Origin of the sequence: Enterococcus saigonensis (assembly GCF_011397115.1) — a bacterium.
Classification (GTDB): domain Bacteria; phylum Bacillota; class Bacilli; order Lactobacillales; family Enterococcaceae; genus Enterococcus_C; species Enterococcus_C saigonensis.
This window is the reverse complement of record NZ_AP022822.1, coordinates 1011030-1068700: the sequence shown is the minus strand read 5'-3', so window position 1 is coordinate 1068700 and position 57671 is coordinate 1011030. Positions and strand designations below refer to the sequence as shown.

At 34.7% G+C, this 57671-nt stretch carries 53 protein-coding genes, 1 tRNA gene and 1 pseudogene (2 of these 55 cut by a window edge); 10 read left to right on the top strand and 45 right to left on the bottom strand.

From position 1 onward, the window contains the following. Both EsVE80_RS04985 and EsVE80_RS04980 read left to right on the top strand, forming a co-directional pair. On the top strand, positions 1–273 hold the final stretch of the coding sequence (locus EsVE80_RS04985) for a DUF1189 domain-containing protein (protein ID WP_173102721.1). The gene continues 531 nt to the left of window position 1, outside the view; the window shows 273 of its 804 coding nt (coding positions 532–804); its start codon lies beyond the left edge, outside the window; the stop codon is at positions 271–273. Between the two features lie 87 nt (positions 274–360). Then, the gene (locus tag EsVE80_RS04980) at positions 361–1305 is read left to right on the top strand and encodes a phosphoglycerate dehydrogenase (RefSeq protein WP_173102720.1); all 945 of its coding nucleotides are present in this window, start codon (positions 361–363) and stop codon (positions 1303–1305) included. A 100-nt stretch (positions 1306–1405) separates the two neighbouring features. Here EsVE80_RS04980 and EsVE80_RS04975 read toward each other — a convergent pair whose 3' ends face one another. The 21 genes from EsVE80_RS04975 to EsVE80_RS04875 form a co-directional block, all read right to left on the bottom strand. Continuing rightward, entirely contained in the window at positions 1406–2338 is a 933-nt protein-coding gene (locus EsVE80_RS04975) for a glycosyltransferase family 2 protein (RefSeq protein WP_173102719.1), read from the bottom strand. A 22-nt stretch (positions 2339–2360) separates the two neighbouring features. After that, positions 2361–2654 (bottom strand): HesB/YadR/YfhF family protein, encoded by a 294-nt coding sequence (locus tag EsVE80_RS04970; protein WP_173102718.1) that lies wholly within the window; start codon positions 2652–2654, stop codon positions 2361–2363. A 12-nt stretch (positions 2655–2666) separates the two neighbouring features. After that, entirely contained in the window at positions 2667–3332 is a 666-nt protein-coding gene (locus EsVE80_RS04965) for a potassium channel family protein (RefSeq protein ID WP_173102717.1), read from the bottom strand. Positions 3333–3434: 102 nt separating this feature from the next. Continuing rightward, positions 3435–4064: a response regulator transcription factor gene (locus EsVE80_RS04960; RefSeq protein WP_173102716.1), complete on the bottom strand. Its 630-nt coding sequence runs from the start codon at positions 4062–4064 to the stop codon at positions 3435–3437. 46 nt (positions 4065–4110) lie between these two features. Next, positions 4111–5169, bottom strand: coding sequence for a sensor histidine kinase (locus tag EsVE80_RS04955; RefSeq protein ID WP_173102715.1), 1059 nt, complete (start codon positions 5167–5169; stop codon positions 4111–4113). Continuing rightward, positions 5166–5897, bottom strand: a complete 732-nt coding sequence (gene liaF, locus EsVE80_RS04950) for a cell wall-active antibiotics response protein LiaF (RefSeq protein WP_173102714.1) — start codon at positions 5895–5897, stop codon at positions 5166–5168. Before liaF ends, EsVE80_RS04955 begins: the two co-directional genes overlap by 4 nt. A gap of 173 nt (positions 5898–6070) precedes the next feature. Next, complete coding sequence (greA, locus tag EsVE80_RS04945; protein WP_173102713.1) at positions 6071–6550, bottom strand: transcription elongation factor GreA; 480 nt, start codon at positions 6548–6550, stop codon at positions 6071–6073. 106 nt (positions 6551–6656) lie between these two features. After that, positions 6657–8096, bottom strand: coding sequence for an endolytic transglycosylase MltG (gene mltG / locus EsVE80_RS04940; RefSeq protein WP_173102712.1), 1440 nt, complete (start codon positions 8094–8096; stop codon positions 6657–6659). A gap of 156 nt (positions 8097–8252) precedes the next feature. Beyond that, complete coding sequence (locus tag EsVE80_RS04935; protein ID WP_173102711.1) at positions 8253–10370, bottom strand: GH25 family lysozyme; 2118 nt, start codon at positions 10368–10370, stop codon at positions 8253–8255. A gap of 181 nt (positions 10371–10551) precedes the next feature. Beyond that, positions 10552–11550, bottom strand: coding sequence for an XcbB/CpsF family capsular polysaccharide biosynthesis protein (locus EsVE80_RS04930; protein ID WP_173102710.1), 999 nt, complete (start codon positions 11548–11550; stop codon positions 10552–10554). After that, on the bottom strand, positions 11537–13954 hold the full coding sequence (locus EsVE80_RS04925) for a CDP-glycerol glycerophosphotransferase family protein (RefSeq protein WP_232061286.1): 2418 nt from the start codon (positions 13952–13954) through the stop codon (positions 11537–11539). The genes EsVE80_RS04930 and EsVE80_RS04925 overlap by 14 nt, the downstream gene beginning before the upstream one ends. A 39-nt stretch (positions 13955–13993) precedes the next feature. Next, complete coding sequence (locus tag EsVE80_RS04920; protein WP_232061284.1) at positions 13994–16354, bottom strand: CDP-glycerol glycerophosphotransferase family protein; 2361 nt, start codon at positions 16352–16354, stop codon at positions 13994–13996. Between the two features lie 13 nt (positions 16355–16367). Beyond that, entirely contained in the window at positions 16368–17102 is a 735-nt protein-coding gene (locus EsVE80_RS04915) for a WecB/TagA/CpsF family glycosyltransferase (RefSeq protein WP_173102709.1), read from the bottom strand. Further along, positions 17099–18238, bottom strand: a complete 1140-nt coding sequence (locus tag EsVE80_RS04910) for a CDP-glycerol glycerophosphotransferase family protein (protein WP_173102708.1) — start codon at positions 18236–18238, stop codon at positions 17099–17101. Before EsVE80_RS04910 ends, EsVE80_RS04915 begins: the two co-directional genes overlap by 4 nt. A gap of 368 nt (positions 18239–18606) precedes the next feature. Next, a complete protein-coding gene (locus EsVE80_RS04905; protein ID WP_232061282.1) occupies positions 18607–18837 on the bottom strand; it encodes a hypothetical protein in 231 nt (76 codons plus the stop codon). Between the two features lie 240 nt (positions 18838–19077). Continuing rightward, entirely contained in the window at positions 19078–20376 is a 1299-nt protein-coding gene (gene asnS / locus EsVE80_RS04900; RefSeq protein WP_173102707.1) for an asparagine--tRNA ligase, read from the bottom strand. A 62-nt stretch (positions 20377–20438) separates the two neighbouring features. Next, positions 20439–21632, bottom strand: a complete 1194-nt coding sequence (locus tag EsVE80_RS04895; protein WP_173102706.1) for a pyridoxal phosphate-dependent aminotransferase — start codon at positions 21630–21632, stop codon at positions 20439–20441. A gap of 87 nt (positions 21633–21719) precedes the next feature. Continuing rightward, positions 21720–22223 (bottom strand): cell wall elongation regulator TseB-like domain-containing protein, encoded by a 504-nt coding sequence (locus EsVE80_RS04890; protein ID WP_173102705.1) that lies wholly within the window; start codon positions 22221–22223, stop codon positions 21720–21722. Positions 22224–22302: 79 nt separating this feature from the next. Next, positions 22303–25053, bottom strand: a complete 2751-nt coding sequence (locus tag EsVE80_RS04885) for a helicase C-terminal domain-containing protein (RefSeq protein ID WP_173102704.1) — start codon at positions 25051–25053, stop codon at positions 22303–22305. Positions 25054–25256: 203 nt separating this feature from the next. Further along, on the bottom strand, positions 25257–25457 hold the full coding sequence (locus EsVE80_RS04880) for a cold-shock protein (RefSeq protein ID WP_016172403.1): 201 nt from the start codon (positions 25455–25457) through the stop codon (positions 25257–25259). A gap of 317 nt (positions 25458–25774) precedes the next feature. Next, entirely contained in the window at positions 25775–26896 is a 1122-nt protein-coding gene (locus EsVE80_RS04875) for a baeRF6 domain-containing protein (RefSeq protein WP_173102703.1), read from the bottom strand. A 176-nt stretch (positions 26897–27072) separates the two neighbouring features. On the opposite strand from EsVE80_RS04875, the pseudogene EsVE80_RS04870 reads away from it, so the two are divergent. Then, positions 27073–28407: pseudogene (locus tag EsVE80_RS04870) on the top strand (Y-family DNA polymerase). A gap of 56 nt (positions 28408–28463) precedes the next feature. Here the strand turns inward: EsVE80_RS04870 and EsVE80_RS04865 are convergent. Then, positions 28464–29396, bottom strand: coding sequence for a DUF7916 family protein (locus EsVE80_RS04865; protein ID WP_173102702.1), 933 nt, complete (start codon positions 29394–29396; stop codon positions 28464–28466). A 70-nt stretch (positions 29397–29466) separates the two neighbouring features. Here EsVE80_RS04865 and EsVE80_RS04860 point away from each other — a divergent pair. Further along, positions 29467–29540: transfer RNA gene (locus EsVE80_RS04860), tRNA-Arg, on the top strand. A gap of 32 nt (positions 29541–29572) precedes the next feature. Here EsVE80_RS04860 and EsVE80_RS04855 read toward each other — a convergent pair. From EsVE80_RS04855 to sfsA, 11 genes are all read right to left on the bottom strand, one after another. After that, the gene (locus EsVE80_RS04855) at positions 29573–30730 is read right to left on the bottom strand and encodes a GNAT family N-acetyltransferase (protein WP_173102701.1); all 1158 of its coding nucleotides are present in this window, start codon (positions 30728–30730) and stop codon (positions 29573–29575) included. 158 nt (positions 30731–30888) lie between these two features. Next, a complete protein-coding gene (locus tag EsVE80_RS04850; protein ID WP_173102700.1) occupies positions 30889–31302 on the bottom strand; it encodes a DUF3284 domain-containing protein in 414 nt (137 codons plus the stop codon). Then, entirely contained in the window at positions 31299–31496 is a 198-nt protein-coding gene (locus EsVE80_RS04845) for a DUF3188 domain-containing protein (RefSeq protein ID WP_173102699.1), read from the bottom strand. The genes EsVE80_RS04850 and EsVE80_RS04845 overlap by 4 nt, the downstream gene beginning before the upstream one ends. A 70-nt stretch (positions 31497–31566) precedes the next feature. Next, entirely contained in the window at positions 31567–31788 is a 222-nt protein-coding gene (locus EsVE80_RS04840) for a hypothetical protein (protein WP_173102698.1), read from the bottom strand. Between the two features lie 159 nt (positions 31789–31947). Then, on the bottom strand, positions 31948–33369 hold the full coding sequence (locus EsVE80_RS04835; RefSeq protein ID WP_173102697.1) for a PTS sugar transporter subunit IIC: 1422 nt from the start codon (positions 33367–33369) through the stop codon (positions 31948–31950). A 115-nt stretch (positions 33370–33484) separates the two neighbouring features. Continuing rightward, entirely contained in the window at positions 33485–33817 is a 333-nt protein-coding gene (locus EsVE80_RS04830; RefSeq protein ID WP_173102696.1) for a PTS lactose/cellobiose transporter subunit IIA, read from the bottom strand. A gap of 18 nt (positions 33818–33835) precedes the next feature. Next, positions 33836–34159 (bottom strand): PTS sugar transporter subunit IIB, encoded by a 324-nt coding sequence (locus EsVE80_RS04825; RefSeq protein ID WP_016172413.1) that lies wholly within the window; start codon positions 34157–34159, stop codon positions 33836–33838. A gap of 142 nt (positions 34160–34301) precedes the next feature. Further along, positions 34302–37007: a sigma 54-interacting transcriptional regulator gene (locus EsVE80_RS04820; RefSeq protein ID WP_173102695.1), complete on the bottom strand. Its 2706-nt coding sequence runs from the start codon at positions 37005–37007 to the stop codon at positions 34302–34304. A gap of 54 nt (positions 37008–37061) precedes the next feature. After that, positions 37062–38330 carry a DEAD/DEAH box helicase gene (locus EsVE80_RS04815; protein ID WP_173102694.1) on the bottom strand — a complete coding sequence of 423 codons (1269 nt, stop codon included), beginning with the start codon at positions 38328–38330 and terminating at the stop codon, positions 37062–37064. Continuing rightward, positions 38327–39349 carry a Gfo/Idh/MocA family protein gene (locus tag EsVE80_RS04810; RefSeq protein WP_173102693.1) on the bottom strand — a complete coding sequence of 341 codons (1023 nt, stop codon included), beginning with the start codon at positions 39347–39349 and terminating at the stop codon, positions 38327–38329. Before EsVE80_RS04810 ends, EsVE80_RS04815 begins: the two co-directional genes overlap by 4 nt. 45 nt (positions 39350–39394) lie before the next feature. Then, positions 39395–40123, bottom strand: a complete 729-nt coding sequence (sfsA, locus tag EsVE80_RS04805; RefSeq protein ID WP_173102692.1) for a DNA/RNA nuclease SfsA — start codon at positions 40121–40123, stop codon at positions 39395–39397. A 126-nt stretch (positions 40124–40249) separates the two neighbouring features. On the opposite strand from sfsA, the gene EsVE80_RS04800 reads away from it, so the two are divergent. The 3 genes from EsVE80_RS04800 to EsVE80_RS04790 all read left to right on the top strand — a co-directional run bounded on the left by EsVE80_RS04800 (position 40250) and on the right by EsVE80_RS04790 (position 42454). Beyond that, complete coding sequence (locus tag EsVE80_RS04800) at positions 40250–40633, top strand: DUF4828 domain-containing protein (protein WP_173102691.1); 384 nt, start codon at positions 40250–40252, stop codon at positions 40631–40633. Positions 40634–40702: 69 nt separating this feature from the next. Then, the gene (locus EsVE80_RS04795; protein ID WP_173102690.1) at positions 40703–40849 is read left to right on the top strand and encodes a hypothetical protein; all 147 of its coding nucleotides are present in this window, start codon (positions 40703–40705) and stop codon (positions 40847–40849) included. Between the two features lie 297 nt (positions 40850–41146). After that, the gene (locus EsVE80_RS04790; RefSeq protein ID WP_173102689.1) at positions 41147–42454 is read left to right on the top strand and encodes a serine hydrolase; all 1308 of its coding nucleotides are present in this window, start codon (positions 41147–41149) and stop codon (positions 42452–42454) included. 100 nt (positions 42455–42554) lie between these two features. Here EsVE80_RS04790 and EsVE80_RS04785 read toward each other — a convergent pair whose 3' ends face one another. Next, complete coding sequence (locus EsVE80_RS04785; RefSeq protein WP_173102688.1) at positions 42555–43040, bottom strand: GyrI-like domain-containing protein; 486 nt, start codon at positions 43038–43040, stop codon at positions 42555–42557. A gap of 128 nt (positions 43041–43168) precedes the next feature. On the opposite strand from EsVE80_RS04785, the gene EsVE80_RS04780 reads away from it, so the two are divergent. Continuing rightward, positions 43169–44371: a YdcF family protein gene (locus tag EsVE80_RS04780; RefSeq protein ID WP_173102687.1), complete on the top strand. Its 1203-nt coding sequence runs from the start codon at positions 43169–43171 to the stop codon at positions 44369–44371. Between the two features lie 61 nt (positions 44372–44432). Here the strand turns inward: EsVE80_RS04780 and EsVE80_RS04775 are convergent, their stop codons facing one another. Both EsVE80_RS04775 and EsVE80_RS04770 read right to left on the bottom strand, forming a co-directional pair. Next, positions 44433–44936, bottom strand: coding sequence for an HD domain-containing protein (locus EsVE80_RS04775; RefSeq protein ID WP_173102686.1), 504 nt, complete (start codon positions 44934–44936; stop codon positions 44433–44435). 116 nt (positions 44937–45052) lie between these two features. Further along, positions 45053–45811 (bottom strand): TrmH family RNA methyltransferase, encoded by a 759-nt coding sequence (locus EsVE80_RS04770; protein WP_173102685.1) that lies wholly within the window; start codon positions 45809–45811, stop codon positions 45053–45055. 98 nt (positions 45812–45909) lie between these two features. Between EsVE80_RS04770 and EsVE80_RS04765 the strand changes: the two genes are divergently transcribed. Continuing rightward, positions 45910–46191: an acylphosphatase gene (locus tag EsVE80_RS04765; RefSeq protein WP_173102684.1), complete on the top strand. Its 282-nt coding sequence runs from the start codon at positions 45910–45912 to the stop codon at positions 46189–46191. 152 nt (positions 46192–46343) lie between these two features. Then, positions 46344–47288, top strand: coding sequence for a membrane protein insertase YidC (gene yidC, locus EsVE80_RS04760; RefSeq protein ID WP_173102683.1), 945 nt, complete (start codon positions 46344–46346; stop codon positions 47286–47288). A gap of 135 nt (positions 47289–47423) precedes the next feature. Here yidC and glyS read toward each other — a convergent pair whose 3' ends face one another. From glyS to EsVE80_RS04715, 9 genes are all read right to left on the bottom strand, one after another. Then, a complete protein-coding gene (gene glyS / locus EsVE80_RS04755) occupies positions 47424–49499 on the bottom strand; it encodes a glycine--tRNA ligase subunit beta (protein WP_173102682.1) in 2076 nt (691 codons plus the stop codon). Position 49500: 1 nt separating this feature from the next. Continuing rightward, a complete protein-coding gene (glyQ, locus tag EsVE80_RS04750) occupies positions 49501–50415 on the bottom strand; it encodes a glycine--tRNA ligase subunit alpha (RefSeq protein ID WP_173102681.1) in 915 nt (304 codons plus the stop codon). 38 nt (positions 50416–50453) lie between these two features. Continuing rightward, positions 50454–50696 (bottom strand): hypothetical protein, encoded by a 243-nt coding sequence (locus EsVE80_RS04745; RefSeq protein ID WP_232061281.1) that lies wholly within the window; start codon positions 50694–50696, stop codon positions 50454–50456. A 337-nt stretch (positions 50697–51033) separates the two neighbouring features. Continuing rightward, a complete protein-coding gene (locus tag EsVE80_RS04740) occupies positions 51034–52695 on the bottom strand; it encodes a formate--tetrahydrofolate ligase (RefSeq protein WP_173102680.1) in 1662 nt (553 codons plus the stop codon). Positions 52696–52950: 255 nt separating this feature from the next. Continuing rightward, on the bottom strand, positions 52951–53721 hold the full coding sequence (gene recO, locus EsVE80_RS04735) for a DNA repair protein RecO (protein WP_173102679.1): 771 nt from the start codon (positions 53719–53721) through the stop codon (positions 52951–52953). 11 nt (positions 53722–53732) lie between these two features. Further along, the gene (gene era, locus EsVE80_RS04730) at positions 53733–54632 is read right to left on the bottom strand and encodes a GTPase Era (protein ID WP_173102678.1); all 900 of its coding nucleotides are present in this window, start codon (positions 54630–54632) and stop codon (positions 53733–53735) included. Positions 54633–54649: 17 nt separating this feature from the next. Beyond that, on the bottom strand, positions 54650–55042 hold the full coding sequence (locus EsVE80_RS04725) for a diacylglycerol kinase family protein (RefSeq protein ID WP_173104123.1): 393 nt from the start codon (positions 55040–55042) through the stop codon (positions 54650–54652). Continuing rightward, a complete protein-coding gene (gene ybeY / locus EsVE80_RS04720; RefSeq protein ID WP_173102677.1) occupies positions 55026–55502 on the bottom strand; it encodes an rRNA maturation RNase YbeY in 477 nt (158 codons plus the stop codon). Before ybeY ends, EsVE80_RS04725 begins: the two co-directional genes overlap by 17 nt. After that, positions 55502–57671 carry the 3' portion of an HD family phosphohydrolase gene (locus tag EsVE80_RS04715; protein ID WP_173102676.1) on the bottom strand. The gene runs 29 nt beyond the window's last position, so only the last 2170 of its 2199 coding nucleotides appear in the window; its start codon lies off the right edge, out of view; it ends in the stop codon at positions 55502–55504. Before EsVE80_RS04715 ends, ybeY begins: the two co-directional genes overlap by 1 nt.

The window sequence follows — 57671 nt, the reverse complement described above, 5'->3', positions numbered from 1 at the left end:
TTCGTTTCGCTTTACCCTAGTGTGATTAACTTACTCGTGACTCTATTATTTGCAACACTCGGTGCAACTTTGCAAACAAAGATGCGACGGCTAAAATTAAGCAGCTTTGAAAATTTTAAAATCGTGGTTTTTGCTGCTACATTACCCGTAATCTTAACGGCACTAATTCATTTTGCAACGATGAACTTTGATGCAACGATGTTTGTCTTGATCGCAACTTTATTCATCTATAATCAAGTTATAAAGACTCTTCCCCGCGAAGAAAAAAAATGAATTACGTAGGCTCTTTTCAAGTTTGAAAAGAGCCTTTTTTTACTCCCTCTGCTACAATAAAAGTATCTTTTTAAGGGAGGAATTCCAATGTCGAAATTCATTTTATCCAGTCGTCCTTTTAAATCGGAATTTATTGATAAAATAAAAAAAATAGCACCACAATATGATTTTATTACCGAAGTTGCTACACCTATAGACTGGCAACAAGTCGAAATTACCATCGGTTGGCAAAAAAAATGGGATAAACTATTGTCACCTGATTCCAACTTAAAATGGGTACAAAGTATTTCCGCTGGAGTTGATTATCTCCCACTCTCAGATTTCAAAAAACAAGATATTCTATTAACTAATGCAAAAGGTATTCATAAAAAAGCAATTACTGCACATGTTTTAACAACAATTTTAATGCGCCTTAGAGGTTTTAACGAAGCAGCAGTTGGTCAGCGCAATAAAAAGTGGCAGCAGAATGTTTCTTATGGAAACTTAGAAGAACAAAAGATTCTAATTGTTGGCACTGGCCAGATTAGTCAAGAACTGGCCCGTACTTTAAATTTACTTGGTAATCAGCCCACCGGAGTTAACACGTCTGGTCATGACGCTAAAAATTTCACGCGTACACTCGCTATTTCAGAACTGAAAAATGTCGCCAAACAATTTGATTTTATTGTAAATATTCTTCCACTCACTGCTGAAACGTATCATCTATATGATACCGATTTTTTTAATCTGCTCAATCCTAATACTACGTTCATTAATGTCGGTAGAGGTGCCAGTGTAGATACGGATGCTTTAATTAAAGCCTTACAAGAAAAAATAATTGCTTATGCAGCATTAGATGTCTTTGAAGAAGAGCCACTTGCTTCTGATAGCCCACTGTGGGCGCTCGACAATATTTTAATTACCCCGCATATCGCCGGCATGGTACCTCATTTTCAGCAAAAATTCATGACGATTTTTTTGAAAAATCTTGAGTCGTTTATTACAACACAAACGGTAATAAAAAACCAAGTTGATTTGACAAAAGGTTACTAAAAATTAACTTGGCTGTATTCAATAATGAATCGTTATTAAACAGCAAAAAAATTTGGTGAAAAGCTAACAAACTGTCAGCCTTTCACCAAAAATTGATTTACTATTTATCTTCATCTGACTCCTTGATTAAATAATGGGGTCTTTTTTTGGTTTCCAAAAATATTTTGCCAATATATTTGCCGATAATTCCTAAACAAAGCAGTTGTAAGCCCCCCACAAACAGAAAAATGGAAACCATTGAAGGCCAACCACTGGTAGGATCGCCAAACAACAAGGCACGTGCAACAATAAAAATTAAAGCAATACCTGATCCAAAACAAGATAATGCCCCTACAAAAGAAGCAATATTTAACGGCAAATCAGAAAAATTCACGATACCATCAATAGAATACTTTAATAGTTGCCAAAAAGACCAAGACGTTTTACCAGCAACACGTTCTACATTTTCATAAGCAATATACTCAGTTTTAAAACCAACCCAACTAAAAATTCCTTTAGAAAAACGATTGTATTCGGTTATTTGTAAAACTGCATCTACCATTTGTCTTGTCATAAGCCGAAAATCACGGACACCAGGGACAAGTTCAGTTTCCCCAATTTTATTCATCAACCGATAAAATAGACCTGCAAAAAAACTTCGAATTTTTGGTTCACCTGCACGATTTTTCCTTCTAGTAGCTACACTATCTAAATTATGGGCTACCAATAAGTCATACATCTGCACCAATAACTGTGGCGGATCTTGCAAATCAGCATCCATTAGGGTCACATAGTCTCCTTTGGCATTTTGTAACCCCGCATAAATCGCGGCTTCTTTGCCAAAATTACGAGAAAAAGAAAAATAATGAATCTTACCATTACTTTTTGCTGACATGACTTTCATTAGCGTTAACGTCTTATCAGTAGAGCCATCATCAATTAAAATATACTCCACCTCTAATGGCAACACTTCTTCAATTTTTGTCATTTCAGAAAAAAAGTAAGGTAAACTTTTTTCTTCATTAAAACACGGTACAATAACAGACAAAAGCATTTGCTTAAACTCCTATAATTGTTTAGTCTTCTGTAAATAGATACTTGGGTTCATTTAATTTTTCATCCAAGTCTACTGTTAAATCATAACCTTTGAAAAACCATTCATCAGCTTCGTCTGCAAAAAATAAAATGCCTTCAACCGTTGTTTTTGCTATCGGATTTTCTGGTGTATCAACAGACATTCCAACTGAAAAACCTTCATGAACTTGTGTTTTACCATAAACTTTACCGTAGAAACGGACACCCATGTTCGCATCAACGGATAACTCTGTTTTAAACCATTTTGCAGCTTGTGGTGTTATTGTTATTTTCATTCGTATCCCTCACTAATCATTCATTTTTTCATCTAAAATATCTACATCATCTGTTTTTCCAATCACCAAGAGATTATCGTTTTTTAAAACGATTTCATCTGCGGTCGGTGAAACAACAACTTTACCATTGACGCGACGAATACCAACTACGGTTAAACCAAAATTTTGGCGGAAATTCAAATTGGCTAACGTCTTATCATAAAATTTCGGATTGGTCACGCGTATTTCTGCTAATGAATAATCGTCTGATAATTCAACATAATCTAAAATATTTTTAGAAACGAGATTATGAGCTATTCTTACTCCCATATCTCTTTCTGGATGCACAACGCGATCAGCACCAATTTTTTCTAATACGCGGGCGTGATATTCATTTTGCGCCTTAGCCAAAACATTGGGAACGCCCATTTCTTTTACCATTAATGTAACTAAAATGCTTGCTTGAATGTCTTCTCCAATTGCAACAATTACATGATCAAAATTGCGAATCCCTAAAGAACGTAATGTCATTTCATCTTGCGCATTTCCCACAACTGCGTGAGTAGCGATATTCATATATTCATTTACGCGATCTTCACTACTATCAATCGCTAATACCTCTTGACCCGATTCAATTAAAGTTCGGCAAATACTGCCGCCAAAACGCCCTAAACCAATAATGGCATAATTTTGTTTCATTTGTTTCTCCTTTATCCGCAAGATTTATTTAAAACAACCTTCTTAACTTATGTAGCTAGTATAACAAAGACCCCTTCGTTGTGCTATCGAAGAGGTTTTGTTTTATTTGGCTAGTCCATGTTTAAAAGCATAAATCGCCGCTTGTGTACGGTCTTCAACTTCTAATTTCGATAAAATATTTGAGACATGGGTTTTAACAGTTTTTAAAGTAATAAACAGTTCATCGGCTATCTCTTGATTACTTTTGCCTTGTGCAATCAATAATAAAATTTCTCTTTCCCGATTCGTTAAATCTTCATGTAAAATTGCAGTTTTATTTGTTAAACGATTCATCATCTTACTCGTAACTTCTGGTTCTAATATTCGTTCACCACGATATGTCGCGCGGATTGCATCCGCTATTTCATGAGCAGTAGAAGTTTTTAATAAATAGCCTGAAGCACCGGCTTCAATTGCAGGATAAACTTTTTCATCATCAATAAAACTGGTTACAATTAAGATTTTAGCTTCCGGCCAAGTTTTTAAAATCGCTTTGGTTGATTCAATACCATCCATAACATCCATTACTAGGTCCATTAAAATTACATCTGGTTTCAAAGCCAACGCCTTTTCATAACCAATTTGACCATTTTCCGCTTCATCCACAACTTCTATATCCTCTTGAATGGATAAATACGAAGACACGCCTAAACGGACCATCTCGTGATCATCTACAAGTAAAACTTTAATCACACCAACATCCTCCTTTAAAGAAATCCCTGACTATTAGGAAAAATTCCTAGACAATTGGAATTTTTATTTCTACACTAGTTCCCTGTCCTTTAAAACTAATAATTTTACATGTTCCACCAACACTAGCAACACGCTCTTTAATATTCATTAAACCATAACTCCCAGCATTTTGCTCACTTGTATCAAAACCCACACCATCATCTACTACTCGCAATAAAACATTTTGCCCAACTTTGTGCAAATAAACTTCCAATTCATCTGCTTTAGCATGGCGCAATGTGTTAGATAATAGTTCTTGAACAATCCGAAAAAGCTGATCTTCTATCGTTGTTGCTAAAGTTATCTCTTCTGCTTCCCATTTTAACTTGATTTTTATTTTGGACTGCAATTCATTTAAAAGTTGCTCAATGCCCTGTTTCAAACTTTTTCCTTCTAAGTTAACCGGACGCAAGTGTAACAATAGTGCGCGCATTTCAGACTGTGAAGCGTTAATAATATCAGATACCATTTGTAACTGCTTTTGTTGTAGCGTTGATAATTCCATTTTTTTAGCTTGTTCATTTAAAGCTGATAGCATCATCATGGCTGCAAATAGTTGCTGGGAAACAGAGTCATGCAGTTCGCGGGCTAAACGATGCCTCTCAATTTCTAAAATTTCTTCTTTTGTTTGTCCATCCATTAATTGTGGCCGACTATTTAATACTTGTAATTCGGTTGATAATTCATTTAACTTCTGACCAATTTGGGAAATATCCTGATCAATTGCAGTTAAATAATGATTTTCTTTAGAATGAGAAATTGGCTCACCCAATAATTCGGAATCGTAATTTCCTGCCACTAACAACCTTAATTTTTCCTCAACACCACCGTAAGAACTCTTGCGAAACAAAGAAATCAAAATATACGTAACAATACCAATCCCAACTGAAATTGCTAAAATATAAAATATTAAAGGCAAAAAGAAAATACGTGTCTGCAACGAAACCAGCCACCAATTTTTTACATTGTTGGCATGAAGATAAGAAAACAAAACTAAAATCAGGGTAATAAAAATTGCAATTCCGGTATATAATGCAATCATCCCTTTGGAAATTTTTGCCATCATACCCGAATCACCTCAACATCACCCATCAAAGTACTTGATAAGATTTTGATGCGACGCTCGCTCGTATCGTAGTCTTCGCTATACACCGTAATTTTTTCGCTGCGTAGTGGTGTTTGTTCACCGATAAAGGCCATATTTCCGATAAAGCCACTGTGTTCTAAGGCAATCCCGATCCCCACAGGTACTAAAATTCGCGTTCTGCCAAAGCCTTTTCGCACCATAATAATGTTATCTTTCTTTGGTAGAATCGTATTTCCCAAATCAATAATTGTATCCCCAGAAATCATATTAATATTAATATCATCCCACTCGAAAACCTGATTACCTATTCTTTCATTACCAAATAGATTTTGTCGTTCTTTTTTTGTCGGATGTAACCCAGGTGCCTCAGTCTCTACTATAATTATCTGTTTTTTCTTCCAAAAAGCATTTTTAGTCGGGTCTATTCCCGTTAACTCTACACCTTTTAAGCCAATAAACAAAACGCCAAAAACCAACATTAACCAAACGGCAGGATTATTTAACAAACTGATAAATACAGCTAAACACCCCACAACGAGACGAAAATTTGTTCTTTGTCCTCGTCTTTGGGCTCGACTGGCAAAGTACAAACAAAGGGTACCAAAAATAAGCAACATAAAAAGTGGTGGACTATTGAAAATCTGCCAAAGAGCATAAAGAAGCAGCAATGCCTCTACAACAAGAAAAAAACGCCAGGGGTTTTTCAACTTCTCCACCTCCTATCAATTATTTTATTCATAAAGAAATTCTCCTATTAATTTTATTAACCATCATTGCAACATTTCCATTTTATCATAACGAAAATCAGAATAAATAAAATCAGTCTAGAGAATGAAAAAAACTTCTGAAACAAAAGTTTCAGAAGTTTTTCCTTCATTAATTAAGCTTGGGCGACTTTTGTAATTTTTACTAACATATCGCCACCAGGAGTTTGAATTGTCACTTCTTCACCGACTTTTTTGCCAATCAAAGCTTGTGCAATTGGTGAATCGTTAGAAATTTTACCAGAAAAAGGATCTGATTCCGCGCTACCCACAATGGTATATTCTTCTTCATCACCATCTGGTTGTTCCACAAAAGTAACTTTTTTACCAAGTGAAACTTCATCATTATCGACGCCATCGTTATCGATAATCTGAGCAAAACGAATCATATTTTCTAAAGTCGTAATTCTGCCTTCCACAAATGCTTGTTCATCTTTAGCAGACTCATACTCAGAGTTTTCTGATAAGTCACCAAATCCACGTGCGATTTTAATACGCTCGATAATTTCGCCACGTTTTACTGTTTTCAACTCTTCTAATTCTTGTTCCAATTTTTCTTTACCTTCAACTGTCATTGGATAAACTTTTTCTACCATGGTAATTTCTCCTTCATTTTCAACTCTAAAATCGCAAATAGTAACCTTTTCGCGATTAATACCGAAAAGGTTACCATGCTTTTTTTAAAATGTAAACGTCATTTATTTAATTATTTACATATTTTTCAACTAAAACCAAATGCTCTTCATATGTTTCAGCATAATAAACTTTACCTGTTTTGATGTCTGCGACAAAGTAATAGTAATTATTTGGTGTTGGCTCTAATACAGCTTTAATTGATTGTTCACTTGGACTATCAAACGGCCCTGGTCCATAACCGGTATTCGTATATAAATTATACGGTGAGTCTACTTGTAAATCCTTATTATAAACTTTTTCTTTATGCTCACCCAATGCATATAAAATTGAAATATCTGATTGCAATGGCATGCCAGCAGCAATTCGATTAAAGAATACTTGGGCAATCTTTTTGCGATCTGTCTCGGTTACCCCTTCTTTTTCAACTAAAGAAGCAAGTGTTAGAACCTCTTGTACATCCATATTCTTTTGCTTAATAGTATCATAGTAAGCTGACAATACAGTATTGGTTTTATCAATCATTTGTGTAACAATATCTTCTAACGAGGACGTCTTATAATAATCATAAGTTGCGGGGAACAAGTAACCTTCTAAACGATACCGGACACCTTTTGCCTTTGCAGCACTTGCTAAAAGATCCGGATATTTTTCTTGCATCTTTTTAAAGAAATCTTCATTTTTCATTAGGTCAGTAAAATCAGATTTTTTAATTTTCGTATCTTTAGCAATAATATCACCAATTTTGTCAATGTCGACGCCTTCTGGAATAGTTAACTTCGCATCTGCTCCAGCAGTACCAGCACCACCACCTTGCAGACTTTTACTAATTTCTTCTAATGTCATGGCAGGAGAAAAATGATAACTACCAGCTTGAAACCCTGTCAAATTATTAAATTTTGTATAGTAATTAAATACCATACCACTTTTAATCACCTTGTCTTCTTGCAAAATCTCACCAATCTGTTTATTTGATGAACCACTAGGAATCTCTACTGCAATAGTCTTTTTACTGCCAGAATCTAACGGTTGCAAGCTGCTTGATACATAACGATAAACTGAAAAACCTAAAATACCACCAATAACCAATAAGGCAACCACCACAACTGTTACAATTTTACTAACGATGCGGTCTTCTTTTTGACGCATCTTTCTGCGCTGCATTTCATCTGAAGATACACTGAGTGGCGTTTTGGCATTATTACTTACGTTTTCTTTTCTAGTACTTTTTTTAATAGGTGGCTTTTTTGCTTCTTTGTCGTCTTTTTTCGTTGGCACACTTTTTTTAGTATTTTGCGCCTTACTTTTTGCGCCACTACTTCTTCTAGTACCAACAGGCTCTTGCGAAACATTTAAACGGTCGCGTTGCCTACTTGCCGAACTACTTCTATTTTGTTGACCTTGACGAGTTGAACTTCTATCAGACTTTGAAGTTTCCTCATCTGAGTTATTTAACGAATTTAAAATCTTGTCTTTAAAAGATTCTTCTTCCGGATGTTGTTTAGACAAAACAACTCCTCCTTACTTTCATGATACTAGCTTGTACCATTATACACGAAAAGAGATGGATGTGAAATTATAATTTTAACAGATTTCCTATATTTGATTTTTTGTTTCTTATCGGTGTAATTATAGACACCTTAATCATCTTTAATACGTTTTTATTTATACTTTATTAATATCCGCTTCATAATACCACCTTTTTGTTTTCGAGTCTTGATAAATACGTATACTACCATATTTTTTGGGAATATCCCGTACAGAACCAATCTTAAATACTTTTCCTCTATCGCTACTTTCAATTTTTCTACCAGAGTAATCCAAGTTTGCGCTTTGTTTTAAGTATACTTTGGATCCTAGCGATATATATGGATAAACGCTTGTCTGATAGATTATATCATTCTCATACAGCCAATTATTGGTGTTTCTAATCCGATAGGCACGAACACTATTGTATTTTTGATTAATGTTCTTCATATCTGTCACAACGAATGCACTATTTTTATAATTAGAAGGAATCTGGCCTCCGCTTTGATAATAATAGGCATTTGCTTTAATCACGATACTACTAGACCTAGGAATTTCGCTATATAGTGGTGTTATATCTGATTCATATAAATATTTTTTTGTTTTGGAATCTTGATAAATACGAATACTATTATATTTTTTTGGTATTAACTTCATATTGGTTATCACCCCAATATTTTTTTTGGCATTAGATGATATTTTGGTCCCATCATAAAATAAATTAGCTGAACTTTTTATTTTAAAACTCATTCCGTTCGGTTGTTGTTTAAAACTACTATTTTGTTCTTGAATATCGGCTTCATAGTACCACTTACCATTTTCTTTTAGCTGATATGCCCTTATACTAGCGTATTTTTTAGGAATATCTTTGACAGCTTTAATTGTATATATTTTCTTCTTATCATCAATTACAATTACATTTCCATCAATATCCAAATTACCAGTTGGTTTAATTGAAACAGTTTTTCCTAAAGATATATATGGGAAAGAACTAGTTTGAACTTGAATATTTTCCCCATATACTTGTTCTGTTAAGCCCTTTAAATTATAAATAATTTTATTTTGACCAGTAATAACTTTTGAACCAGTTATAATATAAGCTTTTTTTCTATCAGTTTCACTAATGGAATTACCACTAACGAAGTAACTCGCATCTTTTTTCAATATAACGCTAGTTCCTTTTTTTAATGCTACAGGTTTTGTAAAATATTTTGAATAGTCAGCAGAAATATCAAATTCACCTTTTATACCAGGAAATGATAATCGTGGAGACCATTGCCAAGAACCAAGATGAGTATATTTGTGGCTAGTAGTAATGGAATAAAAATAAGCAGCCGCCCAAATTTTACTCTTACCTAATAAAGCAGTATTAATTTTCCCGTTGTCAATCCACGATGCACCGAAATAATGGCAGACATTCGAATACCCGTTTTCTTTCAACCTCTTTTCAAAGGAAAGTGAGTTCTGGGAATGATACTTATTTCCCTCAATTTTGGGTTCTTCAAGGTCGTTTACCATTACAGTATCTACACCTAGTCCTAACTCTTTTGCATATTTAACAAAATAATCTGCTTCCTTTATTGCACTGGCACTTGTTGTAAACCAACTATAATGATATGCGGAAACATTTAATCCTGCCTTTTTTGCATTCAAAATTTGACTTTTAGCGTAGGGGTTTCGATAGCTAGTTGCTTCTGTTAATTTAACAATTACCCCTTGCACTCCATACTTCATCATTTCCCTATATTCATTTACGCTTATCGCTCCATTGTGAGATGAAACATCGATAAAATCTTTTCGTGGCGTATTGGGATTTGAAGCGCTTACTGCCGGCAAATAGATAGAACTTCTCATAACACCTTGACGAAGATTAGCAGACGATGATAAATCTGATCTCGACTTACCATAATTCGTATTATCTATGTAACTTTCATCTGTTTTAACCTGATTCTTTTTTACTTTATCGGTTGTTGATATAGTATCGTTTTTCATATCAAACGTTTCAGTCGAAGAGGAACCATTATCATTTTCATCATAAAATTCTTGTTCCATCGTGCTAGAAGTTGTAGTGGTCTTTTCGTTGGATTGAGTTACTGCATTTTCTTTAGAATCCTGCTCTATATACTGTGTAGAGTTATTGGTTGTTGAAATAGAAATATTAGAATTTATCGTATCGTTCTTTTCAGCAAAACCTATACTTGGAAAGAAAAGACACACAACTATTGCTAAAAGACACAAAATTTTTTTACTTTTCATATTTTCACTCCTTATAATACCCGTAATAAAAATAAATTAATTTTGTTTATTCACACACATCACCAAAAAACAAGGAAAATGGATATATGCGCCTTTGGATACTTATTATCCTCGTTCCATTTTCCATTTGTCAAATACTGTTAACTCTTTATTAATCGATTATAAAATGATATTCTATCCTTCAATCGTTATTTGACATGCAAATATCTTTTAAAAGCCATTGATTCATTATCACGCTTAATCCTACACGAAGGTTCAAGTTAAAATTACCATCGTCATTATTGTATTCGTATGGCAATATGATGCTATCTACTAAATTTTTCACTGTTCCATCCAAATCCATGCAAGGTGTAGCACTATTAACTATTACTTTGTTTTCTTGTTTTCTAAAGTCCTCAAATTTCTCTTCAACGTCAATTTTAGGCATAAAGTCAATTAGCGCAGCTAAGTCTTCGTTTCCTCGTGTTTCAAATTCTGACTGAGGATCGCAAACTACACTTACATAATTACCGAGATAAGAATGATATAGCGCAGCTACAGCTCCCTTATGACTTCCAGTCAAAATTACTTTGTTTGATTGTATTCCGTATTTTTCTTTAACTTCAGAAATTATATTTTGAACATTTGTTTCAATTTCTGTATTAGTCTTTGTATTCATATACGCACTTCCATACAGACTACAGCTGTCCATAATTCGAAGTACAATAGTGCTTCCTATAATGTAACTATCTATATTAGAAAAAAAGTCAGGAAATACCCTTCTTGTGATTTTCGAACTTAGAGCATCTGCACGAGTGTTAGGATATGAGGAAAAGACAACAATTAAGCTATTATCTTCGGATTCACCTAAATTTTCTGGTTCGTTTATCGTAAAAAGAAAGTTACCGAGCTGCAATAAGTCATTTCGTTGCCAAATAGTATTCATTTTATCATTTTTCACAAAATAGCTAATTCTATTTTTATACCAATATAAAATGTAGCCATTATCATTTAATTTGCGAAGTAAATTAGCAGAATCTTGATTTAGCGTTGCACTTTTTAATAAATTATGGTATTCACCTAATTCGATACCTATCTTTTCCTGAGTTAAATCGATTTTATCATCTATCCTATAGATTTTCGTACGCTTAAAAATTTTATTAAAAAGTTGATTGCTCTGATTACTCTTAACAATTTCCATTTTTCTCCTCCATAAAGACATCTCTCGATAAAATTTTCATCAACTCATTTGTAGAATCTTCTGTATCGTTACTCATTAAAACATCACTAATAATTTCATTATAAAAGTCCATCTCAGGTTCAATTATTTCTCTAACCAGTTCTTCTTCTGTATAAGATCTACCCATTAAACCTGTCAAGTCTTCTAAATCAAAATACCAACCGATGTTCTGTGCATACTGCTTTTTATCTTCTTGTAATACGATAATTTTTTTTCTAGTATGAGCAAAATCAAACATAGCGGAAGAATAATCTGTAATTAGTGTTTCAGAAAGCAAATAAAGTTCTTGAATATCTGTAATGTCATTGTAAAAACAATGAATACGCGGATCAATATTAGCATAATGTCGTCGTAAATAAGCTTCATTAGGATGCAGTTTAACAATCAAATGATAATTTATCGGTAACAAACTGATCATTTTTTTCAAATCAAGAGCAGATAGATCATCACGTTTTTCTTGGCGCCAAGTAGGACAGTACAAAATATACTTTCTTCCGTTTACTTCAGTACCAAAATATTTTAAATGCAAACGTTCCAACTCGCTGAGATTATTATTATTTTCTAATAAATACGTATTCTTTGGAGCACCAATTTCCAAAATCTTCAAATTTTGGTTTTTTTCTAATTGAAATGCACTTGTAATATATTGAGTGTTTTTTGATGAGCTACTTATTAAGTAGTCCCATTTTAGCATCCGAGGGTAAAAAGCTTTTAATTGTTTCTGCTTTTCTTTTTCATCAACCAGATCAGCTACCATTTTCTTTAATGGAAACCCATGCCATGTCTGCAAAATTATTTGTCCTTCACGTTTTCCCACTTTATCAAGAGTATTACCATTTACCACCACTAAACGAGATTGACAAAAAACTGAAACATATCTACTACTCCCCGTTCTAAGGGGGATAAAATGATATTTATATATTTCCATATCTACTAATTGGTTAGTAGAACTAACAAATATTTTTTTATTAGGATAACGCTCTTTTATTGCGAGTGCTATATACTTAGGATCACCCGAAAAATTTTTGCCATGAAAAGATTCAATAAAAATGTAATCATTTCGTATATTTTCTTGTATGATAGAAGTTTCAGAATTAGGATTGGATTTTTTTAAAAGGCTAGTAACTTTTAAGGTGTAATTTTGTAATTTTTTACTTTTTGTAACTCTTCTAAAATAGCGATTTTTATTTCCTCTTTTAATAATCTTCCCCCATAAAGTCTGATTTCCCAAATGCGAAGTATAAATTTCATTTACAATTTTAGAAGCATCTACATTACCATCAAACTTCACTGTATAATCACTTTTTATTACCTTGTCAATATATTCCCGTCCGTAATTTATCGTAATACAATTTTTTTTGATATATTGCATATCACACTGATAGTCTTGGTTTAACAATGGTTGTTCGATAAACTGAATTATTGTTTCAGCATCTTTTTTTACGTCTTTTGTCAACCACGCAACACTTTTAAGATTTCCATAGATTTCTTTTAAAACACCATCATCTCCGGGATATAAAACTGCAGGCATTCCTTGTCCCAGCGCTTCCATAATTGAGTATCCAAAAGTTTCTGCTCTTGAAGTACTCAAATATGTATAATCAGTTGGGGGCTCATAATTAATAAAGACATTATCATTCAAACCATAGGCATTAATAAGATTTTTATATAGAATTCTTCCTACGCCTTGTCCATTAATAAATAGCTTATAGGAGATCATCTTTTTTTCTTTTACCAAATACCTCATTAAAGAAATAGCATACGCAATATCCTTAGAAGTTTCATCAAACCGAGAGAAAATGAAAAAGTTAGTTGGCTTACTAGATTTGTTCCTGATTTCCTTTACAAAAATCACATGACGAATACTAATTGAAAAAGGAATTACATTGTCTTTACCAAGTTTTCGTTTTAATAATTCAGCTGTATTAGCCGTTGAAACACGATAAATATCAATAGCATCCTCAGCAAAATCTGGGCCTATTTCAACGTTATAAATGGGGGCATGAACTTCTCCAATAATCTTACTATTTGGATATGTTCTTTTTAGGGCTCTTGCTAAGACAAACAAAGATTCTCTTGTCAATATATAACTATCTATCCCATCGCTCGATAAAATATCATTTAGTCTTTTGAAAGAAACATTTTTTTTTAGTGTTTCTCTACTAACGAGGTCTCTTACATCTTCTTCTGAAAAATTGCTTGTATTAAAGAAAACAATGTCACAATCTTCTTGTTGTAATTCTTGAATTAAATTGATATTACTACGGCTTGTCCCACCTACACCAAAAATATTAAACCCGATTATTCCAATTTTCATATTCATATCGGCAAAAACGCCACTCCTCCTATTTAATATCTTCAACACCTATTAATAAATTTCCTATCAAAAACAACCACAATACTTCTAGCTTCTAAAAAGTTCATCGAATAACTGATTAATCGAACTGCTTGTATCTTGATTAAGAAAGGTATCGATAATTTTTTCGTTATATAATTTCAAATTTTTTGACATTAATATTTCTCTTGCTAATGAAATTTCACTATATTCTTTAGGATGTATACCTGTTAGGTTCTCTATGTCAAAATACCACCCTATTTGTCTATTATACGCACCCCCATCTTCCTGAAACACGATAATTTTTCTATTTAGGTGAGCATAATCAAACATTGCTGATGAATAATCTGTTATCAACATATCACTTATTAAAAATAACTCTTGAATATCAGATGTTTCATTTTGAAAACAATAAACCCGCTCGTCTATATTGCTATATTGATTAACTAGATTGGACTCAAGAGGATGTAATTTAATTATTACTTCATAATTATGCGGCAACAATGAAATCAGTTTTTTAAAATTCAAATCAGCAACAGAGTTTCGCTTACCTTTTCTCCATGTTGGACAATACAATATATATTTTTTATTTGCATCATAGGGACGATTAAAATATTTCGCAACTATACGCTTTCGCTCTATTTCGTCATCTTTATACTTAATAAGATATGCATTTCTTGGGGCGCCATATTCCAGTAACTTTAAGCTATAATTTTCTTTTAACATAAAAGCACTTTTTAATAATTCTGAATTTCGCTCTGAAGATGACAATAGATAATCCCATTTTTTCATTCGAGGTAAAAACGCTTGACTTTCTTCTTGCCGTTGTTGCAGATTATTTAAATCGGCCACCATTTTCTTTAAAGGAAAACCATGCCATGTTTGAATGAACTTCTGCCCTTTGACTTTCCCAGACTTATCCAAAGAATTACCGTTCATAAAAATATAAGCACATTTACGAAACTTGTGCACATACTGTGGGCTACCAATACGTACAGGTATAAATCCATAATCCATAATTTCCATGTCTACTAATTCATCAGCTGAGCTAACATAAATAAACGCCTCAGGGAACTTTTTCTTCAACTCTAATGCGATATATTTAGGATCACCTGCGAAAGACTTACCATGGAAAGATTCTATAAAGAAAAAATCATCTCTAAGTTTCCCAACTAATGGCGTTAAATCGTCTTTCTGTTTCGTGGGACGAAAATAACGCAAACTCTTTTTTACAAACTCCTTGAAAACTGGCTTAGTAACAAACTCACCCACTAATGGAATGTTTTTCACTTTTAAATAGAAACTTGTTATGAAATTTTTTTGTCTGAGACTACTTTGTTGTTTCACTTGTTCCAATGCTTCATTAAAGTCAATTATCTCATAATTTTCCTTTTTTAAAAAAGGAAAATCGATAACTTTCGTTATATAATCTGACGCATAATTTTGCGTATCTAGGAGTTTTTTTGCCAATGACAGATCATGTAAAAAATCTTCATTTACTTTTTGGTTTTTTGTATTATGAAATTGGAGCAACGCATGTGAATCATCTGGTAAATTTTTATTTAACCAACATACAGACTTAAACCCACTATATATATCCTTTAGAGAATTATCATCCCCTTGATATAAGGCTATTCGTTTTCCTGATGCAAAGGCCTCCATGATTGAATATCCTAATGTTTCAAATCTTGCGGTTGAAAGATAGATATAGTCATCTGGCATTGTTTGATTAATGAAAACATAATCTGTTAACTTATAAAAAGTGATTAATTTCCGGTAAAAACCTTCCGCTTTTCCAGTTCCATTCAAAAATAATCTTATTTTATTATTTCCTAGCCCGTGAACTAGATAATCAACTAACTTTATTGCATAACTAATATCTTTTTGACGTTCATCAAAACGCGAATAAATTACAAAGTTAATTAATTTGTTGTTTTTTTGAATTTCTTTTTCAGAAAAATCAATATGTCTACCACTAATTGGAAATGAAACGACATTATTCAAATTTAGCCGTTTCATAAATCGCTTTTTAATGTTTTCTGTAGCAACTCGATAAACATCAATTGCATCCGTTCCAAGATCTAATTCAGGTTCAATTAAATCTAGCGGTGCATGGACTTCTCCTACTACAACAGCCCTTGGCCACATAAATTTAATATACCGTGCAAAACTAAACATACTTTCACGAGTCAATATGTAGCTATCACACGCAATAACATTGGGAAATTGCTGTAATGAAAAAAATGAAATATTTTTAGGCATCTCCAAATCGCTCTGAATACTCTTAACTTGCTTGTTACTAAATGGAAGTAAGTTAAAAAAAATAATTTCATCACCGTGTATAGAAAACTCATTGATCAGATTCAAATTACTTCGTTTCGTTCCACCAGTACCAAAAATATCGTAACCAATAATTCCAATTTTCATCATAGTTGACTATAATCTAGTCTCTTCCCCCATTCCTCATCTTCCACCACAAACTTTTTACTGCAAAAATTGGCAACTGTACAATTCGTCCAATTCGCGTAGGATTACTTAGTGAACGATATAGCCATTCTAAATGTGTTTTAATAAAAAACTCTGGTGCGCGTTTAACATGTCCGCTTAAAACATCAAAGCTCCCACCAACATCCTGAAAGACACGACCATTTACACTAGCCATATTTTCTGCTAGCCAAAGTTCTTGGCGCGGAAATCCTAAGGCGACAAAAACAAAATCTGGCTGTACAGCATTCATCTGGGTAACAATTTCATGATTTGTCATTTTCGTGTAGCCGTCGATGCTGCCGGCAACGATTAAATTTGGATAATCTTTATGAATATTTTTGATAGTGCTTTTTAAAATTTCCGGTTTAGCACCATAAAAAAAACACTTTTTCTGTGTTTTATCGGCATATTCCAAAAGTTTTACCATTAAATCAAAGCCCGCTACACGTTCTTTTATTTTACCACCGGTCATTTTTGATACCAAAACAATTCCAATACCATCTGGAATACGATGAGTACTTTTTTCAATCAAGTCAACAACACTCGGATATTTTTTAGCCTCAAGGGCAATTTGTGGGTTCACACTAATAATACTCATCTTGCGATTGCTAGCTAAAAATTTGGGCACCTCTGTTAAAATGTCTCCGTACGTAATTTGATCAACAGGTAATCCTAGAATCAATTCCCTCATCTTTTTTCAATCCATTCTATCAGTTGTTTACAAGCATTTCCTTTGTTATAAGTGTTCCACAGTTCGTTGAAATTGGCTAGACTTTTGTAAGGATAAGCTGCAATCAGCTTTCTTAACGCTGCTTCATTTGTAATTAATACTTTTGGTAACCACGTACTAAAATCTTTTTGCAAACCTACAGTTTCATTATACTTATCAAAATCTGGACAATAATAAATAAGTTTTCCACTTGGATTTACTAAGGCATACTCAAAAGGAACAGAAGAATAATCCGATATTAAACAATCAACATTTTGCAATAACGCCTGCAGTGAAAGTGATTCAAAATCTGTCACCACATTTTCATAAGTAGCAAGTTTTGCTTGCAAGATTTTGTCGTGGGGATGCGGATGAGCAAGTATTTGCCACTGCCCCCCCAGTTCTGTCTCTAATTTTTTAAAATCTAATAATGGTGTTTCATAATTCTCACGATAAGTTGGCGCATATAATAGTGTTTTCTTAGCACCAAATTTTTCCGCAAACTTTTTCTCGTTATAAATTTTTATATTTTGATCAAAATATATATCAGTCGGTAAATAGCCAAAGGGTAAAAATTCAGCCGTAGTTGTTTGATAACTGTCTTTAAAAATGGTCATCATCTTTTTTGATCCGACTACATAATGCGTAAAACGTTTATAAACCGATTGATACCGTTTTTTGTCCTCACTACTTGCGCTCTTTGCATATTTTGCTTCTAATCCAAAAGACTTCGCAGCGCCATTAGCATGCCACAATTGTAAAACTGCCGTATTTTTGTCAAAGAAAATTCCCGCTAAAAAAGCAAAGTAATTATCACACAACACGATATCAGCATTTTTTGTTAAGGCAACAATCTCACTAGTAAAAATTTTCTTTCCCGTCAGTGAGTATATTTTACAACCATATTTTTGATATGTTTGTGCTAATGCCTCACTGTTATCCATATAGCCAATAACTAACTCGTGTTTAAAATGCGGCGCAAGACAATCAAGTATAATATTGCTTGTTGTTGGAAAACTAAGTAAAAATACAATTTTCTTTTTTTGCACTGGGCGTTGGCTTAATAGATGAATCAATTTCAGATAACCATTTTTTGCCACTACACTGACTGTTTTCATATTTACTCCTTTTTACACTATGGTCTATTGTACATGAAAAGCCAATGATTGAAAATAATTGTAAACAAACTGTCATATTAAGATTGTATTTTTGGTGAAATATTAGCTTTTCTATCTATTTTATTTTGCAAAATCTTTTTTATTAAATAATAAGTTGCAAAATTTAAAAGACAATCTAAAAAAGAAACGGCAAATTTTATATCATTTGCTAAGGTAAGAAGACCTTTGACGAAATCCAAGTTTGATTTTTTTAAATTTAGTTTAACGAAAAAAACATTTAAAAAAAGTATTTTTTCCTCACTATCTGATACTCTTTTGCCACAAAAAAACCACAGTCTAAAAGACCGTGGTTTAAAATCACAATATAATTAGCTAAAAAAACAATTTTCTCCAACAACACGTTTTACATCATAGCTGGTAGCTGTTACATAGGAATTATTTGGTGATACTTTGTCGCGATCGCAAAGCTCACAAAAATCGACTTTAAAAACAATGCCGTCTGCTGCTACTTTTGCTGCGGTTGCTAAAATTGCACGGTGAAACCCTTTTGGTTGTACCATATATTGCTTACCTAACACGATTGATTTTTCTGCTATCACTTTTATAACCCCTTTTCTTTTCCTGTGTTGCACCCATCATAACATACCTTTCTTACGACATTCAAGGAAATCAAGCATTAAACCAATATTTTTCACTTGTATATACATATATACCAATTTTAAACAAATGATTTAAAATAGAAATAAAATAATAGGATTTAGTAAAGCAGAGACTAAAAAAACAAAGGTTTGATAGAGATGTAAAAAAACTGCCGCAATTAGCCAGCGGCAGTTTCATTGTTATGGATAAATCCGATTTAATAAACGTGGGAATGGAATAGCTTCACGGACATGTTCAATACCCGCTAACCAAGTCACGGTTCTTTCTAAACCTAAGCCAAAACCGGAATGCGGAACTGAACCATATTTACGTAAATCTAAATACCATGAATATTCATTTTCATCTAATCCATGAGCACGGATTTGTTCTAAAAGATATTCATAATCAGTTGCTCGTTCTGAACCACCAATAATTTCACCATATCCTTCTGGGGCAATCATATCGGCACAAATCACCAAATCTTCACGAGTTGGATGTGGTTTCATGTAAAAGGGTTTGATTGCTTTTGGATAATTCAAAATGAAAACTGGACGATCAAAAGAGTTGGCAATGAACGTTTCGTGAGGAGAACCAAAATCATCCCCCCATTTTATATCGTCAAAACCATTTTCTTCTAACAATTTGATTGCATCATCATACGTAATACGTGGGAAAGGAAGTTGTGTATATTTTTCTAAAACAGCGCGATCGCGTTTTAAAACATGTAATGCATAATCACAATTATCCAAAACACTTTGTACCAGATACGCCACATATTGTTCTTGGACTTCTAGGCTTTCTTCTTGATGCATGAAGGCCATTTCAGGTTCTAACATCCAAAACTCAATCAAATGACGACGAGTTTTAGATTTTTCCGCTCTAAAAGTCGGACCAAATGAAAATACTTTGCCAAAAGCCATCGCTGCAGCTTCCATGTAAAGTTGACCTGATTGAGATAAATAAGCTTTTTGATCAAAATAATTCGTTTCAAATAAATCAGTCGTTCCCTCTGGTGCTGAACCCGTTAAAATGGGAGGATCAATCTTAACAAAACCCTCTTTATTAAAGAATTCATAACTTGCGCGAATCAATTCATTACGAATTTGCATAATAGCGTGCTGACGTGATGAACGTAACCACAAATGGCGATGATCCATCAAAAAGTCTGTTCCATGTTCTTTTGGTGTAATCGGATAGTCTTGACTTTCTCCAATAATTTCAATGTTTTGTACACCAATCTCATAGCCAAACTTTGAACGACTATCTTCACGAATTTCACCCGTTACCACAATAGAAGTTTCCTGATTTAAATTTTTCGCCATTTGAAAAACTTCTTCAGGGACTTCACTTTTTACTACTACACCTTGAAAGTAAGCTGTCCCATCTCGTAGTTGTAAGAAAGCAATTTTACCACTTGAACGTTTATTAGCCACCCAAGCACCAATTGTAACAATTTCACCAACGTGTTTTTTTGCGTCAATAATTTGAATTTGTTCCACCTGTGTCTCTCCTATTCTTCTATTCACAATAATCGATATTTTAAGGATTTCTCTCTAGCATTCTAATCTTTATTACGTTTGTTTTCAACAAATTTATGAATTCTTCTAACTGCTTCTTCCAAAAGTTCCCAACTTGCAGCATAGCTGATACGAACATTTTCTGGTGCACCAAACCCTGCACCGGTAACTAATGCGACGTGTCCTTCTTCTAATAAATCTTCTACAAAAACATTTACGTCATTATAGCCGCACATTTCCATTGTTTTTTTGATATTTGGAAATAAATAAAATGCCCCTTGTGGTTTTTTTAATTCGACGCCTGGGATTGCAGCTACTAAAGGATATAATTTATTCAAGCGTTCTTCAAAAGCAACTCGCATTTTTTCCACAGAAGTTTGGTCACCTCTTAATGCTTCCAAAGCTGCGTATTGGCTGGCAGCAGTTGGATTACTCGTTGACTGGGAAGCAATGTTGGTCATTGCTTTAATAATTTTTGCATCACCTACTGCAAAACCAATCCGCCAACCGGTCATCGCGTATGTTTTTGAAACACCGTTAATTACAATCGTTTGCTTGGCAATTGCTTTTGATAATGTTGCTATAGGTGTAAATTGGTTACCGTCATAGACTAAACGACCATAAATATCATCTGCAACAATCAAGATGTCATTTTCAACCGCCCAGTTACCAATTGCGGTTAGCTCTTCTTTTGTATAAATCATTCCAGTTGGATTTGAAGGCGAATTAATAATTACGGCAACAGTTTGCTTGGTTTTTGCTTTTTCTAATTGTTCTACTGTTACTTTAAAGTCGTTTTCAAATAAGCCATCTACGTACACAGGAACCCCTTCAGCCAATTTGACTTGTTCACCATAACTAACCCAATAAGGAACAGGAATAATAACTTCATCGCCTTTATCCAAAATAGCTTGGAACAAATTATATAACGCATATTTTGCCCCATCTGTCACGATTGTTTCTTCAACAGCATAGTCAAGGTGGTAGTACTTTTTCATATACGCTACAATTTCTTGGCGTAGCTCTGGAATCCCCGCAGATTGCGTATAAAAACTAGCCTGCCCCGAAGTAATTGCCGTGATTGCTGCATCTTTTATATTTTGGGGCGTAGTAAAATCGGGTTCGCCTACCGTTAAGCTCAAAACGTCTACTCCTTTTGCCTTTAATGCCTTTGCTTTAGCGGCAGCTGCCAGTGTTACAGATGGCTCTAACTTTTGGGCCCGTTGTGATAATTTCATACTCATCATCTCCTCAATAAAATAGAAAAATCGTGAAGCAGTTATTTTTACCGAAATTTTTTCGGAATAACAAACTATTTTCGAAACTTACACATCTTTAATAACTTTTATTTCTTCCCCTTTTTCAAAGGATAATAAATAATAAGTAATCTGACCTTGCTTATCTGTTGTCATTACTTCCCATACTGGCTTTTTATCGTACATGCCTAATTCGGCTTTTTTTGCTGTCTGGCTATGAAACGTATTATTTACTAAAGCTTTAGCTTTATCAGCTGTAATGCCTTCTTTTTGCGGCAATACTGTAAGTTTATCTCCTGATTTCGGTACGATAACAGCAATTGTTTCTCCTTTTTTATCACTACCAACCAAACTAAAATATGTTTGTTGGCGATTATACCAATAAAATTCGTCGACATCGATTAGATCGGTGTGTTTTTTTGCTAAAGCGATTGCCTCTTTTTTAGCTTGCTGCATTGGACTTTGCGCCTTCAAATAGCCTAATATTCCCAAAGCAATAATTATGACTAAAACGCCCGAAATAATAAATAAAATTAATTCTTGACGCTCTTCTTTTGCCAAGTTTTTTTTCACAGGTTGACGCTCCTTTTGTGATAATTGCTTTTAATTATAGCAGATTTCAAAACAAAAAGTTTTTCATTACCTAAAAAAACTAACCTTTTAAAAAATTTGTAATTTCTGACGTAATCTCTAAAAGCGGTAATTCAGTAATTGCAACTTTTTTGGGGATGGCCTGACGCAATTTTTTGCCATAAGTAGTATTGACAAAACGGCGATCCAATACCACCATCACACCACGATCTTCTGGAAATCGGATAAGCCGTCCATATGCTTGTCGCAATTTTAACATTGCATTAGGCAAGGCTTCTTCATTAAATGGATCTACGCCGATAGCTTTCAAAAACGCATAACGCGCTTTAATAAAAGGACGCTTAGGGTTTTCAAAGGGCAACCGCGTCACAATTACCAACTCTAATTGTTCTCCTGGCAAATCAATTCCCTCCCAAAAACTATCCGTGCCAAATAAAATTCCCGCATCACTTTGACTAAATCGTTTTAATAATTTATCCCGACTACCACCTATACCTTGGGCAAGTATTTCACGCCCATTTTCTAAAAACACTAAATGCATTTTTTCATATACTTTTTGCAAAACGTCGTGAGACGTAAATAATACTAAAGCAGGACGTTTAAAATCTTTTAATAAGAGAGTTAAATTTTCAGCCAAAAATTCGCTGTATTCACCTTGTGAAAGCTGCGGAATATGAACTGCTTTCGTTGGAACTAAAATTTCCGTTTGGCTTGCATAATCAAATGGAGCAGGCACAATTTTTAAACTAGCTGATGGTATACCTAATCGCTTCGCAAACAAATTGCGATCTTTTGTAAGTTTTAACGCACCGCCAACATAAATAATCTTTTCAAAACGCGGATACCACTTAGTTTGAGGCAAGATAGCTGCTTTAAAATCCGTTACTTGAAAAGTTAGACCGACTTGTTTTTCTCGCCTTAAAATCCACCGAACATACCGAGGATCAAAATCATGACAAAACCGTTGCATAATCCGTTTTTGTTTTTCTAATTCCTCTAATAAATCTGCTAATGCCGCAAAATCAATTTGAGCTGTCGTTCCCCAAACTAAATGGCGCTTTTCAAGAAATTGCTGCCAACTCATCCTAATTTCACTGATTTCATTTAAAAACAGTTCAATCTTTTTAAAATATTTCAACGTTTTTTTCTCGAACTTAAAAAAATCTGCTGGTGTTACAATTTCTTGTTCTGGATTTAATTCTTGCACTAATAAATCTGTTAATACTTCATAACATGTTACTAATTCCTTTAATTCTTCTTGTAGTAGTCTTGCTAAACGCTTTCCTTCTTCAATTTCTATTAAATACTCGGATAACCGAGAAAAAACACCTTCATCACTAAGTGCCAATTGCACCCGTTTATCAAATGAAAACGTATTAAAGGATTCTGCAGCAATTCTTTCGCAAATTGTTGGCAGATGGTGCGCTTCATCGATAATAAGATAAGGTGACTGGGGCAGCAGCGGTTCTTTACGCAAACTTTCTTGTGCTAAAAAGGCATGATTAACAATTAAACAATTACTTTCTTTCATTTGACTGTTTAAAAACTTTAAAAAATCGTGGGGATAAAAAGGTGATTTTTTTGATAAGTAATTCAAACCACGATGGGCTACATCTTGAAAGAAAAGATGATTTAAATTAATTAAATTTAGTTCACCAAAATCACCTGTTGTCGTTTTGGTTAACCAAACTAAGACCGCCATCTGATAGAGTGTATATTGTTTTTGTAAGATTGGTTGAATTAGCGTTTGTTTAAATCTCGCTAAGTCTAAATAATGACGCTTACTTTTTACTACAACGGCTTGTATTTTCCGTTCTAAGAAACGATTGAGCAAAGGAATATCTTTTTTCATGATCTGCTCTTGTAATAACAACGAAACCGTACTAACAATTACTGGTTTTTCTGGCGTAGCTAGAAAACTAGCAGGTAATAAATAGCCAATTGTTTTGCCCATACCTGTTGCAGCTTCAATTAACAAATCTTTTGTTTCATCCTGCGTAAAATGCTGATGTACTAAATTCATAAGCCGCGCTTGTTCTTTACGAAAAGATAATTTATTTTGATAAAGTTTTTCTTTTTGGGTTTTCTTTTGGGGATACTTTGTCTGATAGTAAGTATCTTCATACAATACGACAGTTTTTTTTCTCAAAGCAATTCCCTCCACTATCTCTAAATCAGATGATAGAGGTGGATTAGCTTGAACTTGTTGGTGATAGATATTGGTGATATAATCTTTCGTTTGCATGGCGGTGAGTGTTGCTAATTCACTGATAGCTTTCAACGTCACTATAGGGAGATCACGCATCACCCCTTCAATAAAAAGTAATAATGCACCCGTAACTTCAGCATCACTGTCTGCTTGGTGCGGATGATCATGTTGCAAACCAAAACTTTCAGCCAAGTCACTTAAGCGAAAGCTACTTTCTTCTGGCAAAAAAATTTGTGCTAATTCCACTGTGTCTATACCAGGAATTTTTAAAGGGGATACGCCACAACGTTTTAGTTCCGCATTTAAAAACTGATAATCAAAAAAAATATTATGCGCCACAAAAACCGTATCCGCCAATAAATCCGCAACAATAAAAGCAACGTCCTCAAAATATGGTGCTTTTTGAACGCGGCTGTTAGAAATATGTGTCAAATTTTGGATTTGCTTGGGAATTTTTCTTCCCGGATTAATATCTGTCGCAAAACGATTGATTAGACGGCCGTTTCTAATCAAAACACAGCCAATTTGGATAATACGATCAACCTTGGGATCTGTGCCCGTTGTTTCGATATCCACTACAGCATACGTTGTATTTTGGTTCATCCTAAGCCATCTCCTAATAAGTTTCATAATGGTAATAAAGGTCCTTTTGAAATTATACTATTTTTTCAATAGTCATGAAATAAAAACCTGTTTTTCGTAAACAAAGTAAAATATGGTAGCTTGTTCCTTATTAAAATCATATAGCCTTAAATACAAAAAAAGCCTGACGAGAAATCTCGTCAGGCTTATAAGTTTAATTTAAATTAAGCTTTGTTAACGTTTGTTGCTTGAGGGCCACGTTGACCTTCTTCAACATCAAATGTTACTGCTTGGCCTTCTTCTAAAGTTTTGAAGCCGTCGCCTTGGATAGCTGAAAAGTGAACGAATACATCGTTACCGTCTTCTGCTGTGATGAAACCAAAACCTTTGTCTGCGTTGAACCATTTAACTGTACCTGTTTGCATATTAAAAATCCTCCTTGTGTGAAACACACGTATTTGTGCAATTCCTTGTATCCGGTGAAAAAGTGGAAGATGTTTAAATATGAAACAAGCTTGCCATTAATTACCTTTACAATAACTACAAAAAGAATTGTACCACAAATAATTTATAAAAGCGAATTTATTTTTGTTAAAAGTTAAGATAATTTAAAAAGATACGAGTTAAAGGTGATAAAAACCCTTAACTCGCATCTTTTTGATCTAAAATAATAAAAGACTTTTTTTGTTTCGTTTTTAATAATAAAAATTTTTTTCCTTCAATTTGCTTGGTAAACTCTTAATTAATAGCGTAGAATTGCGGTCAAACTCTTTTCGTCCGGCGCATCTTTCTGGTCTAAAACGAAGACCTCGCCACTGTTTTTTACAACATCTGCAGCCAGATTATTAAGAACTTGTCGTCGGTCATACTCTGTATCTGGATCTTCACCAAAGCCATCAACCAAGTTAGAAGTTGCAATAAATAAATGTGAAATGCGTCCTTCTTTAGCTGCTAAGACAACATCTGGTAATTGATCTACAAATTTTTTATCAAGTAATTTTTGATAAGACGCAATCTCTGTTTGTGATAAAGTTGTAACAATTTCATCTAAGTCTTCTTTGATTGCTTTAATATCTAACTGAGCTGGCGATCCTGAAATTGCAGCCCCAGCTTGGTAATAAGGTGTTTTCGCATATTTTTTAAACATCGTTTGATTTTCTGGCAAGGCGTACAAATACAGTGGATAATTTGCATCATTTTGAAACTCGTCTTTAAAGAAAGCATCAACCGCTTGATAGTAATTCACCCAATCAATTTCAACTTCTTCATCTTTGGCATTTACACCATGATACGCAATGCCCTCTTTTGAGCCTATTTGACTACCTTGAGAACTATAATTCAAACTCCCCCCAGTTAGTTCATCTCCAAGGGCTGTTTTAACATCGATTGGAGCACCTGCTGGCAAGTCCACTTCATGAATTTCTTTATTATCGACAAAGTATAACTTCATCGAGTCACGGTTTAAAGCTAATAAATAATAAGTGTAATTAAATTGACTATTCTTAATTAACGCTAGTAGATAAGGTAAATCCCCAACATAATACTGATCATCTACTTCAATATTTAATCGGTGAACAAGCGTTTCTTCTGGTGTGACGAATACTGCAACGCTTTTTGTTCCGCTGCGCCAGAAAGATGCATCAGCTAACAGTACATCAATTTTATCTTGAATTTTTTTCCATTCTTTTTCAGGATATTTCTTTTCAAAACGTTTTTTGGCTTCTTTGGCGAAGTTTTTAAATTTGATTTGATCTTTTTCTACATCTTGGTGGGCAACATGGGTGTTCAACATAATTGTAACAAAAGGCCCTTTTTCAAGATCAGCAGTCAATTGCCGTAAGACTTCATTTCCAACTTTGGTCATAAGACATTACCTCCTAAAAATAATGAATAACACTACAATAAAAGTGTAACACGCTTACATTTTTACACAAAGTAATAAGGTCTCTAACAAATTTTTCTGACCTAATATTTTTTATGGTTATTCGCTTTACAAAAGCAAACGTACGTTCGTATAATGAAGTATAAAGGAGTGATTAGATGAAAGCTAACTTTGACTATCGTAAAGAATCTATCCAAGATATTTTGTTTATTGATGTCAAATCTTTTTATGCCACCGTTGAATGTGTGTCTCGGAATTTAGATCCATTAACCACGCTTTTAGTTGTCATGAGCAACGAAGACAATACCGGTAACGGTTTGATTCTTGCTGCTTCTCCAGCCGCAAAAAAGAAATTGGGTATCACAAACGTCACACGTGCCGATAACTTGCCAGACAATCCCAATCTTATAAAAGTTCCACCACGAATGAGTTTATATATACAGGAAAATATGCGTTTTAATGCTATTTTTCAGCAATATGTTTCAGATGAAGATTTACTCCCCTACTCCATTGATGAGTCCATCTTAGATGTTAGTCATTCTTTGAATTTATTTTACTCAAATAAAAGTGAATCACGTTACATGAAGAGGATGCGTTTAGCTCATCATATTCAAAATGAAGTAAAAGAAAAATTGGGTCTAATTTTATCCATTGGCATTTGAGATAATCCACTCTTAGCCAAGCTAGCATTAGACAATTTTTCGAAACACAACCCTAATTTTATTGCTGAAATTCGCTATCAAGATGTTTTAACAAAAGTTTGGTCTATCCCTGAGTTAACAGATTTTTGGGGGATTGGCAATCGTATGAAAAAACGTCTTTATAACTTAGGAATTGATACTGTCAAACAATTAGCCAACAGTGATCCGATTATGCTTGAAAATCACTTTGGAATTCTAGGATTACAACTTTACTACCACACAAATGGTATCGACCGTACTATTATTTCTGAAAAAGGCCCTTCCCCCAAAGAAAAATCATATGGAAACAGTCAAGTTTTACCAAAAGATTATACTACTCAAAAAGAAATTGAAATTGTAGTAAAAGAAATGGCTGAACAAGTTGCTGCGCGCATTCGCCGTCATCATTGTCTAACCCAGTGTATATCTTTATACATCGGTGCCAGTAGTGGCAGTAAAAAAGAAAGCTTTTCTCACCAGATGAAAATTACAGGCACTGATAACACAAAAGAATTGGTTAATTACTGCCTTATAATCTTTCGTAAATATTATACTGGTCAAATTGTTCGTCACGTGGGAATTAGTTACAGTAAATTAATTTTTACAAACGCAAAACAATTGAATTTATTTACCTCCCCAGAAACTCAAATAAATGCGGAACGGTTGGATAAAATTATCGATAAAATTCGAGAAAAATATGGTTTTGCTGCGATCATTCATGCAACTAGTAAATTGGAAGGAGCCCGCAGTCTAGCTCGTAGCCATTTGGTTGGTGGCCACAACGGAGGAGCTGGCGGGTTAGATGGTCTATAAAAAAACCACTTTTTGTAAATGAAACTTACAAAAAGTGGTTTTTTTAGACTTGTTTTTTAGCGGTTAATGGAACGAGCCACGCGGTTAATGGTGTGACGCATCCCACGAATTGCAACTGACATCTCAAAAATATTTTCCGCTGGAGCCATACCACCATAACCAGCATCTCCGATATGTTGTAAATCAACGCCACAAATTTTATTAGTAATTGCCATTTGCCGTAATGTTTCTGGGCGCGCACTTTCTTGACTAGTACCAATGGCAGTCATCGTTAGTAAATCATTTTCTTTTGCCAACTTTACTGCTTCAATTAAATCTTGTTCTAAAAACCCTTGTATTGTTCCGACAGCTGGCAATAATAAGATATCTGCTCCCGCGTTGGCGTAGGCAGTTACAGCCTCTTTTGTCACAACTGGCTCACTTGATCCTGCACTATGCATTTTTCCAGCAATGATTAAACCAGAAAAATGTTTTTTGGCCATGTCAACAGCATCGGCAATGGCATCGTTGGTTACGCCAGTACCTGGATTTCCAGTAAAGCAGATAAAATCTACCCCTAATTTTTCAGCTTCTTGAATTGTTTCAAGCGAGCTTGTTCGTCCTTTAGAAATGACGACTTGCTCACTCATTAAATCCAAATCAGCAGGAATTGGTTCTAAGTTAATGCCAACCGGTCTACCTGTTAATTTTTTTAAAGTTGGAATTGGATTTTCAATTACTGTTTTCTCATCAAAAATCATTTCTGGTGTTAAACCAGGCATCCCAAACACTACCGGACGGAAACAATCAAAACCATTTAACAAAATTAAATCTGCTCCAAATGCTGCTGCTACCTCTGCATTTGTCACATCCATTGCTTGCGGAATTGTTTGTACAACGGTTTCTGTTACAATTACACGACCTTCACTTGCTTTAATTGACTGCTTTAATTCTTGTGCACTCATTTTTTTAACATCACTATAATTTGCACTAATTAATCTTTTTACCATTTGTCTTCCTCTTTCTTTATAGACGACTTGCATCCTTTATCACTTAAGGCTAAAATATAACAGTACTGAAGTTCCCGTAGCTCAGTCGGATAGAGCGGTCGCCTCCTAAGCGACAGGCCGCTGGTTCAATTCCAGTCGGGAACGTTTTGAAGTCCTTTTAGGGCTTCTTTTTTTATTTAAAAGTAATCTCCTAATAAGGGCATCTCTTTTGGTAAGAGCTCTTGTAGCAAAGGAACTAATTCGCTTGTAATAGCTAGTTTTTTTGATAGAAGTAAATCATCTAATTTTACACTACCCAAAAATAGCTGAGTGAAAATTTGTGGTGACACTTTTAAAAAAGGTAAATTACTTTGTTCCACCCGCGTAACATGTCCGTCTGTGGTAACTTCATACCAGCCATTATTAATCGCTAAAAAACTATCCTCTACAATTTCAACAGCAAAGCTATCGGTAATCTTCGTTTGCCAAGGATACGCTTGTAAAAAAGCAGCAACATTCACCACGCGTGCCATCATGTAAGGTAAAATTTCAACTTTTACTTGTGGATCACTCACTTCTAGTATCGCTGTTTTTCCATCAAAAGGTTGCGTCCAAGTAATTGTATTTACCGTCCCGTAATGCGCCTTAATAAAATCGTGTAATGCGACAAAAGCCGGTTGTGTTAAGGCTACCAATTCAATAATTTCCAATTTATTGTTTATAATTTCGTACACAACATAGCCTTCGTGCTGATCATTTTGTACGTATATGCCAAACTTTAAATCTTTATGCAAATCAAACTTGTAACGCAGCCACCATTCTTCTCTTAAGATACCACCTTTTTGACTTTGACAACTTTTTTGATAAATCTCTTTGAGTACACCTTTTGCTTCGCTAAAAGAAACACGTTGGACTCTGCCTTGACATCGCCCACCAAACGGCCATTTTTCTGCTGATGCTTCGTAACGAATTTGTAAAAAGGCCGACTCATACCCATAGCGACGATAAAAAGGATAAGAAAAAGGAGCCAAGTAAGATAAGTGCCTTTTCTCCTTATAACTATCCTGTAGCATTTGACCCATAATCGCGTCAATTCGCCCTTGCTTACGAAACTCTGGATAAGTGGAAACATACCCAATTCCAGTCATTCTCAGTGTTTGATTCCAAAAATTGACTAAAAAAGGAGTCGCCATTACTTGACTTGCCAATACACTATCGGCAAATGAACCATAATTTTGCGATTTTTGCGCTAAATACTCAAAACGCTCTGCCTTTTCTATACTTTTATTTTGAGAAAAAGCATAAGCGGCTAAATCAAACATTTCTTGTTGAAACTCTTTTTGAATTTTTATCATTGTTCCAAATATCCTTTCAAAATAAAAGCTTTATTAACAGGATAATTTTTTCATGCATGAAGAGAATATTTTGATACATTTTTAGAGCTTTTCATAAAATTATAATGATTAAAGATTGGCTTTAGCAAAAAATAAAAAAGGTGCCCGTAGACCCCTTTTTAATTGGCACTCGCCATATTTTCCAACATTTTGCCAAACTGACGTTTTCTAAAAAAGCCTAGCATAATACCCAATAGCATATCATTCATCTGCTGCATAAAACCAAATGATTTCATGTTTTCATTATAGCTAACATAACACTTATTTTCGTCAATTGGTTCAATTTCATAACGGACAACAAATTCATTACGGCTAGTAGATGTTTTAAACTGATAAATACGATTTTCAACAAGTTCTTCAATGGCAATTTTTGCACTGCTGTTTTTGGTAAATTGTTTGACATAAGAAAAATTCTTTAATTGTTTTCGCGTAATTGTTTTACCTGTTGCTTTTCTAATATCAAAAATAACAGAGTTCATCATTTTATCATAAAAATTTTCTGCTGAAATATTTAGCTTTTTTTCCACTTTCATGCTTTATCGCCTCTTTCATCGTCTTTTGTGGTCTTTTTACCACGCCAACTCATGACGCCACCGACTACGACAAGTGCTAATCCCACAATTAAGCGCCCTACATTCATCTGCTGGGTTGGCCCACTAAAACTATAGATTGTGATTAAAAAGCCAATACTGCATAAAAACAAGCCATTTTTTACCATATTCATCATCCTACTTCCTACTTTTGTTGCCCATTTAAAAAGCTTATTTCACTTTTCAAAAATAGATGCGCTCTTCTTTTTATCCTTCAACTGCTGCTTGGAAATACAAGACAGATCCCCAAGGTTGGGCTTTAATTAATTGTTTTGCTGTGGCAGCTGCTTGTTGTGTATCACCAGTTACTTCAAAATATAATTTAATTCCCTTTTTTTCTTTAAAAGAGTAGCTGATGCCCTCTTCATTATACTCAGCTAATAATTTTTTTATTTCTTCTTGTTGCATCGCACTCGCAATACTAATCATTCTAAATCCTCCTAAAATAAAATAGACTAATTTATTTTTTTCACTTTTAATCTGCTGATTATAAAAATATTTCTTCGCTTTTTATTTTCTCACAACTTCTTTTAGAAGAAAAGAACTGCTTCCACCTCTTTGGGAAGCGAAAACAGTTCTTCGAAAATTTTATAAATCAGAAGGTTGAATCTTATTGGCAGCAATAACAAATGGTGTGTAGATAATAAATGTTACAGCCATACAAATTACAGATACAACAACTGCACGCCAATCCATAGCCGTTGCTAACAATGCATTCAAGATTGGAGGTGTTACCCAAACAACTTGTTGTGATACTGGGTTTACCCATCCAGCTTGTGTTGCAAAGAAACCGATTGAAACAGATACTAGTGGTGCTAAGATGTAAGGAATGAACAATAATGCATTTAATACAATTGGCATACCAAACATAACTGGTTCATTAATATTGAAGATACCAGGTCCAACACCCAATGTACCAACAGCACGATAATCTGCTCGTTTAGAGAAGATTAAAATAGCAATTAATAGCATTAGTGTACCACCGGCACCACCAAACCATGCATAAATATCAAATGAACCACGAACCCATTTGTAACCGTCATCTAAGACTGCAGACATACCGCCTTCTTGGAATAAGTTAACGTTTTTAAGCTGTGCTACTGAGAATACGCCTTCTAAGATTGGTGCCAATACGTTGGTACCATGAATCCCAAAGAACCAGAACAATTGTACAAACAACGTTACAACTAAAACAGCACCATAACCTTGTGAGAAACCTAATAACGGTTTTGCAATCATTTCTTGGATCCAAGCTAATAATGTCATACCAGGAACTAATTTAGAGAAAATCCAGTAGAAAATAGCTACCGCGTATAAAGCTGCTGTCGCAGGAATAATGGCAGCAAAAGCTTTTGATACTGCTGGTGGCACTTGTTCTGGCATCTTAATTGTAATATTAGCTAACATTAGTTTACAGAAAATAATACTTGCCACAAAACCAACAATCATGGCTGTAAAATAGAAGTTTGCATCCATATTGTTTAATGGAATCCAACCCCAAGCATTCGCCGTAATACCATCTGCTGTTGCTGACCAACCACTTGTTGCAGAGTTTGCATTGATTTGATCGACCAAATCAGCAGGGACTTTTTGAGCTAATGTACCTGAAAATGAATATGTTACCCCAGAAATAGCAGCAGCAAGAGAAACGATACCTCCAGCTAGGTCATTGACACCATAAGCACGAGCTAAGTTAAAGCCCCATGAAAAGGCGAAAATAATCCCGGCAATTGCCAATGTACCATTCCAAACATAACCATTAATTGTAATAATTGTACTAATAAGAGCAAAAATACCTTTTCCTTCAGCAATGCTGGCACCCCAAGTTGAGATAAATTGCCCTGGTAAATCACGAATAATTGCGTTGATCATAACGGCTACTGAACCAGCCATCGTCGCGGGCATTGTTCCAATAAAGGCATCCCGTAAAGCAACCAAATGTTTTTGGGCCCCAATTTTTGCTGCGATTGGAAGCACGTGCTTCTCTAACCACGCTGTTAATGCGTCCATTTTATTTCCTCCTAAAAAAAATTACAGGTGTCACTTTCTTTTAACAAACAACCACATATGAAAAAAGATAAATTGAACTGCTCACCTGCTTAGCAGTGTTTAACATTTAAATAAATTATTTTTCAGAATCCATTTCAGCCATTTTTCGGTAAACATCAATAACTTCTTTTGCCAAATCGGTTACTGCAATTGCTGTCATTAAGTGATCCTGGCTGTGAACAGTTAAAAGCGTTACGGCAACGTGTTTACCTTGCGCTTCTTGCGTTAACATATTTGTTTGTGAATGGTGTGCTTCAGTCAGAGAATTTTCTGCGTCTGCAATTTTTTTATCAGCTAATTCAAAATCACCCTTTTTAGCGGCTTGAATAGCTTCCATCGCATCACTTTTCGCGTTCCCGCCATACATGATCAAACCCATGATGGCTTCTAAGCTTTGTTCTTCTTCCACAAAATTCCCTCCTAATCATTATTCTTCATTCATCAATTTTTCAGCTTGTGCTAAAACTTTTTCACCATTCATCATGCCGTAATCTGCCATGTTGATAACATCTAATTTGATGCCTTTTGGTGCAACTTTTTGTTCGAATTGCGCTTTCATAAAACGAACTTGTGGGCCAAGTAACAAAACATCAACATTTTTTTCTTCTAAAATGTTGTCTGCTTCAGATGCTGAAACTGCAAAGATATCTGCATCGATACCTTTTTCTTCTGCTGCCTTTTCCATCTTTGTTACAAGGAGACTTGTACTCATTCCCGCTGAACAAACTAACATAATTGTTTCTTTTGCCATTTTATCTCACCTCTTTTTCATTTATCTTACACTTAACTATAATGCAAGAAGTGTGCCAAAATGAAACAACGAGTAAAACGCTGTTATTAAAGCGTTTCACTCGTTGTTTTTTTATACACAGAACGAACACACAAATTACACACTAATCTTTCTGTGTAAGCGGATACGTACTTGTAATTTTATTTTGTTGAATCATTTGCACGATATAGGCAATTTCATCATCACTAAAATCGACCTGATAATTTTTAGCAATCGGCATTAAACTAGTTCGTACTAAATCACATTCCAACCGATATTTTTTTTGAAAAGCCGCAAGATTATCAAACTTGCGTGAAGTCTCGCCTTTACGCAAGTTATCGATTAAAAAGGCCAAATGAATTATAATACCCGCATCAACACTTGGTTCTAAAACCGCATGCATTTGACCTTCAACATGGTGTAAAAGCTGCTGTAATTGTACCATCAACTGTTCAACACCTGAAACACTCGTCAGAGCTTCTTGTAGCGATTGTCCGATTTTATCCATCGGAATATCGTCGTTGACGATTTGTTTTAATACACGCAAGCGTTCGTTATCAAATATTTCATATGCTGAAAAAAATGGGATATTTTGGTAATCAATTTCAACTGTCCCTGCAATGGCTTTAATATCGTATTCTGTCATAAGAGCATCAATGTGTTGTAAGAAAGCATTTTTTTCAATAAATTGCATTTGAATAACTTCAGTTTGTGTTTTATCTACTACTGGTACAATGCGATCATATAATTTGCTTGCAACACCTTCGCCAGTAAAACAGGTTACAACGACAGCCTTTTTTTGTTTTTGTTTATGCAAATTGAACTCATCTTTAACGATTGCTTTAAAAGACAACAACGTATTTTGATAAATATCTTCCAATGTTCTTCCCATATCCACCATACGCAATGCTTCTAAAACTACCATTGTACTTGTCATAGAAACGGCTTTTGTCCGAACGCCCGTTTCTTCATAAATTAAATTTCCAAAAGAATTCAAGGAACCCATATCCGTAAGTAACAAAATGCCTCCTGTTAATTTAGATGCATTTTGTTGCACATAATGGAGTAGTTTGTTATAAATCGTTTGAACTTCCATATCTAAACTCATATCAAAAGCTACTCCAGTTTTTGTATCTAGCAATTCTTGCGCTGTTTCCAGCATCGATGTCGCAGTTTGTCTGCCATGCATCAATACAATAACTTCAATATTTTTTTCAGGTAATGGCGTATTTTGTCCAACCTGAATAGATAAAAACATACTAATAAAACCAATCTCGTCAAAAGGAATTTCAATATGACAACGCTCTTCAATAATAGTTGATAAATCTAATGCTACTTGAAATTCTTGTTTAAAGTTTTTACGGATATTATTTAAATCTGGATGAATAATCGTATGCCCATCTTTCAAGCGTTCAATCGTACTTTGCAAGTGTAACGCAAAAGCAAAGCGTGCTTTTTCATTGTATTTTCGCTCCAGACGTTCTTCGGCCACTTCATAAAGTTCACTCGTTAATTGCCAAATTCCTTTTGGTAATAGTTCTTTGTGCAAAGAACTTTGCGTTAACTCTTCCACGTAGGTTTCAAAATAAGCATCTACATCGCCTAAAATTAGTTGTTCTAAATCTACATTAGTCAATTCTTGATCAGATAAAGTCGTTACTTTTTCTTCAATTGCATTGTAAACTTGCATATTACGTTCCGGATCTTGACTCCACACCACTTCAGTCGCTCCTGGTTCAAAACTAAGCAAGTTTCCTTTTCCTTCCAAAAATTGCTTTAAATCTTCACTATAGTCTTTGCGCATTAGTAACCCTTTTTGCACAGGTAACGATAAATCTTCCTTGCACACAAGCAAACTATCTTGCTGTTTGGTACGGTAGTGAAGAAAAGCTTTGGCACAGACTAGTTTTAAATCTCGTTTTATTTGACCAATATTTCCTTCTGCCTGATATAGCATAAAAGCAATAATTGCATCTTGTTCTACTTCGATTTTTTGTTTTAGACGATTTGCTTCTTGTTTAATAAATAAAGTTATAATTTCATACCGCTCATCTAAAGAACGCGCTTTGATACTTGGCAAGGTAATAGACATTGGAATCCGTCGATTAAATGTTGTTAAAAAATTCTCCGAAGATTCTGTTGTTGCACCAATAATTTGCACCGAAGCTTCATAAGTTTTATTACTTTCACCTAAAGGGCGATATACACCTTTGTCAATAAAGGTAAAAAGCATTTCTTGTCCTTCTGGTGGCAGTCGGTGTATTTCATCAAGAAATAAAATACCATTATCTGCTTTAGCAATTAAGCCGGGGCTGTCTTCATTCGCTCCAGTATAGGCACCTTTTCTAATCCCAAAAATATGGCCGAATAGCAGTTGAGGATTTTGAGCATAATCTGCACAGTTAAAGGATACGAAAGGAGCATTTTTCTTTAATGTTTGAGATTTTAATGCAAATTGATACATACACTCTGCAAAAAGTGATTTTCCTGTTCCTGTATCTCCAAAAATAATTGTATGTAATCCTCGCGGTGGGTATAAAATTGCAGCTTTTGCTTGCTGGATAGCAACTTTTAACGAACCCTTCTCTCCTACTAGAGCATCAAAAGTCACTGCAGAAGAACTATCAACATGTACTTGTTCTTCTGATAGTGGTTCATATATCACTGGGCGGCCAGAATTTTTAATAATCCGTTGTTCTTTTGCTAATTCATTTAAATAGCGACTAGCATTAGTCCGATCAATATTTAATAACTCTGCAATCTGAACAGCCGTCATTCCTTGTTTGCGCATTTCTAATGTGTGTAAAATTTCTTCTTTCCGTGAATTCATGACAAGCTCCTTGTCTAAAATTTTTACACTCTAAGAATAGCACAAAAAAAGGCGCTAAACGCGCCTTTTACCAATATTTTTTTGTTTTTTATGCCGTTTCTTATTTTTCTGTTTAACAGCAATTTCTTTAGTGTGCAATTTTTCTGTTTTTTTTCCTTTTTCTGGTAACGCTATCTGAGACTTTTTCTCATTTTGATTAATAACAGGCTTTTGCTCTATCAACTGACCACCATAAAGAAAAATTTCTTTTAACGATAGTGTCATTTTTTTTGACATTTTTTTTAAATATGACAAATCATTTTCTGCTACCAAGGTGATTACAATTCCTTTTTTCCCCATTCGACCTACACGACCAGCGCGATGGAGGTAACTTGCATTGTCAACTGGAACTTCCATATTAACAATCATCGGTAAATCGGCCAAATCAAGTCCGCGAGCAGCAACATCTGTCGTTAATAACCCTCTAACCATTCCTGTTTTAAATGCTTTTAACGCCGTTTTGCGCAACATCTTGTTCTGATCTGAAGCTAGAGTTGCTACTGGTAAATTATGGTACTGTAGCTTTTCTGCTACTGCGCCAAGTTCTGCTACTTCATTAAAAAAGATTAAACTACGGAAATCCTCCACATGTAATAACTTTCGTAATGTATCAGCTTTCTTACGTTTTGAAGTAATCAAATAAAAATGCGTCACTTCACCTTGACTATCATCTTCTTTTGTTACATCAATTAAAGTAAATTTATCTTTGGTAATGCTTTTAATTTCTGGTAAAACATTTAATGCTGTTGCTGAAAAAAAACTCAACTGACAAGACTGATCTAAGTGCTGTAAAATTCCTTTAGCAATATCTAAAGCTTGACCAGAAAGAAGTTGATCTGCCTCATCAAAGATAACCGTTTGTAATTGATGACTTTTAATTTTTTTAGTTTTCATCAGTTCCAATACACGTCCTGCAGTACCAACTAAAATTTCGGGCTTTTCTTTTAATTTTTCTAATTGTCGTTTCGTATTTGCACCGCCAATTAATGGCTGAACCTTCAATTCCATTTCCTCAGTCCAAAAACGAGCCGTTTCTACCACTTGCATCGCTAATTCTTGTGAAGCAGTCAAAATTAATAATTGATTTCCTCCACCAGGAGTTAGCTGCATTAAACTTGGTAATAAATAGGCTACTGTTTTACCAGAACCAGTTGGGGCTACCCCTACAATATTTTGTTTTGCTTTTAAAGGGGTAAAAACTTTAGTTTGGATTAATGATGCCTCCTCATAGCCGGCTTTTTGCCATTGCTTTAAAAGAGTTACCGGTAAACTATCTGGTATCATGAATTTTTTCCCTCATCTTTTTTATCAGCAGTAAAAGTAATACCTGCTTGCTGACGTAAGTCATAAATTAATTGGTTCACATTGCGGGCCAATTCCACCCATTCTTCATATAAAACACCTTGTTTTTTATCTGTTGGGTGATTCATCACATTCGCAAAGGCCAATGCCTCTTCTTCCATTGGATTTTTCTTTAAAGTAATTGGTAATAACAAACGTTTTTTAGCAGTTCGATCGTAAAATTCCACTTTTTCAAAAGAATTAATCCCATTTAAAGTCAATGTACCGTTATCAAGATAAATTTCAGATGGTAAGAAAGAATCGCCAATTTTTCCTTGTTGAATCGTAACATCAAATAAATCGTAACGTAAAATAATCGTTCCAATTCCATCAACATCTGTTACAATCTTGCGAGCAAAGTAATGCGCTGCTTGTGGTACACCAAACCAGCCTAAAGCAGCATAGAGTGGATATACGCCTAAATCCATAATTGAGCCACCAGAAAATTGCGGTGAAAAGATATTTGGTTCTTCTCCTTCTAATACAGCATCATAACGAGACGAATACTTCATAAAAGTAAAGTTGGCACCAATAATATGATCTTTTAGCGGTAAGAAATCACTAATGGTATCAAATGCTTTTTCATGAATATTGCGTGCTGCTTCAAAGAAAAAGACGTTGTGAAGATTCGCTAAATTAATAATTTCGTCCATTTCTTGCGGCGTGGAAAATGCAGGTTTTTCGACAATTACATTTTTTCCTGCGATAATTGCCGCTTTAGCCTGTTCAAAATGCAATGCATTAGGAGATGCAATATAGACAGTGTGTAAATGAGCTAAATGGAAAAAAGTATTTAAATCCGTCGCATATTCAACATCTTCATGATAATGACTCCCAAATTCTTGTGCTTTTTCCAATGAACGGGAATAAACGGCTACCAAATCATATTTTTTAGTAGTAAGTGCAGCTTCGACAAATTGATGGGTAATCCAATTTGTACCAATAATTCCTAAATTTATCATATCGCTCGCTCCTTTACTTTCTTTATAGCTTTAAATATTGACTAATTAATTAGGATCAACAAAAGGATACGTTACGTCAAATGGCACTTGACCTTTGACTGTTACTTGATTAGGTTCTACTTTACAATTATACGCTAAAACTTCCACGCCGTCTGCTATTGCCAAAGTAAAATTTTCAGCTAATTGTGGTTGCATTGCAGTATGAATCGTTGCTTGGCTAATTTGTTCAAATTGAACAATGAACAAGATATACGCATAATAACCAGCATGAAAGGCTGCTTGTAGTTCTTTCACATGTTTTAATCCCCTTAAAGTCGGTGCATCCGGAAAAGCCCCTACACCTTTGTTTTCTAATGTCATACCTTTTACTTCAATAAAAGCTGCAGCATTAGTATCACTCGTAGCAAATAAATCAAATTTAGAATTGCCATATGTAACTTCCCTTTTTAAGCTGGCTAACTTACCAGGAAAATGAGGCAATTTGATTTTCCCTGTCAAAATTCCTTCATAAGCTAATTTATTGGGTAATTGACTATCAATATTAATCCACATCTCTGCTTTTTTTACTGCTATTAAATCATAATCTGTTTTTCGTTTAGGACTTGGTTGATAATGTAAAGCTACTAGAGCACCTTTTAACAAGACTTCTTTACCGCGCCCAGTATTTTTAACATGTACAATTACCACTTCACCAGTTTCAATTAATTGACAATGACAGATAAAGCGATTATCTCTGACTATAAAATGTGCCATCTTAATATTTTCATATTGCATTTTCTCACCTGCCTGCTAAATCTTATCATAAAAAAGAAAAAGACAACAATCTCCAACTTTAGACCGAGGGCTAAAAGAAATCCCTATGCTATACTGCCATTATTGCTAGACGAGGAGGCGTATCTGATGAAAAAACATTTTCCGTTATTGCTTGGACTTTCTCTTTTGACTGGACTTGCTGGTACTATTTTTTGGCATAAAAATAAACGACAACCTTCAGCCTTTATTGGAAGTTGGTTTTATCAGACGCCTTTAGAAGAAGTTCATTTTACCATTAATGAGGACTGGCAACTCACCAAAAACTCAAAACCAATCAAAACTACACTTGTTGAATTAACACCAGAGCGTTTAATTCTCTTAGATGAGATGGGCTATACGTTAACTTTTCTTTTAAAAGACGGACGCCTTCACTTTTATGATGAAACTGAAATTGACAGCTCCTGTCACATCTTAATGGCCCAAACACAAAATAAAGAACAACAAGAGCATTCCAGTAGCTTGATTGGATAATTATTGTTATACTAAATATGAGGATTTGTAACCGTAGCCAAAGTAACTTATAGAAAGAAGGTTTTGCTGATGCTTGCAACGATGATTACATTATTTACAATGTTTAGTTTGGTCATATTATTGGGCATTTCAGCCTATGCAGTTTTCCGTTATATCAATGATGAAAGTCAAATGGAAAAAGTTCCTGTCCGTGTAAAAAATCATCATCACAATTAAATAAGACTCATTTCAATGACTTAGTCCACACCATTGTAACTTGGTGTGGTTTTTTTGTTTTTGCATTGCACCTCACCCTTTATGAAACTAATTTGTGCAATAAAATTAATCTTTCAATGTTTCAAACAGTGTTTTAAAATTACTGCTATTTCCACTCAAACAATCTAACTCTCTCGTTTTTACCTCGTCTTTTCTTTTAAATATTTTCTTTTTGTGAAACTTTGGCGGGAACAATTGTTTTGTTTACTACTCTTTGATAGAATTACAACTTGTAATATTTAACTAAAGGAGCCTACTATGAAAAAAATACAGCAAATCTTACTTACGCTTTTACTTTTTTGTTTTACTCTTGGCTTTACTACTAATGCTTTAGCAGCTGAGGATACGAATAATTTTTCCGTTGCAGCTAAAGGTGCGATTGCAGTCGATTTTAAAACAGGAAAAGTACTGTATAATCAAAATGCTGACACACCCATGGGGATTGCCTCCATTACGAAGATTATTAGTCTTTATTTGGTTGAAGATGCCATAAAAACAGGAAAGCTAAACTGGGAAGATAAAGTTGCGATTTCTAATTATGCTGCTAACTTAAGTGTGACACCTGATCTTTCCAATGTCCCTTTACACAAAGAAAATCAATACACTGTAAAAGAATTATTTGACTCTGCTATTATTCAATCTGCCAATGCATCAGTAGTGGCTTTAGCAGAAAAAATTTCTGGTTCAGAAGCTAAATTCGTTGATTTAATGCGCGAGCAGTTAAAGAAATGGGGAATTGAAGATGGTGTAATTTATAATGCTTCTGGTCTTAACAATCAGTATTTAGGCGAAAATCGCTATCCAGCTTCTCCTATAAATGCCGAAAATCTTCTGTCAGCACGGGATGTTGCTATAATTGCCAGTCATTTAATTAAGGATTATCCCGATATTTTAAAAGTGTCTAGTACGACAACGCAAATGTTTGGTGCTAATACTCAATCTCCTGTAGAGATGGTCAATTGGAACTGGATGTTACCTGGTTTCATTAACGCTAAAGAAGGAGTAGATGGACTTAAAACTGGTACAACTGAATTGGCTGGTGCATGTTTTGTAGGCACAATGGAAAAAGACGGTCAACGAATCATTACCGTTGTTTTAAACGCTACTGACCACAAGAATAATCCCAGTGCCCGCTTTGTTGAAACAGGAAAATTGATGGACTATTGTTATAACCATTGGCAGCAAAAAGAAGTTTTAAAAGCCGGCAGCCCATTACCAAAACAAAAAACTATTGCAGTAATTGATGGTAAACAATTAAAAACATCTATTTCACTAAAAGATGGCGTCACCTTATGGGTCAGAGATGACTTAAATGAAAATGAATTGACGATTACACCAAAATTTGATACTAAAAAAGTTAGTGGGAATACAGTAGAAGCTCCTATAGCAAAAGGTGAGGTACTTGGTCAAGCCACTATCAGTTTAAAAGGCGATGATTTAGGCTACCTTGAAAAAGAAGTAGTCCCTCAATCAGCTATTGTTATTGACAAAGCTGTCGAAAAAGCTAATATCTTTGTTCTTTTTGGCCGCAAAATTGAAAATTTCTTTCAATCTGTTTTCTCATAATACAAAAAAAGCAGGACAAAAGTTTCTCTTTTGACACTGCTTTTTTTAATTTTAAATTAGCATTGAAAAATCAAATAAATTATAAGGAGTCTAATCCTTACTAGGATAATGCTGAAATTGGGAAATACAATTCTACTTCTCCTGGTCCAAATTCAGGAAGATAATGTTCTTGAATTGCCGCTGTCAACGTTACATGATTTTGAGGTAAAATTTCTTCCAACATTTTTTCTGTCATATTAGCTAAATTGTCCTCATTTGTTTTTACTACCATAAAATCCAAAGCGGGCATTTCCCATTTTTGCCAATTAAGAGGCGCCTTTGTATCTTGAGGCACAGCAATACCTGCCAAATAACGACCTATTTCAGCCCAAGGCAAAAGCCATTCACTTTGATCACTCATCAGTCCCCACAAATGAATTTCTTCAGGTTCCAATTGGATAGTTGCCGCAATCTCTTCAAAATGTTCATTTACACTATCCCATAGCAATGGTACCCAGGAAGAACCTTCTGCAGCCAAACCGCTACCTTCTTTGCCAATAACAGTGAAAGCAGGTAAACTTATTCGTTTTACCTCACCTAATTCCATTTCATCCCTTCTTTCCACTCTTTTGTCTTTATTGTACTAGAAAAAAACTTTTTTAAAAAATCATAGCGTTTTGACAAGCCAAAACTGTGACAATCCGCTATACTAAAAATGATTAAGGAGTTGAACATATGAATTTTCTACCAGAAATTTTGTTAGCTATTTTTTTAGTTGGAGGGATATTTGCAACAATTGTTTGGCGCAAGAAAAAACCAGACCCCGATATTGTCTTTTTTTGCCTTGTTTGGACTTGTATCTGTTTAATTTTCTATTTTGCTGGAATTGAATTATTAAACGGAGGCTACTTTTTTATTTTTCCACTTGCCTACTTAGCAATTTTTTTATGGAGCTATTTTAAAAATAAAGCCCGCTTGTTAAATGGTGTACTGTTTAATATTTTAATTTTTGTTTTTGGCTTTTACCTCATTTATAACGTCAGTATGACTTCCAGTATTGTCGCTTTTGGCTTATTGGGACTTGCCGCGTTATTTTTAGCTTCCGTCTTGGTCTTTGGTTTTGTTTCTTTAATTATTTTTCTTTATTGGAATGCTTTAATTGTCTTAAAAAAAGAATCACGATCGCTGGCTAATATGTTAACTTTACTTTTGGCGATTTTTTTAACCTTCTTTTTAGTTTACGATCATTTTATTGCACAACGTTTACCAGATTGGTTAACCATACTTTTAGCTGCACTTCCTGTTATCATGGGTTATTTTGCACTAGTCTTCTTTAACTTTTTAAGCGTTTCAATTTTGTATCAATTTAACCATCCAAAACCTAACCAAGATTATATTATTGTTTTAGGTGCAGGGCTTTTAAATGGTGACACTGTTTCTCCTCTTTTAGCAAAACGCATTGATGTAGCAATTAACTTTTATCACCATCAGATAAAAGTTGCTGGTAAACATGCAAAAATTTTAATGTCTGGCGGTCAAGGTCATGATGAAAAATTACCAGAAGGTGCCGCTATGGCAGAATATGCTAAAGCAAAAGGAGTAGCTGCAGCTGATTTACTAATTGAAGATCAATCTACCACTACGTTAGAAAACATGCGATTTTCAAAAAGAATCATGGACCAACTTCAGCCAATGCCTTATAAGGTTATTTTCACATCAAACAATTACCATATTTTTCGAGCAGGAATTTATGCTCGAAAAGCTGGTTTAAGAGCTGATGGAATAGGAGCAAAAACAGCACTTTATTACTTACCAAACGCCTTTTTACGAGAATACATCGCAATTGTCGCCTTACACAAAAAAAGACATTTGTTGGTTTCTATACTAATTTTAGCTTTGTTTGTTTTCTTATCAGTTATGTCGTTTTTTATTGTCTAACGAAACCGCAAAAATAGATCTGATACAAAAAAAGAACGTTCAGAAACTGAACGTTCTTTTTTTAAATTGAAGGTTTATGTCCAAACAAATGATTAAAACGACTTCGCATAGATTTTGTCATCGGTTCAGACGCTTCTTTAATTGCACAATATTTATCTACCATGGTTACGATATAACTTTCTTTGTACTTAGGTGGTGCAATTGTTGCTCCCCACATATGTTTTAAAATAATATCTTTTTCTAATGGTGATAATTTTGTGATTTTTTCTGCATTTTTGACGGCAATTCTAGGATGCATATAGGCATGTGAGCCTTCATCAAACTTTGTCGTACGCCAATCATAGTAAAACAAATCATGTAAAAGACCTGCTCGAGCTGTTGCTTTGGCATTGCCGCCCCATTTTTTTGCTAATTTATAACTGTAATAAGAAACACTTATTGAATGTTCTAAACGTGTCGAATTAACGTGTTGTTTGTATTGGCTCAACTTTTGTACTTCAGGTGTTGCCAGTAAATCTGCTACATAAGACATGTATTCGGAATCTTTACGCCAGTTTTCAGTCATTGATTAAATAGCCACCTTTAGCTTATCTTTTTCGTACAATTGTAAGTATAGCACCTTTTTTAAACATTTAAAGAAAGTAAATGCGAGCTTAACAGTTCTTTAAATTTTTTTACTCACTATACCTTAAAGTAATATAATAAAATACCAGCTGCAACTCCGACGTTTAGTGACTCCGCTTGTCCGAAAATAGGTATATAAAGATTTTGATCCGTTAGCGCTAATAATTCTTTTGACACTCCTTGTCCTTCATTCCCAACTAAAATTGCTGCATTTGTTTTGGGAACTTTATCAAATTGTTTTGCAGCTTTATTTAGTTCAGTTCCATAAATAGGCACAGCCATTTTTTTTAATTCATGAATTGCTACAACCAAATTCATTGTGATAACTGGGAGGTGGAAATTACTTCCTTGCATGCTACGTAAAACTTTAGTGCTGTATATATCTGCACTTCCATCGCCCAAAATTACGCCATCATATCCTGCTGCATCTGCGGTACGAATAATAGTCCCTACATTCCCTGGATCTTGCACTCGGTCTAATAAAATCCAAGCACCTTTTTTTAATTGCTGCTGTCTTTTGTCTTTGGCAACAACTGCAATAATCCCTTGAGGAGTAGGTTGATCTGAAAGTTCTTTCAAAATTGATTCACTCACCAAATAGCAGATTGACTCGTAATCTGTCAAAAAATTTCCCCATTCTTTTTGACCTCTTTCACTTACCAAAATAATTTGAATTTCAGCGCCACTTTTATGGGCTTCTTCAACTAAATGGAAACCTTCTAACAAGTATTGATTTTGCTGATCACGGTATTTTTTTTGATGGAGTTTTTTTAACGTTTTAATTAGCGGATTTTTATTCGATTGAATTTCTTTCATGGTTTCACCTCACCTTATTATATCATTTTCAGCAGAAAGCTTGTGAGATGTCCATAAAAAAGCTATCATTAAATTAAGATAAAAAAGAGGTGATTGTGATGCGAAAAGTAAGAATGAATGTACAAGGCCGAGTACAAGGGGTTGGCTTTCGTTATACGACTAAAATGTTAGCAGATCAATTAGAAATACATGGTGCCGTTTGGAATGAAGCCGATGGATCAGTTGGAATTGAAGCCAATGGTACAGAAGAGGCAATGGAAAAATTTATCCAAGGTGTGAAAGCCTCGCCGTCACCAGCAGGTCATGTAACATATTTAGACGTCACGGATGATCCAATGATTAAAGAGCGGGACACATTTGAAGTGACTTTTGGTTATTAGCGGCTTAACCGCTTTTTTTGATAACAAAGTCAAATCAGTCTTTTTCTAAATCATAATGGTATTCTTGAATATTTTGTGAAGCACGTTTACAGTTGCCTTTTTTTCTAGTATGATTACTTTTGTGTAAATTTACAAAGTAAAGGACGAAGCAAATGACAAAATTTAAAAATTGGCTATTGGCATCAGGTCTGATTGGAATTATGATTACCCTTTCCGGCTGTGTTTCTGTTGATAAAAATGGTAACCCAGATAAAGATGGTATGATTTATCGTATTTTAGTAGAACCACTAGGCGGATTTTTGCAATATTTAGCAAAAGATTTCAACTGGGGATACGGTTTAGCCATTATTATGGTAACGATTATTGTTAGAATTATCTTATTGCCTTTAGGGATTCACCAATCAAAACAAACGATGGTGCAATCTGAAAAAATGCAATTTCTAAAGCCACAAATCGATCAAGCACAAGCTAAATTAAAAGCAGCAACATCACCAGAAGAACAAATGCAAGCTCAAAAAGAAATGCAAGCTGTTTATAAAGAGAATAACGTCAGCATGTTTGGTGGAATGGGTTGCTTACCATTACTAATACAAATGCCGATTTTCTCTGCTTTGTATTATACAGCCCGATTTACTCCTGGTATAAAAAGCGCAACTTTTATGGGCATTAACTTGGGCGATCCTAGTATTGTTCTTGTTGTTATCGCTGGTTTATTTTATTTGATTCAAGGTTTCATCTCCCAAATCGGTGTCCCAGAAGAACAAAAGAAAACAATGCGTTCGATGCTGATTGTTTCTCCTTTGATGATTGTTTTCATGTCCATGAGCGCACCAGCTGGTGTAACTCTGTATTGGGTAGTCGGCGGTCTAATCAGCTGTCTACAAACCTTTATCACAAATGTGATTATGAAGCCAAGAATTAAAGCGCAAGTTCAAGCTGAAATGAAAAAAAATCCACCGAAAACTGTCGTAACACCACCAAGAAAAGATGTTACGCCAACAGAACCAAAGACTAACGTGGAAACTTACACAAAGAAAAATAAAAATCGGAACGCCGGCAAACAAGGCCGCAATGTTGGCAAACAAAAACGTAAGTAACTTTTTTTATCTTCCTATAAATTGTTTGATTTCAAAAAAAAATAAAAAAGGTGACTTGATTTCCTAAATACTGGAAATCAAGTCACCTTTTTGCTTATATTCAGCTCCTGCTCTTTTTATTACAAAAAATTTTGATTAATTTTTTGTAATTAACGCATCTAAGCTTGCAACTGCCAATGCCATTTTAGCAATTTTATTTAGTTGCGTTAAACGATTACGTCGAACTTTTTCATTATCTACCATAACCATTGTTTGATCAAAATAGTTTTCAATTAAAGGTCGCAAAGCGGTCAAATCATCATAGTTTTGAGCCATCGTCTGACGAACAAAACGGTTCTCTAAATCTGTTACTGCCTCGAATAACACTTTTTCCGCCTCATTTTCAAAGAGATCCGGTTTAACATTTGACTCTTCTATTTCAGCTTTTTTAGCCAAGTTAATCACCCGTGTTAAAGCCTCCATTGAAGGTTTAAACTCTGGATCATTTAAATGTTGCCGTAAAATTTTAGCAGAAGAAAACAATGCTGTTAAGTTATTTTGTTCCGCGTTAATAACAGCATCAATCACATCGTGACGTAAGTTTTTTGTCAATAAAAATTGTTTCAATCGTGCTTTTACAAAATCGATAACTTCTACTTGGCTACCTGCCAATTTTATACCATAGCGCTTTTCATCCAAATTGATTGCTTGGCTAATTTTTTCTTGCAATTCTACTAACGGGAAGGCCCACTGATTATTTTCAATAATGCGTACAATACCATATGTTTGGCGCCGTAAAGCATATGGGTCGTTTGAGCCACTTGGAATCATCCCCACTGCAAAGAAAGATAACAAACTATCCAATTTATCTGCAATAGCTAAAACCGCCCCAATTTCAGATTCGGGTAATTTCCCTTCACTTGAAATTGGCATATAATGTTCACGAATCGCTTTTGCTACGACAGGTTTTTCCCCTTGTAATAAAGCATATTTTTCCCCCATTACACCTTGTAATTCCGGAAATTCCCCGACCATATTGGTTACTAAGTCGAATTTATAAATTTCTGCTGCGCGAGTCAAATCTACCAATTGATCACCAGACAAACCAACTGTTGTCCCAACAATCTTAGCAATTTCTACTACTCGTTGCAGTTTTTCGTAAATACTGCCGATTTTTTCGTGAAATGTTACATTTTTTAATTTTTCCACACATGCATCAATCGTTAATTTTTGATCTTCTTTGTAGAAAAATTCTGCATCTTCCAAACGAGCAGTCAAGACTTTTTCATTTCCTTTAACTACATTATCCAATTTAACGGCATTTCCGTTGCGGGCAGAAATGAAATGTGGTAACAGCAAGCCAGCTTGATTACGAATATCAAAATAACGTTGATGTTCTTTCATTGAGGTTACCAAAACTTCTTCTGGCACAGATAAAAAACGATCAGCAAAATTCCCCACAAAAGCGGTTGGGTATTCTACTAAATTATTTACTTCTTCTAATAAGTCTTCATCTAAAGCTACTTGCCAATCATTTTTTGTTGCAATTTCATTAATTTGTTTTACAATCAAGGCTTTTCGTTTTAAAGGATCTGCAATTACGAATTGTTCAGCTAATTTTTCTTCATATGCATCTGCATTATCAATAGTTGTATCATCTCCCAAGAAACGATGGCCTCTTGTTGTATTTCCAGTTTTAACATCTAAAATTGAAAATGGTACAACCTCTTCGCCTAGTAACGCCACAATCCAGTGAATGGGACGAATATATTCAAAATCATATTTATTCCAATGCATGGTTACAGGAAAGTTTAAGCTGGTGATTACATCTTTTAGACCTGTTAACACTTCAATTGCAGGTTTTCCTTTGGAATATTTTGTTACATAAACATATTCCACACCCTTTAATTCTCTAAATGTAATTGCGTCAGTTGTCACGCCTTGTCCTCGTACAAAGCCTTCGGCGGCTTTTGACCAGTTTCCTTCACTATCCAAAGCAATTTTTTTCGCTGGTCCTTTTACTTCCTCTTCTGTATCGGCTTGTTTTTCTGCCACTTCACGAACAAGAACAGCTAGGCGCCGTGGTGTACTAAAAGACTTAATAGAAGAAAAAGCTAATTTTTCATTGGCCAAAAATTCACTAACTTTTTGTTCTAGTTGTTTCATACTTGGTGTCACCACATGAGCGGGCATTTCTTCTAAACCAATCTCCAGTAATAAATCTTTTGCCATCTTAGTTTTCCTCCTTTAACAATTTTTCTGCTTCTTCTGGAGCGAGTAATGGATACCCCAATTTTGCGCGTTCAGCTACGAAAATTTTGGCAACGGCTCTAGCCATATTACGAATACGAGCCAAATAACCAGCTCGTTCTGTTACAGAGACCGCCCCTCTGGCATCTAAAAGGTTAAAGGTATGACTACATTTTAAAATATAATCGTAAGCTGGATGGACCAAATCTTGGTCAATGCAACGTTTTGCTTCAGTTTCAAAACGATCAAAATTACCCAATAATAACGCTTGATCACTTACTTCAAATGAATATTTAGAATGTTCATATTCAGGTTGGCGGAAAATTTCACCGTATTTGACACCGTCTGCCCACTCTAAGTCATAAACACTTTCAACCTCTTGTATATAAGAAGCTAAGCGTTCTAAACCATAAGTGATTTCTGAAGTAACGGGTTTACATGGTAAACCACCTACTTGTTGGAAATACGTAAATTGGGTAATTTCCATTCCATCTAGCCAAACTTCCCAACCAAGTCCCGCACAACCCATAGAAGGATTTTCCCAATTGTCTTCGACAAACCGAATATCATGTTCTAAAGGATCAATCCCTAATAATTTTAAACTTTCTAAATAAAGCTCTTGAATATTTTCTGGAGATGGTTTCATTACAACTTGAAATTGATGGTGTTGGTATAAACGATTCGGGTTTTCTCCATAACGTCCATCAGCAGGGCGTCGCGAAGGTTCTACATACGCTGCATTCCAAGGTTCTGGCCCAATCGCTCGCAAAAAAGTATATGGGCTCATAGTCCCCGCTCCTTTTTCGGTATCATAAGCTTGCATTAGCATACAACCATTACCAGACCAAAATTGTTGCAGTGTCAAAATAATATTTTGCACAGTCATTTTATTACTCATTTTGTTTCCTCCTACTATTTTTAAATCCATTTAATTACTTAAATTGCATTTACTACAGGATAAAATTCAACTGGATTACCGGGAATTAAATGTACTTCCACTACCATTTCTGCAGTTAAAAACGCTAGGTCATATAGCATTTGGCTTGGCTGGGTATCAAATTCTTTGACAAGCTTCCCAGTTTCATCTTTCACAATGACTTTTAATGGTACACTAGCTAAAACTTTCAATTTTTTTTCTTTAAATTCATTAGCATTAATTTCCATATCAAATGGCATCATTTTCCCTCCTTAAGACTAAATTTTCAGATTACTCATTTACAAAATCATAAGCATCAATTTTTAACTTTTTTCAAGTTTCACCCTCATGAAAAATAAAAAGCCCTGCATAGATTTACATCTATGCAGGGACGAATTCTTCGCGGTTCCACCCTGCTTCCGATTACTCGGCAGCTTTAAAATATTCAACTGGATACTCCCAAGTTGCCCCCAAATAAGTATCTGTTTGTGGCTTACACTTTCCCACAATCGCTGTTCAGCTACTCATTTATCGTCTTGTTCAACGTATCAATCTTTTTTTATCATAGCGGTTTAACATCAGGTTTGTCAATCAAAAAAATTAAAATAAGCCGGTAATATTCCCAAATTCATCAACGTCGATTTTTTCAGCAGCAGGATGCTTTGGCAACCCCGGCATAGTCATAATATTTCCTGTTAACGCAACAATAAAGCCCGCACCCGCAGAAACTTTAACGGAACGAATAGTAATGATAAAATCACTTGGTGCTCCTAATAAATTAGGATTGTCGCTAAAGGAATACTGTGTTTTTGCCATACAAATTGGATAATCTGAAAATCCGAGTTCTGTTAATTTGGCTAGTTCGCGTTTTGCTTGTGGCATAAATTCTACACCTTTTGCACCGTAGATTCTTTTAGCAATCATTTCTATTTTTTCCACTAAAGAAAGATTAGTATCATAAGCAAATCGCACATCACTTTGGGTTTCTGTCAATTCTACTACTTTCTTGGCTAATTCAATGCCTCCAGCACCACCTGTGCTCCAAACATTGGAAAGAACCACATCAACGCCACGTTCTTCACAAGCTTTTTTTACAGCCGCTAATTCCGCTGCTGTATCATCAGGAAATTGATTGATACAAACAACAACAGGTAAACCAAAATTATCTTTTAAATTGTGTAAATGCCGTTCCAAGTTTGGTAGACCTGCTACAACAGCTGGCACATTTTCTGTTGCTAAATCTTTTTTAGGTACACCACCATGCATTTTCAATGCACGAATAGTTGCGACTAATACAGCAGCATTAGGTTTTAGTTTTGCTAATCGACATTTAATATCCATAAATTTTTCGGCACCCAAATCTGCACCAAAACCAGCTTCTGTCACTGCATAATCTGCATATTGCAACGCCATTTTTGTTGCTTGCACGCTATTACAGCCATGAGCAATATTGGCAAAAGGACCGCCATGAATAAAAGCAGGTGTCTGTTCTAATGTTTGAACAAGATTAGGTTTCATTGCATCTTTTAATAAAGCAGTCATCGCACCTGCTGCTTTTAAGTCGCCACAAGTAACTGGTTTACCTGCAAAATTATAAGCGACAATAATTTTTTCCAAGCGTTTTTTTAAATCGGTTAAATCCGCTGCCAAACATAAAATGGCCATAATTTCAGATGCAACAGTAATTTCAAAACCATCTTCTCTAGGAACCCCATTTAAACGTCCTTGCAATCCGTCTACAATATGACGCAACTGACGATCATTCATATCTACCGCCCGTTTCCAAGTAATCTGGCGGCTATCAATTCCAAGTGCATTTCCTTGATGAATATGATTATCTAACATGGCAGCTAATAAATTATTCGCAGCTCCAATGGCATGAAAATCACCCGTAAAGTGCAAATTAATATCTTCCATTGGGACAACTTGAGCATAGCCTCCACCAGCAGCTCCACCTTTAATCCCAAAGACAGGACCTAAGGAAGGTTCTCTTAATGCAATTGCGGCCTTTTTGCCTATATGACCTAAAGCATCTGCTAAACCCACAGCAGTCGTAGTTTTTCCCTCACCAGCGGGCGTTGGACTAATTGCTGTTACCAAAATCAATTTTCCTTTTAGACTTTTTTTATCAATTGGTTTTATTTTGGCTTTATAATTTCCATATAATTCTAAATCTGTTGCAGAAATCCCTAACTTTTCCGCAATTTCCACAATATTTTTCATTTCTACTTGTTGTGCAATTTCAATATCTGATAACGTCAACTCTTTCGCTCCTTTATTCAGCTGTTGTGTAAAATTAAAATTTAGTATCTTCATACTACTTGATTTACGCTAAAATGTCTTTGAAATACGATTAATTTTTTCAACAAAAACAATTATTGTTCGTAAAACCAAGCAATACAAAAAACCAAATACTATCGAGCAGGTTACCAGATTACTAAAAAACTAAATTAGTAGATACCAAGTAATAACAAGCACGCTAATATTTGGATATTTCTGAAATTTACAAATGTCGGTTCAAGCTTCAGGTTTCATTAGGTTTTGCCAATTATGCATATCATCGATAAACCTTTTACTCTTCAGATGAATCCCCACATATTCCTCATACAGTTGATCGATTACACGGCGAATTTCTTTTTTTACTTGCGAATTAATATTAATCGTCTTAACTTTACTTAAATCTATCCCATGAAATAAACGGATAAAATGCATTGCAGCAGGATCGGCATGATAACGATGATCATCGTTACTAAAATGCTCTGTGCATAATACGCCTCCATATTTTGAAGAATAATCAAAACGTCCAGTCGTTTGACCACAAATTACACAGTGATCAAAAATCGGTGCCACACCAAAACGCTGTAAGATTTGAACTTCAAAAATATTCGTAATTATTTCTGCATCATAACCCTCATTGATTAAATTTAAACACAGCGATAAAAATTGATAAAGATGTGGATCATATACCCTATCCTCAATAGCTGCATCCGCTAAGTTCAACAAGTAGGTACTATAACCAGCCAAAAAAATATCCTGTTGAATTACAGTCAAAGGCTTAATCTCTTTGGCACCATTTAAAAAAGAAAGTCCATCTGACTTTAAGTTCATAATAAAAGTTGCCTCAGTAAAATTTTGTAAAACAGAAGTTAGGGGATTATTTTTCTTATGCACACCTTTAACATAAAACATCTGCTTTCCAGCTGATTCAGTAAAAATCTTTACCAATTTGTCTTTTTCCTTATAATCTCGAGAAAATAAAATTAAGCCGCGACTTTCAGCTAATTGCATGAAAAGACCTCTTAATAATCATCCGGCCGGTAACCGTAATCTTGCAGGTAAGTTTGTTTATCACGCCAATCTTTTTGAACTTTAACCCAAAGTTCCAAAAAGACCTTATCTCCTAATAACTGTTCAATATCGCGGCGAGCTTTCGTACCAATATCTTTTAACATTTTACCACCCTTGCCGATAATAATACCTTTTTGGCTGTTACGCTCTACAATAATCGTGGCCTGAATATGAACTTTATCATTTTCGTTACGCTTCATACTATCAACAACAACAGCAACAGAATGCGGAACTTCATCTCGAGTTAGTAATAACACTTTTTCCCTTACTAACTCAGAGACAATAAAATATTCTGGGTGATCGGTGATTTGATCATCAGGAAAATATTGTGGACCAGCTGGCATTTGGGCAATCAAGGTCGTCATTAAAGTTTCAAAATTATTGCCTTCTGTAGCAGAGATAGGAACTACTTCAGCAAATTCCATTTGGCTAGTATAATCCTCAATAATTCCCAATAAATCATCCGGATGCACTTTATCTATTTTATTAATCACTAGAAAAACCGGTGTTTCATTAGTTTTCAAACGTTCCATGATAAAATCGTCACCACGACCACGTTTTTCATCTGCACTAATCATAAATAAAACAGCATCCACTTCTTTTAAAGCACTATAAGCTGTTTCAACCATAAAGTCACCTAATCGATGCTTTGGTTTATGAATACCAGGTGTATCAATAAAAATTATTTGGGCATCAGGAGTTGTATAAACCCCTTGGATTTTATTTCGCGTCGTTTGTGCTTTATCGCTCATAATAGCAATCTTCTGCCCGACAATGCGATTTAACAATGTTGATTTGCCAACGTTTGGACGCCCCACAATCGCGACAAAACCTGATTTATGTTCTGACATAATTTTCCTCATTTCTTTTAAAACAATAATTGCCAAATTCTTGGTAAAAATAAAATCATTCCAATAATTACCGCAAAAAAGGATGTTAATAAAACAGCACCCGCTGCCATATCTTTAATTTTCTTACCAATTGGATGAAAATGAAAATCCGTAAACATATCTACGACATTTTCAAAAACTGTATTGATAATTTCCACAATCCAAACTAAAAAGACCGCTAGTAACAACCATAACCATTCAAAGCGACTTAACTGAAAAATCCCTCCTGCTATGATAGCCAAGATACCAAAAAAGACATGTTTACGCATATTACGTTCTTCTTTAAAAACCGTTTGAATGCCCGTAAAAGCAAATTCCACTGAAGTAATAAAATACTTATTCTTCTTTGTATTCTTATCTTTTAAGTCCATAAGCATCCAAAATTTCCTTTTGTAGTCCAAACATCTCTTTTTCATCTTCTTTAGTCATATGATCATAACCATTAATATGCAAAAAACCATGCAGAGCTAAAAAACCTAACTCTCGTTCAAAACTATGTCCATATTCTTGTGCTTGTTCTTTGGTTTTATCTAAAGAAATCATTAAGTCACCCAATTCTCTTGGCAAAGGATTCTCACCATCAGCAAAGACAACGGGGATCTCACCTTCGCCTTCTTCTTCTAGCGCGAAGCTAATAACATCTGTTGGGCGGTCTTTGCCTCGATAATCACGATTAATAACTTGAATTGCATCATTGTCCATAAACGTCACAGACATTTCTGTATCTTTTGGTAGGTGCAAATAATCTGCTGCAAATTGCAGCAAATCGTCAACTTCTTTCATTTTCTCAGGTGTTAGGGAATTGGTTTCATCCATAAACGTAATATCCATTATTTATCGCTTCTTTCTTGTTCTTCTTTCATCTTCTCTGCTTCTGACTTCATTTTCGGATATTTAATCCGTGAGTGGAAGGTACTACACAAACCGTTGACTAAAGAATCTTCAATAATGTGAATTTCTTTTAACGTCAGACCACTATCGTCTAATTGGCCGTCTAAAATACGATCAACAATTAGATTATGGACAAATTGGCGTATTTTTTCATTCGTTGGATGATCCATCGCACGCACTGCTGCTTCACAACTATCAGCAATATTCACCACACCAGCCTCTTTTGTCTGCGGTTTGGGACCAGGATAACGAAATTCAGTTTCTGTCACTTCTGGATTGCGTTCTTTCGCCTTTGCGTAAAAATACTTCATTAACGTTGTCCCATGATGCTGGTAACAAATGTCGATGACCATTTTTGGCATTTTGTATTCTTCTAACACTTTAGCACCATCGGTAACATGACCAAAAATAATTTGCTTACTGTCTTCTGGTAATAAAAAATTATGTGGATTTTCAGCACCTGCCGGTAAATTTTCTACAAAGAAATTAGCATGTTTTAATTTACCAATATCATGATAATAACACGCAACTCGTGTTAAAAGAGAGTGTCCACCAATAAGAGCAACCGCATTGGCAGACAAATTGGCTACCATCATACTATGGTGATAAGTCCCCGGCGCTTCTTCCAATAATTTCTTCAAAAGGGGATGGTTGGGATTACTTAATTCATTTAAAACAATGACGCTATTATCAGTTACTAGTAGTTCAATGTATTGATGTAAACCCATTGTTAATAAGAAAGACAACAAGGTTCCTGCTAAACCACAAATAATTGTTGTCCACGTTCTGGCGTCTGTTACCGTTAAGCCTTGGAACACTACCAAAACAATATTAAGCAGGAACGGGAAGACAATTAACCACATTACCGCAGAAAAACCTTGTTTTGAAATTCTTTCTCTTCTAACAATTGTGCCCATTAAGCCAGAAAATAAATAAGTTAACAGTACAATCGTCAATAGATTAGTTCCCAGTGCATCATAATAACAAAAAACAGCTGCAACCACTTGGAACATTGCTGCTATAATCCCTGCTCGGCGATTGACAAAAATATTCAACACCAATGGTACGAATGCCGCTGGGAAAAAGAGTGGAATATAGGGTAATAATTCCGTTTGAAAGAGTTGGAAAAATTTCATCATCGCAATACTTGTAACCATGGCCAAAGTATAAAAAGTTAAAAATTCTTGTCGCTTATTTTTATCTTCATACTGACGTGAGAAGTAAAGTAATACTAAAATTTGAACAATTATTCCCGCTACCATTGCTACGATTGGGAAAAAAGAAGTATTTTGACTCGTTAAACCCAAAAGCTGTAATTTTTGGATAGCACTAGCATCAATTTGAGAACCTTCTCTGACAATAACTTCCCCTTGGATAATCATTACTGGCGCCACACTTGCTCTAGCTTGTTCTTTTAATTCTTCTGTCTTCTTTTCATTGGGAAAATCATTAACAACAATTGCAGTTTTCAGCAATTCTTTCATTGCATCTTTTGCAATACTGGAAATTGCTAATGCATCAACCTCATTTTCAGCACTATTTTTAAAATCACTTAAATTAGATTCTCGTACTTGATTTTTCATTTGTTCAGCTAAAATATTCAAACTATTATCTCTTACTGTATTTAACGCAGCACTGTTTAGTGTAAATGCTGTTTCGTAAAAAGAGGTTGGTATCTCTTGATAAAATTGAACATCTTCATCATTTACTTTTTCAAATGATTTCTTTAAAGCAGCAATATAATCATCCGTTGTAACAGCCGGAATTTCTTTATCTTTGGCTTCTTTTTGACGTTTTTCGTGGTCATCATCAACTGATTTTTTAACTTGTGTAATCAGATTAAAAATAGTTTCAACTCGGCTGTGTTGAGTTTCAGCAATATCTTCTTGATAGGTGTATTCTGGTACTACTGCCTCAGCTGCAAGCTGCCGTTTTTGGTCTGTTGCTGTCTTATTTTCCACTGTTTTATTTGCTCTGATGCTCTCACTTGCAACTTGACCTTCATGATAGTCAACGCTTTTTTGTTTTACGCTAGTGAACAAAAGGCCAAAACAACTGATAAAAAACACAATAAGTATCAGCGGGACATAAAAACGTCCCAAACGTTCT

Excerpts from the sequence above, each read along its gene's own strand:
- EsVE80_RS04980 (WP_173102720.1), top strand. The coding sequence starts at position 361 with ATGTCGAAATTCATTTTATCCAGTCGTCCTTTTAAATCGGAATTTATT.
- EsVE80_RS04975 (WP_173102719.1), bottom strand. The coding sequence starts at position 2,338 with ATGCTTTTGTCTGTTATTGTACCGTGTTTTAATGAAGAAAAAAGTTTA.
- EsVE80_RS04970 (WP_173102718.1), bottom strand. The coding sequence starts at position 2,654 with ATGAAAATAACAATAACACCACAAGCTGCAAAATGGTTTAAAACAGAG.
- EsVE80_RS04965 (WP_173102717.1), bottom strand. The coding sequence starts at position 3,332 with ATGAAACAAAATTATGCCATTATTGGTTTAGGGCGTTTTGGCGGCAGT.
- EsVE80_RS04955 (WP_173102715.1), bottom strand. The coding sequence starts at position 5,169 with ATGATGGCAAAAATTTCCAAAGGGATGATTGCATTATATACCGGAATT.
- greA (WP_173102713.1), bottom strand. The coding sequence starts at position 6,550 with ATGGTAGAAAAAGTTTATCCAATGACAGTTGAAGGTAAAGAAAAATTG.
- EsVE80_RS04935 (WP_173102711.1), bottom strand. The coding sequence starts at position 10,370 with ATGAAAAGTAAAAAAATTTTGTGTCTTTTAGCAATAGTTGTGTGTCTT.
- EsVE80_RS04930 (WP_173102710.1), bottom strand. The coding sequence starts at position 11,550 with ATGGAAATTGTTAAGAGTAATCAGAGCAATCAACTTTTTAATAAAATT.
- EsVE80_RS04920 (WP_232061284.1), bottom strand. The coding sequence starts at position 16,354 with ATGATGAAAATTGGAATTATTGGTTACGATATTTTTGGTACTGGTGGA.
- EsVE80_RS04915 (WP_173102709.1), bottom strand. The coding sequence starts at position 17,102 with ATGAGGGAATTGATTCTAGGATTACCTGTTGATCAAATTACGTACGGA.
- EsVE80_RS04910 (WP_173102708.1), bottom strand. The coding sequence starts at position 18,238 with ATGAAAACAGTCAGTGTAGTGGCAAAAAATGGTTATCTGAAATTGATT.
- EsVE80_RS04895 (WP_173102706.1), bottom strand. The coding sequence starts at position 21,632 with ATGAAATTATCACAACGGGCCCAAAAGTTAGAGCCATCTGTAACACTG.
- EsVE80_RS04885 (WP_173102704.1), bottom strand. The coding sequence starts at position 25,053 with ATGAACCAAAATACAACGTATGCTGTAGTGGATATCGAAACAACGGGC.
- EsVE80_RS04880 (WP_016172403.1), bottom strand. The coding sequence starts at position 25,457 with ATGCAAACAGGTACAGTTAAATGGTTCAACGCAGACAAAGGTTTTGGT.
- EsVE80_RS04875 (WP_173102703.1), bottom strand. The coding sequence starts at position 26,896 with ATGACCAAAGTTGGAAATGAAGTCTTACGGCAATTGACTGCTGATCTT.
- EsVE80_RS04865 (WP_173102702.1), bottom strand. The coding sequence starts at position 29,396 with ATGGTAAAAAGATTAATTAGTGCAAATTATAGTGATGTTAAAAAAATG.
- EsVE80_RS04855 (WP_173102701.1), bottom strand. The coding sequence starts at position 30,730 with ATGATAAAAATTCAAAAAGAGTTTCAACAAGAAATGTTTGATTTAGCC.
- EsVE80_RS04850 (WP_173102700.1), bottom strand. The coding sequence starts at position 31,302 with ATGAAAGTGGAAAAAAAGCTAAATATTTCAGCAGAAAATTTTTATGAT.
- EsVE80_RS04845 (WP_173102699.1), bottom strand. The coding sequence starts at position 31,496 with ATGATGAATATGGTAAAAAATGGCTTGTTTTTATGCAGTATTGGCTTT.
- EsVE80_RS04840 (WP_173102698.1), bottom strand. The coding sequence starts at position 31,788 with ATGATTAGTATTGCGAGTGCGATGCAACAAGAAGAAATAAAAAAATTA.
- EsVE80_RS04835 (WP_173102697.1), bottom strand. The coding sequence starts at position 33,369 with ATGGACGCATTAACAGCGTGGTTAGAGAAGCACGTGCTTCCAATCGCA.
- EsVE80_RS04825 (WP_016172413.1), bottom strand. The coding sequence starts at position 34,159 with ATGGCAAAAGAAACAATTATGTTAGTTTGTTCAGCGGGAATGAGTACA.
- EsVE80_RS04820 (WP_173102695.1), bottom strand. The coding sequence starts at position 37,007 with ATGAATTCACGGAAAGAAGAAATTTTACACACATTAGAAATGCGCAAA.
- EsVE80_RS04815 (WP_173102694.1), bottom strand. The coding sequence starts at position 38,330 with ATGATACCAGATAGTTTACCGGTAACTCTTTTAAAGCAATGGCAAAAA.
- EsVE80_RS04810 (WP_173102693.1), bottom strand. The coding sequence starts at position 39,349 with ATGATAAATTTAGGAATTATTGGTACAAATTGGATTACCCATCAATTT.
- sfsA (WP_173102692.1), bottom strand. The coding sequence starts at position 40,123 with ATGCAATATGAAAATATTAAGATGGCACATTTTATAGTCAGAGATAAT.
- EsVE80_RS04800 (WP_173102691.1), top strand. The coding sequence starts at position 40,250 with ATGAAAAAACATTTTCCGTTATTGCTTGGACTTTCTCTTTTGACTGGA.
- EsVE80_RS04795 (WP_173102690.1), top strand. The coding sequence starts at position 40,703 with ATGCTTGCAACGATGATTACATTATTTACAATGTTTAGTTTGGTCATA.
- EsVE80_RS04790 (WP_173102689.1), top strand. The coding sequence starts at position 41,147 with ATGAAAAAAATACAGCAAATCTTACTTACGCTTTTACTTTTTTGTTTT.
- EsVE80_RS04785 (WP_173102688.1), bottom strand. The coding sequence starts at position 43,040 with ATGGAATTAGGTGAGGTAAAACGAATAAGTTTACCTGCTTTCACTGTT.
- EsVE80_RS04780 (WP_173102687.1), top strand. The coding sequence starts at position 43,169 with ATGAATTTTCTACCAGAAATTTTGTTAGCTATTTTTTTAGTTGGAGGG.
- EsVE80_RS04775 (WP_173102686.1), bottom strand. The coding sequence starts at position 44,936 with ATGACTGAAAACTGGCGTAAAGATTCCGAATACATGTCTTATGTAGCA.
- EsVE80_RS04770 (WP_173102685.1), bottom strand. The coding sequence starts at position 45,811 with ATGAAAGAAATTCAATCGAATAAAAATCCGCTAATTAAAACGTTAAAA.
- EsVE80_RS04765 (WP_173102684.1), top strand. The coding sequence starts at position 45,910 with ATGCGAAAAGTAAGAATGAATGTACAAGGCCGAGTACAAGGGGTTGGC.
- yidC (WP_173102683.1), top strand. The coding sequence starts at position 46,344 with ATGACAAAATTTAAAAATTGGCTATTGGCATCAGGTCTGATTGGAATT.
- glyS (WP_173102682.1), bottom strand. The coding sequence starts at position 49,499 with ATGGCAAAAGATTTATTACTGGAGATTGGTTTAGAAGAAATGCCCGCT.
- glyQ (WP_173102681.1), bottom strand. The coding sequence starts at position 50,415 with ATGAGTAATAAAATGACTGTGCAAAATATTATTTTGACACTGCAACAA.
- EsVE80_RS04745 (WP_232061281.1), bottom strand. The coding sequence starts at position 50,696 with ATGATGCCATTTGATATGGAAATTAATGCTAATGAATTTAAAGAAAAA.
- recO (WP_173102679.1), bottom strand. The coding sequence starts at position 53,721 with ATGCAATTAGCTGAAAGTCGCGGCTTAATTTTATTTTCTCGAGATTAT.
- era (WP_173102678.1), bottom strand. The coding sequence starts at position 54,632 with ATGTCAGAACATAAATCAGGTTTTGTCGCGATTGTGGGGCGTCCAAAC.
- EsVE80_RS04725 (WP_173104123.1), bottom strand. The coding sequence starts at position 55,042 with ATGGACTTAAAAGATAAGAATACAAAGAAGAATAAGTATTTTATTACT.
- ybeY (WP_173102677.1), bottom strand. The coding sequence starts at position 55,502 with ATGGATATTACGTTTATGGATGAAACCAATTCCCTAACACCTGAGAAA.